The 57671-nt window shown below is 31.7% G+C and carries 55 protein-coding genes and 2 riboswitches (1 of these 57 running past the window's edge); of the genes, 33 read left to right on the top strand and 22 right to left on the bottom strand.

Annotated elements, in window-relative coordinates:
* The 7 genes from B5E58_RS00275 to B5E58_RS00245 form a co-directional block, all read left to right on the top strand.
* A protein-coding gene (locus B5E58_RS00275; protein ID WP_088107967.1) for a rod shape-determining protein crosses the window boundary here: on the top strand, window positions 1-988 show its 3' portion. The gene continues 83 nt to the left of window position 1, outside the view; 988 of the gene's 1071 nt are visible here — the last part of the coding sequence; its start codon lies off the left edge, out of view; it ends in the stop codon at window positions 986-988.
* A gap of 109 nt (window positions 989-1097) precedes the next feature.
* Window positions 1098-1208, top strand: a riboswitch (SAM riboswitch).
* Between the two features lie 84 nt (window positions 1209-1292).
* Window positions 1293-2474: a methionine adenosyltransferase gene (metK, locus tag B5E58_RS00270; protein WP_088107675.1), complete on the top strand. Its 1182-nt coding sequence runs from the start codon at window positions 1293-1295 to the stop codon at window positions 2472-2474.
* 108 nt (window positions 2475-2582) lie between these two features.
* Window positions 2583-4826 carry an SF1B family DNA helicase RecD2 gene (gene recD2 / locus B5E58_RS00265; RefSeq protein ID WP_088107674.1) on the top strand — a complete coding sequence of 748 codons (2244 nt, stop codon included), beginning with the start codon at window positions 2583-2585 and terminating at the stop codon, window positions 4824-4826.
* The gene (locus tag B5E58_RS00260) at window positions 4823-5548 is read left to right on the top strand and encodes a ComF family protein (protein ID WP_088107673.1); all 726 of its coding nucleotides are present in this window, start codon (window positions 4823-4825) and stop codon (window positions 5546-5548) included. The genes recD2 and B5E58_RS00260 overlap by 4 nt, the downstream gene beginning before the upstream one ends.
* 92 nt (window positions 5549-5640) lie before the next feature.
* Window positions 5641-6696 carry an ABC transporter ATP-binding protein gene (locus B5E58_RS00255; RefSeq protein WP_088107672.1) on the top strand — a complete coding sequence of 352 codons (1056 nt, stop codon included), beginning with the start codon at window positions 5641-5643 and terminating at the stop codon, window positions 6694-6696.
* Complete coding sequence (locus B5E58_RS00250; protein WP_088107671.1) at window positions 6696-7559, top strand: ABC transporter permease; 864 nt, start codon at window positions 6696-6698, stop codon at window positions 7557-7559. Before B5E58_RS00255 ends, B5E58_RS00250 begins: the two co-directional genes overlap by 1 nt.
* Window positions 7560-7572: 13 nt before the next feature.
* On the top strand, window positions 7573-9000 hold the full coding sequence (locus B5E58_RS00245) for a GldG family protein (protein WP_158097622.1): 1428 nt from the start codon (window positions 7573-7575) through the stop codon (window positions 8998-9000).
* 319 nt (window positions 9001-9319) lie between these two features.
* Here the strand turns inward: B5E58_RS00245 and ytaF are convergent, their stop codons facing one another.
* Entirely contained in the window at window positions 9320-9943 is a 624-nt protein-coding gene (ytaF, locus tag B5E58_RS00235; protein WP_088107668.1) for a sporulation membrane protein YtaF, read from the bottom strand.
* Between the two features lie 107 nt (window positions 9944-10050).
* Between ytaF and B5E58_RS00230 the strand changes: the two genes are divergently transcribed.
* The 3 genes from B5E58_RS00230 to B5E58_RS00220 are packed head-to-tail and all read left to right on the top strand — an operon-like array spanning window position 10051 to window position 14676.
* Window positions 10051-12678 carry a calcium-translocating P-type ATPase, PMCA-type gene (locus B5E58_RS00230; protein ID WP_206608529.1) on the top strand — a complete coding sequence of 876 codons (2628 nt, stop codon included), beginning with the start codon at window positions 10051-10053 and terminating at the stop codon, window positions 12676-12678.
* A 40-nt stretch (window positions 12679-12718) separates the two neighbouring features.
* A complete protein-coding gene (locus B5E58_RS00225; RefSeq protein WP_330395573.1) occupies window positions 12719-13972 on the top strand; it encodes an aminopeptidase P family protein in 1254 nt (417 codons plus the stop codon).
* On the top strand, window positions 13969-14676 hold the full coding sequence (locus B5E58_RS00220; RefSeq protein ID WP_088107667.1) for a DUF2161 family putative PD-(D/E)XK-type phosphodiesterase: 708 nt from the start codon (window positions 13969-13971) through the stop codon (window positions 14674-14676). Before B5E58_RS00225 ends, B5E58_RS00220 begins: the two co-directional genes overlap by 4 nt.
* A 45-nt stretch (window positions 14677-14721) precedes the next feature.
* Here B5E58_RS00220 and fba read toward each other — a convergent pair whose 3' ends face one another.
* From fba to B5E58_RS13690, 14 genes are all read right to left on the bottom strand, one after another.
* Window positions 14722-15669 (bottom strand): class II fructose-1,6-bisphosphate aldolase, encoded by a 948-nt coding sequence (fba, locus tag B5E58_RS00215; RefSeq protein WP_088107666.1) that lies wholly within the window; start codon window positions 15667-15669, stop codon window positions 14722-14724.
* A 135-nt stretch (window positions 15670-15804) separates the two neighbouring features.
* Window positions 15805-16638, bottom strand: coding sequence for an energy-coupling factor ABC transporter ATP-binding protein (locus tag B5E58_RS00210; RefSeq protein WP_088107665.1), 834 nt, complete (start codon window positions 16636-16638; stop codon window positions 15805-15807).
* The gene (gene cbiQ, locus B5E58_RS00205) at window positions 16635-17414 is read right to left on the bottom strand and encodes a cobalt ECF transporter T component CbiQ (protein WP_088107664.1); all 780 of its coding nucleotides are present in this window, start codon (window positions 17412-17414) and stop codon (window positions 16635-16637) included. The genes B5E58_RS00210 and cbiQ overlap by 4 nt, the downstream gene beginning before the upstream one ends.
* Entirely contained in the window at window positions 17414-17689 is a 276-nt protein-coding gene (locus B5E58_RS00200) for an energy-coupling factor ABC transporter substrate-binding protein (protein ID WP_164493541.1), read from the bottom strand. Before B5E58_RS00200 ends, cbiQ begins: the two co-directional genes overlap by 1 nt.
* Entirely contained in the window at window positions 17686-18435 is a 750-nt protein-coding gene (locus B5E58_RS00195) for an energy-coupling factor ABC transporter permease (protein WP_088107663.1), read from the bottom strand. Before B5E58_RS00195 ends, B5E58_RS00200 begins: the two co-directional genes overlap by 4 nt.
* A gap of 139 nt (window positions 18436-18574) precedes the next feature.
* A riboswitch (cobalamin riboswitch) is annotated at window positions 18575-18769 on the bottom strand.
* Between the two features lie 68 nt (window positions 18770-18837).
* Complete coding sequence (locus B5E58_RS00190) at window positions 18838-19566, bottom strand: DUF554 domain-containing protein (protein WP_088107662.1); 729 nt, start codon at window positions 19564-19566, stop codon at window positions 18838-18840.
* 93 nt (window positions 19567-19659) lie between these two features.
* A complete protein-coding gene (locus B5E58_RS00185; protein WP_088107661.1) occupies window positions 19660-20541 on the bottom strand; it encodes a DNA-3-methyladenine glycosylase family protein in 882 nt (293 codons plus the stop codon).
* A gap of 13 nt (window positions 20542-20554) precedes the next feature.
* Window positions 20555-21895, bottom strand: coding sequence for a hypothetical protein (locus B5E58_RS00180; RefSeq protein WP_088107660.1), 1341 nt, complete (start codon window positions 21893-21895; stop codon window positions 20555-20557).
* The gene (locus B5E58_RS00175; protein WP_088107659.1) at window positions 21876-22307 is read right to left on the bottom strand and encodes a DUF6762 family protein; all 432 of its coding nucleotides are present in this window, start codon (window positions 22305-22307) and stop codon (window positions 21876-21878) included. The genes B5E58_RS00180 and B5E58_RS00175 overlap by 20 nt, the downstream gene beginning before the upstream one ends.
* A gap of 200 nt (window positions 22308-22507) precedes the next feature.
* The gene (locus B5E58_RS00170) at window positions 22508-22921 is read right to left on the bottom strand and encodes a hypothetical protein (RefSeq protein WP_088107658.1); all 414 of its coding nucleotides are present in this window, start codon (window positions 22919-22921) and stop codon (window positions 22508-22510) included.
* Between the two features lie 14 nt (window positions 22922-22935).
* Window positions 22936-23877, bottom strand: a complete 942-nt coding sequence (locus tag B5E58_RS00165; RefSeq protein ID WP_088107657.1) for an ROK family glucokinase — start codon at window positions 23875-23877, stop codon at window positions 22936-22938.
* Window positions 23878-23898: 21 nt separating this feature from the next.
* Entirely contained in the window at window positions 23899-24420 is a 522-nt protein-coding gene (locus tag B5E58_RS00160) for a GNAT family N-acetyltransferase (RefSeq protein ID WP_088107656.1), read from the bottom strand.
* Window positions 24421-24553: 133 nt separating this feature from the next.
* Window positions 24554-26635, bottom strand: coding sequence for a ferrous iron transport protein B (gene feoB, locus B5E58_RS00155; RefSeq protein WP_206608528.1), 2082 nt, complete (start codon window positions 26633-26635; stop codon window positions 24554-24556).
* A gap of 14 nt (window positions 26636-26649) precedes the next feature.
* Window positions 26650-26880: a FeoA family protein gene (locus B5E58_RS13690; RefSeq protein ID WP_206608527.1), complete on the bottom strand. Its 231-nt coding sequence runs from the start codon at window positions 26878-26880 to the stop codon at window positions 26650-26652.
* 243 nt (window positions 26881-27123) lie between these two features.
* Between B5E58_RS13690 and B5E58_RS00150 the strand changes: the two genes are divergently transcribed.
* The 7 genes from B5E58_RS00150 to B5E58_RS00120 all read left to right on the top strand — a co-directional run bounded on the left by B5E58_RS00150 (window position 27124) and on the right by B5E58_RS00120 (window position 33226).
* Complete coding sequence (locus tag B5E58_RS00150) at window positions 27124-28392, top strand: stalk domain-containing protein (protein ID WP_158097621.1); 1269 nt, start codon at window positions 27124-27126, stop codon at window positions 28390-28392.
* A gap of 209 nt (window positions 28393-28601) precedes the next feature.
* Window positions 28602-29501, top strand: coding sequence for a cation diffusion facilitator family transporter (locus tag B5E58_RS00145; RefSeq protein ID WP_088107963.1), 900 nt, complete (start codon window positions 28602-28604; stop codon window positions 29499-29501).
* Window positions 29502-29504: 3 nt separating this feature from the next.
* The gene (locus tag B5E58_RS00140; protein ID WP_088107654.1) at window positions 29505-30356 is read left to right on the top strand and encodes a radical SAM/SPASM domain-containing protein; all 852 of its coding nucleotides are present in this window, start codon (window positions 29505-29507) and stop codon (window positions 30354-30356) included.
* A gap of 206 nt (window positions 30357-30562) precedes the next feature.
* Window positions 30563-30976: a twitching motility protein PilT gene (locus B5E58_RS00135; protein ID WP_088107653.1), complete on the top strand. Its 414-nt coding sequence runs from the start codon at window positions 30563-30565 to the stop codon at window positions 30974-30976.
* Window positions 30977-30978: 2 nt separating this feature from the next.
* Entirely contained in the window at window positions 30979-31920 is a 942-nt protein-coding gene (locus tag B5E58_RS00130) for a TIGR01212 family radical SAM protein (protein ID WP_088107652.1), read from the top strand.
* Window positions 31921-32282: 362 nt separating this feature from the next.
* Window positions 32283-32729 (top strand): C-GCAxxG-C-C family protein, encoded by a 447-nt coding sequence (locus B5E58_RS00125; RefSeq protein ID WP_088107651.1) that lies wholly within the window; start codon window positions 32283-32285, stop codon window positions 32727-32729.
* Between the two features lie 53 nt (window positions 32730-32782).
* Window positions 32783-33226 carry a deoxycytidylate deaminase gene (locus tag B5E58_RS00120; protein WP_088107650.1) on the top strand — a complete coding sequence of 148 codons (444 nt, stop codon included), beginning with the start codon at window positions 32783-32785 and terminating at the stop codon, window positions 33224-33226.
* A 30-nt stretch (window positions 33227-33256) separates the two neighbouring features.
* On the opposite strand, the gene B5E58_RS00115 is transcribed toward B5E58_RS00120, so the two are convergent.
* Complete coding sequence (locus B5E58_RS00115) at window positions 33257-33700, bottom strand: YaiI/YqxD family protein (protein ID WP_088107649.1); 444 nt, start codon at window positions 33698-33700, stop codon at window positions 33257-33259.
* 101 nt (window positions 33701-33801) lie between these two features.
* Between B5E58_RS00115 and B5E58_RS00110 the strand changes: the two genes are divergently transcribed.
* Complete coding sequence (locus B5E58_RS00110; RefSeq protein WP_330395572.1) at window positions 33802-34350, top strand: beta-class carbonic anhydrase; 549 nt, start codon at window positions 33802-33804, stop codon at window positions 34348-34350.
* Window positions 34351-34393: 43 nt separating this feature from the next.
* Here the strand turns inward: B5E58_RS00110 and B5E58_RS00105 are convergent, their stop codons facing one another.
* Window positions 34394-35083: an ATP-binding protein gene (locus tag B5E58_RS00105; RefSeq protein ID WP_088107962.1), complete on the bottom strand. Its 690-nt coding sequence runs from the start codon at window positions 35081-35083 to the stop codon at window positions 34394-34396.
* 8 nt (window positions 35084-35091) lie between these two features.
* Window positions 35092-35589, bottom strand: coding sequence for a pyridoxamine 5'-phosphate oxidase family protein (locus B5E58_RS00100; RefSeq protein ID WP_206608526.1), 498 nt, complete (start codon window positions 35587-35589; stop codon window positions 35092-35094).
* A gap of 85 nt (window positions 35590-35674) precedes the next feature.
* Here B5E58_RS00100 and B5E58_RS00095 point away from each other — a divergent pair, with 85 nt between their 5' ends.
* The 4 genes from B5E58_RS00095 to B5E58_RS00080 are packed head-to-tail and all read left to right on the top strand — an operon-like array spanning window position 35675 to window position 37875.
* Entirely contained in the window at window positions 35675-36325 is a 651-nt protein-coding gene (locus tag B5E58_RS00095; RefSeq protein ID WP_242956562.1) for a Crp/Fnr family transcriptional regulator, read from the top strand.
* Window positions 36326-36348: 23 nt separating this feature from the next.
* Window positions 36349-36525 (top strand): DUF4250 domain-containing protein, encoded by a 177-nt coding sequence (locus B5E58_RS00090; RefSeq protein ID WP_088107645.1) that lies wholly within the window; start codon window positions 36349-36351, stop codon window positions 36523-36525.
* A gap of 40 nt (window positions 36526-36565) precedes the next feature.
* Window positions 36566-37624: a ComEC/Rec2 family competence protein gene (locus B5E58_RS00085; protein WP_088107644.1), complete on the top strand. Its 1059-nt coding sequence runs from the start codon at window positions 36566-36568 to the stop codon at window positions 37622-37624.
* 35 nt (window positions 37625-37659) lie between these two features.
* On the top strand, window positions 37660-37875 hold the full coding sequence (locus tag B5E58_RS00080; RefSeq protein WP_088107643.1) for a DUF3006 domain-containing protein: 216 nt from the start codon (window positions 37660-37662) through the stop codon (window positions 37873-37875).
* Between the two features lie 34 nt (window positions 37876-37909).
* On the opposite strand, the gene pdxR is transcribed toward B5E58_RS00080, so the two are convergent.
* Complete coding sequence (gene pdxR / locus B5E58_RS00075) at window positions 37910-39301, bottom strand: MocR-like pyridoxine biosynthesis transcription factor PdxR (protein ID WP_158097620.1); 1392 nt, start codon at window positions 39299-39301, stop codon at window positions 37910-37912.
* Window positions 39302-39455: 154 nt separating this feature from the next.
* On the opposite strand from pdxR, the gene B5E58_RS00070 reads away from it, so the two are divergent.
* Window positions 39456-39974 carry an ECF transporter S component gene (locus B5E58_RS00070; RefSeq protein ID WP_088107641.1) on the top strand — a complete coding sequence of 173 codons (519 nt, stop codon included), beginning with the start codon at window positions 39456-39458 and terminating at the stop codon, window positions 39972-39974.
* A 4-nt stretch (window positions 39975-39978) separates the two neighbouring features.
* The gene (locus tag B5E58_RS00065; protein WP_088107640.1) at window positions 39979-41109 is read left to right on the top strand and encodes a pyridoxal-phosphate-dependent aminotransferase family protein; all 1131 of its coding nucleotides are present in this window, start codon (window positions 39979-39981) and stop codon (window positions 41107-41109) included.
* Between the two features lie 88 nt (window positions 41110-41197).
* Here the strand turns inward: B5E58_RS00065 and B5E58_RS00060 are convergent, their stop codons facing one another.
* The gene (locus B5E58_RS00060) at window positions 41198-42202 is read right to left on the bottom strand and encodes an ABC transporter substrate-binding protein (RefSeq protein WP_088107639.1); all 1005 of its coding nucleotides are present in this window, start codon (window positions 42200-42202) and stop codon (window positions 41198-41200) included.
* 208 nt (window positions 42203-42410) lie between these two features.
* Between B5E58_RS00060 and clpB the strand changes: the two genes are divergently transcribed.
* Together clpB and B5E58_RS00050 are read left to right on the top strand one after the other, a co-directional pair.
* Complete coding sequence (clpB, locus tag B5E58_RS00055; RefSeq protein ID WP_088107638.1) at window positions 42411-45005, top strand: ATP-dependent chaperone ClpB; 2595 nt, start codon at window positions 42411-42413, stop codon at window positions 45003-45005.
* A 473-nt stretch (window positions 45006-45478) separates the two neighbouring features.
* Window positions 45479-51094 (top strand): discoidin domain-containing protein, encoded by a 5616-nt coding sequence (locus B5E58_RS00050; RefSeq protein WP_088107637.1) that lies wholly within the window; start codon window positions 45479-45481, stop codon window positions 51092-51094.
* Between the two features lie 168 nt (window positions 51095-51262).
* Here B5E58_RS00050 and B5E58_RS00045 read toward each other — a convergent pair whose 3' ends face one another.
* Complete coding sequence (locus B5E58_RS00045; RefSeq protein WP_088107636.1) at window positions 51263-52450, bottom strand: polysaccharide deacetylase family protein; 1188 nt, start codon at window positions 52448-52450, stop codon at window positions 51263-51265.
* Between the two features lie 217 nt (window positions 52451-52667).
* Between B5E58_RS00045 and B5E58_RS00040 the strand changes: the two genes are divergently transcribed.
* The 6 genes from B5E58_RS00040 (at window position 52668) to aroQ (ending at window position 56482) form a co-directional block, all read left to right on the top strand.
* On the top strand, window positions 52668-53021 hold the full coding sequence (locus tag B5E58_RS00040) for a PadR family transcriptional regulator (protein WP_088107635.1): 354 nt from the start codon (window positions 52668-52670) through the stop codon (window positions 53019-53021).
* Window positions 53014-53709, top strand: a complete 696-nt coding sequence (locus tag B5E58_RS00035; RefSeq protein WP_158097619.1) for a DUF1700 domain-containing protein — start codon at window positions 53014-53016, stop codon at window positions 53707-53709. Before B5E58_RS00040 ends, B5E58_RS00035 begins: the two co-directional genes overlap by 8 nt.
* On the top strand, window positions 53710-54435 hold the full coding sequence (locus tag B5E58_RS00030; RefSeq protein WP_088107633.1) for a hypothetical protein: 726 nt from the start codon (window positions 53710-53712) through the stop codon (window positions 54433-54435).
* 128 nt (window positions 54436-54563) lie between these two features.
* Window positions 54564-55379 (top strand): metallophosphoesterase, encoded by an 816-nt coding sequence (locus tag B5E58_RS00025; protein ID WP_088107632.1) that lies wholly within the window; start codon window positions 54564-54566, stop codon window positions 55377-55379.
* A 79-nt stretch (window positions 55380-55458) separates the two neighbouring features.
* Window positions 55459-55950, top strand: a complete 492-nt coding sequence (locus B5E58_RS00020) for a peptidylprolyl isomerase (protein ID WP_088107961.1) — start codon at window positions 55459-55461, stop codon at window positions 55948-55950.
* An 88-nt stretch (window positions 55951-56038) separates the two neighbouring features.
* Window positions 56039-56482: a type II 3-dehydroquinate dehydratase gene (gene aroQ, locus B5E58_RS00015; protein WP_330395593.1), complete on the top strand. Its 444-nt coding sequence runs from the start codon at window positions 56039-56041 to the stop codon at window positions 56480-56482.
* A 30-nt stretch (window positions 56483-56512) separates the two neighbouring features.
* Here aroQ and B5E58_RS00010 read toward each other — a convergent pair whose 3' ends face one another.
* Window positions 56513-57136, bottom strand: a complete 624-nt coding sequence (locus B5E58_RS00010) for a VanZ family protein (RefSeq protein WP_088107630.1) — start codon at window positions 57134-57136, stop codon at window positions 56513-56515.
* A 113-nt stretch (window positions 57137-57249) separates the two neighbouring features.
* On the opposite strand from B5E58_RS00010, the gene B5E58_RS00005 reads away from it, so the two are divergent.
* Window positions 57250-57671: acyltransferase family protein (locus B5E58_RS00005; protein WP_158097618.1), on the top strand; the 422-nt coding region annotated here is incomplete at its 3' end.

Genomic DNA, 57671 nt, shown 5'->3' with positions numbered 1-57671 from the left:
AGAACCCTCTGTTGTTGCTATTGATAAAGATACAAATACTATTCTTGCTGTTGGTGAGGAGGCAAGAAGAATGCTCGGAAGAACTCCGGGAAATATTGTTGCAATAAGACCTCTCCGTGAAGGTGTTATTTCAAATTATGAAATCACTGAAAAAATGCTTAAATATTTTATTGAAAAAGCAATAGGAAAACGCTCTTTTGTTAAACCTACTATCGCTGTTTGCGTTCCTAGCAGTGTAACAGAAGTTGAAAGACGTGCTGTTGAGGATGCTACAAAACAGGCTGGTGCTAGACAGGTTCATATTATAGAGGAGCCTATCGCTGCGGCTATTGGTGCTGGTATTGATATTTCAAGAGCTTGCGGAAGCATGGTTGTTGATATTGGAGGCGGTACAACTGATATTGCTGTAATATCTTTAGGTGGTACTGTTGTTAGCACATCTTTAAAAATTGCCGGAGATAACTTTGACGAAAATATTATAAGATATATGAGAAAGAAACATAATGTCCTTATTGGTGAGAGAACTGCTGAGGACCTTAAAATACATGTTGGTACAGCTTATGAGAGGACAACCCCTGTAAGCCTTGAGGTTAGAGGTAGAAACCTTATAACAGGTCTTCCTAAAAATATTACTGTTACATCAGAGGAAATGCATGAGGCTTTAAAAGAGTCTGTTCTCGCTATATGTGACGCTGTACATACAGTTTTAGAAAAAACTCCTCCTGAACTTGCTGCTGATATTTCTGATAGAGGTATTGTAATGACAGGTGGTGGAAGTCTTCTCTATGGTCTTGATAAACTTATAAAATCAAGAACAGGCATAAATGCAATTATTGCAGAGGACTCAGTTTCTTGTGTTGCTATTGGTACAGGAAAATATATTGAATTCCTCGGTGAAGGTAGAGGAAAAGGCAAATTTGATATTTTCGGAAAACCACACAATAATAAATCTTCTGATTTTGTAGCAACAAAAGAAGATGAAGAATAATATTTGAAATTATAAGCAGATACATATATTTTATATGTGTCTGCTGTTTTTAAAAAATATTGTTGACAATAGTGGATTATATTGATATAATATCACAGAATTGAATATAAACTTATCAAGAGAGGTTGAGGGACAGGGCCCTGTGACACCCGGCAACCGGCATAATAGCACGGTGCCAATTCCCCCGCATTATATATAAATATATTGTGGAAGATGAGGATTTTGTTATTAAGCCCTAGAGGCTTTTTTTATTGCAAAAAAACAAATTTTATAAATAAAACAGTAATCATTAGGAGGTTTAAAAATGGCTAAAAGATTATTTACTTCAGAGTCTGTAACAGAGGGACATCCAGATAAAATCTGTGACCAGATTTCTGACGCAATTCTTGATAATATTCTTGCAAAAGACCCTATGGCTCGTGTTGCTTGTGAAACTTGTACAACAACAGGTATAGTTTTTGTTATGGGTGAAATTACAACTGATTGTTATGTAGATGTTGAAAACATCGTTCGTGAAACAGTTCGTGAAATTGGTTACGACAGAGCAAAATATGGTTTCGACTGTGATTCTTGCTCAGTTATAACATCTTTACATGGTCAGTCACCTGACATTGCTATGGGTGTTGATAAAGCTTATGAAAATAAAACTGGCGAGGACACAAGTGAATTTGACACAGGTGCTGGTGACCAGGGTATGATGTTTGGTTTCGCTTGTGATGAGACAGAAGAATATATGCCTATGCCTATATATCTTGCTCATAAACTTACAAGAAGACTTACAGAGGTTAGAAAAGACGGAACAATGCCTTATCTTCGTCCAGACGGTAAAGCACAGGTTACTGTTGAATATGATGATGACAAAGTTGTAAGAATTGACACTATCGTTCTTTCAACACAGCATAGCCCAGATGTTACACAGGAACAGATTGAAAAAGATGTTAAAGAAAATATTATAAAAGTTGTTATTCCTGAAAATCTTCTTGATGACAAAACAAAATACTTTATAAATCCAACAGGTAGATTTGTTATAGGTGGTCCACAGGGTGACAGTGGTCTTACAGGAAGAAAGATTATAGTTGACACATACGGCGGATACGCTAGCCACGGTGGCGGTGCTTTCTCAGGAAAAGACCCTACAAAAGTTGACCGTTCAGCTTGCTATGCTGCAAGATATGTTGCTAAAAACATTGTAGCTTCAGGAATAGCTAAAAAATGTGAAATTCAGCTTTCTTATGCAATCGGTGTTGCTAAACCTGTTTCAATACTTGTAAATACATACGGTACAGGTAAAATTTCAGACGCTGAAATTACAGAAATCGTTAAAAAGAACTTTGATCTTCGTCCAGCTGCAATAATCAAAAACTTTGACCTTAGAAGACCTATATACAAACAGACAGCAGCTTATGGACACTTTGGAAGAAATGACCTTAACCTTCCTTGGGAAAAAATAGATAAAACAGAAGTTTTCAGCTCTGCTGTTAAATAATAAATTGTATGTTTTAAATTGCCCTGATTTTATTAGGGCTCTTTTTTTATATATTTAAAGGTGGTACAATATATAAATATCGATTTTGGGCAAGAAGAAGGTGATTTTTTGGAAAATATAGTTATAACAGGCTCTGTTGAGGATATTATATTTCATAATATTGATAACGGTTATTGTGTTTTTTCTGTTGACTCTGAGGGGGAAGAAGTGACCTGTGTGGGAAATGTAACACAGATACATGAAGGCGAAGAAGTAACAATGTCGGGAAATTGGTCTGTACATCCTACCTATGGAAAACAATTTCAAGTCAGTTTTTTTGAAAAAACAATACCTACAACAGCCGAGGGAATACAAAAATATCTTGCCTCAGGAGTTATAAAGGGTATAGGAAAGAAAACAGCAGAAAGAATTGTTGATAAATTCGGCGAGGCTTCATTTTATGTTATAGAGGAGAAACCTGATAAATTGGCAGAGATAAAGGGAATAAGCTATGAAAAAGCTATGACAATACATAATGTTTTTTGTGAACAGCACGAACTTAGACGTGCTATGCTTTTTTTGCAGGATTTTGGTGTAACTCCTTCCTATGCTATGAAAATATATAAAAGATATAAGGGTAAAACCTTTGAGATTGTGAAAGAAAATCCTTATAGATTGGCTGATGATATTTCGGGAATAGGTTTTAAAATGGCCGATAAAATGGCTCAAAATTCGGGAATAGAACCGGATAGCCCTAACCGTATAAAATCCGGTGTAAAGTATGTTTTAAATCAAGCTACACAAAATGGCCATGTATATTTGCCTAAAACAGAGCTTATACAAACAACATCGGAGCTTTTAGGTATAAATCCACTTATTATTGAAAACTGTCTTAAAGAGTTACAAGTGGATAATCAACTTTGGCAAGAAAAAATTAATGGTGTGGATTGTGTATATTTGTCAATGTATTATTATTCTGAAATTGCTGTTGCTAGAAAACTTCTTGAGCTTTCAATGGAATATTCCTCTGAAAATTATAAAAATATAGATAAAATAATTGAGAAAGCAGAGAGAAAAACGGGAGTTGTTCTTGATGTCAATCAGAGAGAAGCTGTTAAGGAGTCTATGAACAATGGACTTTTAATTATTACAGGTGGTCCGGGAACAGGTAAAACAACAACTATAAATACTATAATACAAATTCTGTCTGATGAGGAAAATGAAATTGTATTGGCAGCACCAACAGGACGAGCAGCTAAACGAATGACAGAAGCAACAGGTATGGAGGCTCAAACTATACATAGGCTTTTAGGTATAACATTTGCTGATGAGGAAGGCAGACGACAAATTTATGATAAAAATGAAGAAAATACTATTGATGCCGATGTTATTATAATTGATGAAACTTCAATGGTTGATATAAATCTTATGTTTGGTCTTACAAGAGCTATTGCGAGAGGTACAAGGCTTATACTTGTGGGAGATGTTGACCAGCTTCCTTCTGTTGGTCCGGGAAATGTTTTGAAAGATATTATAAATTCAGGAAAACTTAAAGTTGTAAAACTTGATAAAATATTCCGTCAAGCACAGGAAAGTGCTATTGTAATGAATGCTCATAGAATTAATATGGGTGAACAGCCTGTTTTAAATGAGAAAGAAAAAGATTTCTTTTTCTTGAGAAGATTAAATGGTGATGATGTTGTTACAACTATTGCTGACCTTGTTACAAGGAGAATACCTAATTTTCTAAATTGTGACAGTATGGAAGATATACAGGTTTTAACACCTATGAGAAAAAGTAAAATAGGTGTTCAAAATCTTAATGCCGTATTACAAAGTGTATTAAATCCCCCTGAGAAAGATAAAAAAGAAAAAGAGTTCAGAGATGTTATATTCCGTGAAGGGGATAAGGTAATGCAGATTAAAAATAATTATAATGCTGTATGGAAAATATATAATAAAGCAGGCAGAAAAATTGATGAGGGAGCAGGAGTTTTTAATGGTGACCAAGGTATAATACTGTCTATTGATAAAGTTGATGAGACAATAACAGTTATGTTTGACGATAATAGGGAAGTTGTATATGACTTTACTCAAATTGAGGAGTTGGAACTTGCTTATGCTATTACTATACATAAGTCACAGGGTAGTGAATATCCTGTTGTAATTATGCCTATACACAGTGGACCTCCTATGCTTATGTCAAGAAATTTACTTTATACAGGTGTTACAAGGGCTAGAAAACTTGTTGTGTTGGTTGGACTTGTTGAGACTGTCTCATCTATGGTTTTAAATAACAGAGAGATAAACAGATATTCAACCCTTGCATATAGAATACAAAGTCTTTATGATTTTATGAATATGGAGTTATGAGAAAGTATATTAAAAATATTATTAAATTTATTATAAATGTAATTTATCCTCCTAAATGTGCTGTTTGCAGTAATATTATTGAGTTTAATATAAGAGAAGGATATTTATGTAAAAAGTGTAGTGATGATATACCTTTTTTGAAGGGAAAGTTTTGTGAAAAATGCGGAAGACCTGTTGAGCATGGAAATTTATGTTTGAGATGTATGGAAAAGTCTTTTGCCTTTGATTTTGGATTTTCTGCTTTTGAATATAGGCTTATAAAAAGAAGTATAGCCCGTTTTAAATATAAGGGAATTAAAAAACTTGGTTTTTATATGGCTGAACTTATGTGTATATTTTTGGAAAGAAATTATCCTAATGTTATGAATGATATTGACATTATAATACCTGTTCCAATACATTCAAGTAAAATGAAAAAAAGAGGCTTTAATCAAGCTGATATTATAGGTCGTTTTATAAGTGAAAAATATAATATAGAGTACAGTGATACAGTTATTGAGAGAATTAAAAAGACAATTCCACAAAGTAGACTTCAACCTAAAGAAAAAATATATAACATAAAAGATGCTTTTGACATTAAAAATACTGATATTATACAGGATAAAAGAATAATGATTGTTGATGATATATTTACAACAGGTACAACAATAAATGAATGTTCAAAACTTCTTGTATCTTCTGGTGCTAAAAGTGTCGTGTTTTTTACTTTTGCTTCATCATAATTTATTTGTAAAAAGTTCATAAAATATTCACACTTTTTTAAGTCATATGTTATAAAATAATATTTGATTAATATTATAATGGAGGGATAGCTTTGCTGGAAGTAAATAATCTTTTTAAAAACTACGGAAGCTATACTGCTGTAAAGGGTATATCTTTTACAGTCAGCGATGGAGAAATTTTAGGTTTTCTTGGGCCTAATGGTGCCGGAAAATCAACTACAATGAATATTATAACAGGTTATCTTTCACCTAGTGAAGGTACTGTTAAAGTTGCAGGATTTGACATTATCAAAGATGCCTATAAGGCGAAATCTAAAATAGGATATTTGCCTGAAAATCCACCTCTTTATCAGGATATGACAGTTGACGAGTATTTAAAATTTGTTTGTAGACTGAAAAAGGTCAAAAAGTCTGAAATACAAAATATGATTGAAGATGTTAAGGATAAAGTTAAAATATCTCACGTTTCAGAAAAACTTATAAAAAACTTATCAAAAGGATATAAACAGAGAGTGGGTATTGCACAGGCTATTATTGGAAATCCTGAAATAATAATACTTGATGAACCTACTTCTGGTCTTGACCCTAAACAGATTATAGATATAAGAAATGTTATAAAATCTCTGGGAAAAAATCATACTGTTATATTAAGCTCTCATATACTTTCAGAAGTTCAAGAGATTTGTGACAGAGTAATGATTATAAATAACGGAAAAATTGTTGCACAGGACACAACAGAAAGACTCTCAGATACTTTATCTAAAACTCATAAACTTAGAGTTTGTTTGAAAGGTGATATTGATATTATTGAAAAAGCTCTTGAAAAAGAAGAAAAAATAATAAATATAGAGAGACAGGAAGATAAAGAGGAAGGTTCTTTTGATTTTATACTTGAAACTGATGAAAATTGTGATTTAAGAGAAATTTTGTTTGACAATGCAATTTCTAACGGATATAAAATACTTGTTATAAAACCTGTTGAAATGTCTCTTGAAGAAATATTTATGGAGGTCACAAACTCTGATTTTGAATGTGATGAAGAAAATAAAGAGGAAGAAGTTTCTGATGAAAAAAATTCTGAAGATGCTGAAAATGAAGAAAAAACAGAAAATATATCCTCTGATGAAAAAAAGGAGAGTGACTTATAATGTCAGCTATATTTAAAAGAGAATTTGGCAATTATTTTTGTTCATTTATAGGATATGCTTTTTTGACAATATTTGTACTTGTTACAGCCATATATTTTTCACTTTATAATGTGCTATCATTAAGCCCTGATTATCATTTGATTTTATCAAATGTTGTTATAGTTTTACTTATACTTGTACCTATTATAACAATGAGACTTTTTAGTGAGGAGTCAAAACAGAAAACAGACCAACTTCTTTTGACTGCCCCTGTTAAGGTTTATGAAATAGTTTTAGCTAAATTTTTTGCAGCTTCTGCACTTTTTGCTATGGGTCTTATAATTACATTAATATTTCCTATAATTTTAAGTTTCTTTGGAAATGTTCCCACAGGTCAGATTATAAGTGCCTATGTAGGTTTCTTTTTTATGGGTATGTGTTTTATAGCTGTTGGAATATGGGTTTCATCTTTGACAGATAACCAAGTTGTGGCAGGAATTGGAACTTTCGGCATATTGTTTGTACTTTTTATGATAGAGGCAATAGGAAAAGGCGTGCCTGAAGGAAGAAATTATGGCTGTGGTTTGGCTATTTTGATTTGTATTATTATAGGACTTTTTGTGTATAATTCTGTAAATAATATAAAATATTCAGTTATTTCAGGCGGTGTGTTTTTTGTTATAGGTTTGATAGTATTTTTTGTTAAGCCTGAATTTTATGATACTTTCCTTTACAATTTTGTTATGAGCTTTGCTGTAATATCCAAATTTTCTAAATTTATGTTGGGTATTTTTGATTTTACAACTATTGTGTATTATATTACTTTTGCGGCAGGCTTTATATACTTAACCGTAAGAAGTGTTGATAAAAAACGCTGGAGTTAAGGAGGTAAAAATTTTGAAGGATAAGAATAATATTGTATTAAAATATGGCACAAAAAGTGCTATTATAACAGCTGTTGTTTTGGCTGTGATAATTGTTTTAAATGTTTTTGCTGGCAGTTTAAATATAAAATTTGATGCCACAAAAGAAAAACTTTATACTCTCTCTGAACAGAGCAAAAATATAATTTCATCTCTTGATACAGATGTAAATATGTATGCTTTATATGAAAAGGGAAGTGAAGACCCTGTTATAGAGGAGATTTTTGAAAATTATGAAAATTTATCTTCTCATATACATACAGAGTTTGTTGACCCTTATGAAAATCCACAAATCGCTATGATGTATTCAACTACAACTCAAAATTTATCTGTTGGTACAGTCATAGTTGAGAGTGGAGAAAAATATAGGGTTATAACTCAAAATGATATGGCTGAATATGGTGTTGATGAAGCTACTAATATGATGTATATGAAAAGTTTCAATGTTGAGACTTGTATAACAAGTGCTGTTTTATATGTTTCTGGGGCTGAAATGAATAAAATATATATGCTTAAAGGTCACAGTGAACAGGATTTTGGAAGTAGTCTTTTGACAAAACTTCAAAATGATAATTATGAAATTGAAAGTCTTTATCTTGACAGTGAGGAGTCTGTTCCTGAAGACGCTGACATTGTTGTTATAAATAGTCCTATGACAGATATAACAGAAGGTGAACTTCAAAAACTTTCAACATATCTTTCAAATGATGGTAGAGCCTTTATAAATGTTGGTATAGGTACTGAGACAATGACAAATATGTCTGTGCTTTTATCAAATTATGGCATTGAGGCAAATAATGCAATGACTATTGAAGGTTCACAGGACTATGTTTATGGAAATAATCCATATTATATTATGCCTCATGTTGAACAACATGATATAACAAAAAATATGGTTAGTGATGAGGAAGAAGTATTTTTCCCCTATGCTCAAGGATTTGAGGAAGTTGAAAATAAAAAAGATACTTTAACAATAGAACCACTTCTCACAACTTCTGGACAGTCCTATGGCAAAAAAGAGCTTGACAGTATAGAAAATTTCCAAAAGACAGATAATGACATTTCAGGACCTTTTAACTTAGCTGTGGCTGTAACTGATAAATTCACAACAGATACAGAACATACTACAAAAATTGTGGCTTTAGGTGGAAGTTCTATTACTGACTCAAACATAGATAGCTATGTTGACGGCGGAAATTATGACTTTATATTAAATTCTATAAATTGGCTTATTGATAAAGACCAAAGCACATCTGTTCCTTCTAAAAATATTGAGGGTAACAGATATCTTAATATTGGAGCAACAGCTTCTATTATTATAATGTTTATAAGTGTTGTTTTAATTCCTTTTGTAATAGCTGCTTATGGTATTATTAATATGGCAAAGAGAAAAAGTAAATAAATAATAAAAAGACCGAAATTAAAAATTTTCGGTCTTTTTTATGTTAATTTTTATTTCTATATATGAAATATAGAATTAAAGAAATTATAAGAGATATGACTATTTTTAAAGATGTATTTATTAATAAAAAACCTCTGTATTCATTGACTGAAAAAATATTATTAAACATTATTCTGTAAACAATTATGTTTAATATTGCTGTTATAACGGGACAAAGTAAAATATATTTGGGTTTCACTATATATATTATTATATTTATAATAAATGGAAAAATAATAAACTCTAACATAATAAATCACCCCTTTATAAATATATTTTACTATATAAATTTTAAAATACCAATTAGTATTAACAGAGAACCTGAAATTATAACCCATATGTTTTCTGAAAGTTTTGATACACCTTTAATTTTTTTACCTGAGTATACTCCCATTTGCATAAATAAAGATTGAAATATTACAGCGAAAAGAGGTAGAAAAATACTGAAATTTCCTGATATACCACTTCCCAAAGATACTCCCAAAGAGTCCAAAGACAAAGCTAAACCTAAATATATAGCTTCTTTTGGCTCTATTTTTTTTGAACGGTTAAAGTCACAAATAGGAGGGGACTTTATTATTTTTACAGTAATTCCCCATTGTTTTATTGAAAATATCTTTGTAGTTTCCTGTTTTTCTTTTTTAGATGAAATTCCTTGAAAAATCATAAAAATTCCCATTGATAAAAGTATTATTGTTCCTGTATATTTTCCCACATATGAAGGCAAAATTTGAAATATTTTATTTCCCATAAAAAGTGATAGGGCTATTATTAAAAATGATTGAGCTGATATTATTATTTTTGAGACAATGGGAATGTTTATGTCTTTCATTCCATAGGATATGCCTATTCCTAAAGCGTCTATACTGAGCGACAATGAAAGTATTATTATACTGGTATCCATTTTTTTATAAATCCTTTTTTAAATATATTATGTTTATGGCATTATTTCTGACAGTGTGGAATATATTTTCAATATACAAAAGCTTGTCTTGGGAGAGTGAAAAAACAATGGATAAAAGAAATATGTCATTGAAAGAACTTGAAAGTATATTGAATACTGATTTTGAAAGGGGAATTTCTGATTATGAGGCTGAAAAGAGACTACATGAAAATGGAAAAAATATAATTTCTCACAATGATAAGAGAAAAAATATATTTGTAAGATTTATTATGCAGTTTTCAGACTTTATGGTTATAACGCTTATTATTGCCTCTGTGGTGTCTTTCGTTGTTTCAAAAATGCAAGGTGAAAGTGATTATATAGACTCCTTTATAATACTTGTAATAGTTGTGTTTAACGCTGTTTTGGGAGTTGTTCAAGAGAGTAGAGCTGAAAAGGCTATTGAGGCATTGAAAAAGCTGTCATCACCCCATACAAAGGTTATAAGAGAGGGAAAGGTTAAAGAAATATTGTCGGAGGATGTTGTTTTAGGTGATGTTGTTTTAATAGAAACAGGAGATTTTATATCTGCTGACGGAAGAATTATAGAATGTAATGGCATAAAGGCTGAGGAGTCCTCACTTACTGGTGAGTCTTTAGCTGTATCGAAAGATATAAATTTTAAGACAAATGAAAAAACATCTCTCGGAGATAGAAAAAATATGGTTTTTGCCTCATCTTATATTACAGCAGGAAAGGGAAAAGCTGTTGTTATAAGTACAGGACTTAATACAGAAGTTGGAAGAATTGCAAAAATGATGATTGATGAGGAGGAAACTGAAACACCTATGCAAAAACGTCTTTCAAAAACGGGACAAACTTTGGGAACAGCTGCTGTAATTATATGTCTTGTTATATTTCTTATGGGAGTTTTTAGAAAGGGCGATTGGTTTGAAATGTTTATGACTTCAATAAGTCTTGCTGTTGCTGCTATACCGGAAGGTCTACCAGCCATAGTAACAATAGTTCTTGCTATTGGTATGCAAAATATGTCAAAAAAGAATGCCATAATAAGAAAACTTCCTGCCGTTGAAACTCTTGGAAGTGCTTCTGTTATATGTTCCGATAAAACAGGAACTTTGACACAAAATAGAATGAGAGTTGTTACAGTTACGGACAGTGTAAAAAAGATTACTGATGATATTTCAAAGAAAAAATTTATATTAAAACTTTCAGCTTTATGTAATAATTGCAGATATGAAGACAGAAAAGTTTTGGGAGAACCTACGGAGAAAGCTCTTATGGAAGGTGCTATTGAGTGTGGAGAGAGTATTTTTAATATAAACAGTGATTATAAAAGAATTTATGAGATACCTTTTTCATCAGAGAGAAAACTTATGACAACTGTTCATAAAATGAAAAATGGAAAATACATATCAATTACAAAGGGTGCACCTGATGTTTTAATAAAACTTTGTGATAGGGTTCTTGATAGAGATGTGGAAAGAAATATAAACAGTATTGACATTGAAAATATAAAAAAATTAAATAATAACATGGCTGAGGGAGCTTTGAGAGTTATCGCTGTTGCTTATAATTGGTATAATGAAAAACCTTTGTCAATTAAAAGTGAGTTTATTGAAAAAAATCTTGTTTTTGCCGGCTTGGCTGGTATTTCAGACCCACCTAGACCGGAAGTATATGATGCTGTAAAAACTTGTGTTAGAGCTGGAATAAAGCCTGTTATGATTACAGGAGACCATGTTGTTACAGCTAAGGCAATAGCTAAAGAGATAGGAATATATAAAGATGGTGACAGAACAATGACAGGGGCTGAACTTAATATTGTCCCTGATGAGTATTTGAGGGAAAATATAGAAAAATATAGTGTTTTTGCAAGGGTTTCTCCTGAACATAAAGTTAGAATTGTTAAGGCTTTTAAAAGTAAAGGCTATATAACAGCTATGACTGGTGATGGTGTAAACGATGCACCAGCTTTGAAAAGTGCAGATATAGGCTGTGCTATGGGTAAAAATGGAACAGATGTGGCTAAGGGTGCAGCTGATATGATACTTGCCGATGATAATTTTGCAACTATAACAGAGGCTGTAAGAGAGGGAAGAAGAATTTATGCCAATATAAAAAAATCAATACATTTTCTAATATCAAGTAATATTGGTGAGATTATAACAATATTTGTAGCTATGTGTTTTGGTTGGGCTACACCTCTTTTGCCTATTCAACTTTTGTGGGTTAATTTGGTTACAGACTCTCTGCCGGCTGTGGCTTTAGGTATGGACAAGGCTGATAAAGATATTATGGAGAAACCTCCTGTTTCTGATAATGGTAATATATTTTCAGGGGGACTTGGTTTAAGAATTGCCCTTGAAGGCTGTATGATAGGTATGCTTTCACTTTTAGCCTTTGCCATAGGTCATGTATATTTTGATGAAGGTGTTGGATATAGTTATGGAAGAACAATGGCTTTTGCTGTTTTAAGTATTTCACAGCTTGTTCATGCTTTTAATATGCGTTCAGAAGGTTCTATATTTAAAATAAATATATTTTCAAATAAAATTCTTGTAGTTTCATTTATCGTTGGTTTAATATTACAGTCTGCTGTAATAACCGTTCCAAAACTTTCGTATATTTTTAAAGTTTGTACTCTTGATTTTGATAAATGGCTTATAGTTTTTATATTATCATTTATGCCTATTGTAATTGTGGAACTTGAAAAACTTTTGGGAAAAAGATAATATAATAATACACAATTATATATTTTTGGAGATGATACTATTGACAGAATTTTTTAAAAATAACAGAAAAAAACTTTTTAAAAATATAGAGGACTCATCAGCGGTTATACTTTTTGCAGGAAAAGCTCCTGTAAAAAGAGGTGATGAAAATTATCCTTTTACTCCTGATAGAAATTTTTATTATCTTACAGGCATTGACAGAGAGGAAGCTATATTTGTACTTACAAAAAATAATGGTGAATATGGTGAAACTTTATATATAAAGCGTGATAATGGATATCTTGCAAAATGGATTGGTGCTAATATTACACCGGAAGAAGCCTCTTTTAAATCAGGCATTGAAAATATAAATTATATTGACTGGTACAATGATGATATTTCATCATTTATATTTAAAAATAATATTAAAAATTTATATCTTGATTTGGAGTGTAGAGATATTACATCAAATATAACTCCTTCTGTGGCTTTTTATGAAGGTTTCTCAAAAAGATATCCTCATATAAAAATTATAAATGTATATGACATTATTGGAGATTTAAGAGTTATAAAAAGTGATTATGAAATATCACTTATGAGAAAGGCTATTGATATAACAAGACTGGGTATTGAAGAAATGATGAAAAATTCTCGTGCCGGTATGTATGAGTATGAGATAGAGGCTTATTTTGATTTTATACTTAAAAAGAATGGTGTTATGGATAAGGCTTTTCAGACAATAGGTGCTTCTGGAAAAAATGGAACTATTCTTCACTATTCTAAAAATAATTGTAAAACAAATGATGGCGACCTTATACTTTTTGATGTGGGGGCACAGTGGGGGTATTATAACGGTGATTTGACAAGGACATTCCCTGTAAATGGAAAATTCACTGATTTACAGAAAAAAATATATAATATAGTTCTTGAAGGTCAGCTTAAAGTTATTGATGCTATGAAACCGGGAGAGAATTATTCAAGACTTAATGAGATATTAAAGGAACATTACTTTGAAGAACTTAAAAAAATTGGTCTTGTTAAAAATTTTGAAGATGTATCAAAATACTATTATCATAGTGTAGGTCATTTCTTAGGTGCTGAAACCCATGACGTTGGAAGATATAAAGACAGAGTTCTTGAAAAGGGTATGGTTATAACTGTTGAGCCGGGATTATATATTGAAGAATATGGAATAGGTATAAGAATTGAGGACGATGTTCTTATAACTGAAAATGGAAATGAAGTTCTCTCTAAAGATATGATAAAAACTGTTGAGGATATAGAAAAATTTATGGCAAAGGCTAAAGAGTTATGAAATATAAAGAGGAAGAACTTTTTTTACCTGTAAAAAACTTTTTTGAGAATAAAGGTTTTTCTGTTAAGGGAGAAGTTAAAAACTGTGATATTGTGGCATTAAAAGATGATATTACTGTTATATGTGAACTTAAAACAGCATTTAATTTAAAACTTGTATATCAAGTTATGGATAGAAAAACAATTAGTGAAAATGTTTATGCTGTTATACCAAGACCGGAAAAAGGACAGAATACAAAAGATTTTAAAAATATGGTGAAACTTTTAAAATTACTTAATGTGGGACTTATAACAGTTGCCTTAGATAGTCCTATTAAAATTGTTGAAGTTATAATTGAACCTTTTGAGGGCAAAAGTTATAAAAACAAAAAGAAACAATCTCTTTTGAAAAAAGAATTTTCTGAAAGGAATATGGACTTAAATTCTGGAGGTATAAATAAGAGAAGAATATTGACTGCCTATATGGAAAAATCAATAAATGTACTCTGTACTCTTTATAAACTTCAAACATCATCACCAAAGGATATAAAATCAATCTGTAATGAAGAAAAAACGGGAAATATACTTCAAAACAATGTTTATGGGTGGTTTGAGAGAGTTAAAAAGGGGACTTATAGAGTATCAGAAAAAGGTAAAGAATTTATTAATTCTGATGAGTATAGAGAGGTTAAAGAGTATTATAGAAATATTATAAATGATAAATAAAAAAGGGTGTCTTTAAAAGACACCCGTATTTTTTATTTTAAAAAATTATTTCATTGAGTCTACTGAACCAAGAGCTTCCTGGATTTTCTTTGTAACGATTTCCTGGATATATTCTCTAGCAGCACCACAGTATCCTCTTGGGTCGAATGCTTCTGGTTTTTCAGCAAAGCTCTTTCTTATAGCAGCTGTCATAGCAAGTCTTAAGTCTGTGTCCATGTTGATTTTACATACAGCCATAGATGCAGCTTTTCTAAGCATTTCAGCTGGCATACCTTTAGCACCGTTAATCTGTCCGCCGTATTTGTTGCAAGTTTCAACTGAAGCCTGGTCTACTGAAGAAGCACCGTGTAATACGATTGGGAAGTTATGAATTCCTTCTGCTTCTAATTTAGCTGTGATTGATTCAAGTCTTTCAAAGTCAAGTTTAGCTTCACCTTTGAATTTGTAAGCACCGTGGCTTGTTCCGATAGCGATTGCAAGTGAGTCAACACCTGTACGTTTTACGAAATCAACAGCCTGGTCTGGGTCTGTGTATGTTGCATTAGCAGCGTCAACACTAACTTCGTCTTCAACACCTGCTAATTTTCCAAGTTCAGCTTCAACAACTACGCCGTGAGCATGAGCATACTCAACAACTTCTTTTGTTTTAGCTACGTTTTCTTCATAATCGTAGTGTGAACCGTCAAACATAACTGATGTGAAACCAGCGTCGATACATTCTTTAACTGTTTCTAAGTCTGGGCCGTGGTCTAAGTGGAGAGCAATGTCGATACCTGTTTCAGCAACAGCAGCATCTACCATTCCTTTTAAGTAAAGAGGATTAGCATATTTTAATGCACTCTTTGATACCTGTAAAATAACTGCAGAATTCTGTGATTTTGCAGCACGAACAACTCCCTGAATAATTTCCATGTTGTTGATGTTGAACGCACCGATTGCGTAATGTCCTTCATAAGCTTTTGCGAACATTTCTTTTGTTGTTACTAATGCCATTTTAAAAACACCTCTCTATATTTTTTTGTCCCTTAAAACATAAGTTACACAATAAAATTATAATACGTACAAGCATTTTTTACAAGGGGTTTCAAATTTTTTGCACTTTTAATGTGTGAAATATATATTGTTAATTTATAAACTATTTAAGATTGATATAAGGCTGTCGATAGATTTTGGTGTATAATCTGCATTTTTAATTATAGATTTCTCAACAAGTTTATTGTACAAAATGTGTATAGCTGGCACTTTTAAACCGGCTTTTTGTACAATTTCTACATTTTTGAATAAATCCTCTGTTTTTCCATTAAAAATAACTGTACCTTCATGTAAAACAATAGCATTTTCTGATATTTTATAAGCAAAATCCATATCATGGGTAGATATTATTAGAGTTATACCTTTTTTGTTTAGATTTTCATAAATATTATAAAGTCTCTCTGTCTGTTTATTGTCAAGACAGGCTGAAGGCTCATCAAATATTATTACAGAAGGGTTCATTGATAATATTGATGCTATTGAAACTCGTTTTTTCTGTCCGTAGGATAAAAAATGAACAGGCTTATCAAAAAATTCTGTCACTCCTGTCTCAACTGCCGATTTATTTACAAACTCTTTTACTTCATTTTCATTATATCCCAAATTTCTCACACCAAAAGCTATTTCATCATATACACTTGATGAAAAAATTTGATTGTCCGGTTCTTGAAATACTATACCTATATTTTTTCTTATGTTATAAAGTTCTTTTTTTGAATAATTTACTTTGTTTCCATTAAATATATATTCTCCTGATGAAGGCTTTGATATACCATTTAAAATTGTAAAAAGTGTTGATTTTCCAGCCCCATTTTCACCTAATATTACTGTTGTCTTGCCTTCTTCTATATTTATATTTATGTTTTTTAAGGCTTCTGTTTTATCAGCATATGAAAAATTTATGTTTTTAAGTTCTATTATGTTTTTCATTTTAAATTTACCTCCATAAATATAAATATAGTTAAAACAATTATTGAAACTAATATAAAATATATAAAATCTTTTTTATTATATTTTGTATCTGAAAATATAAATTTTCCGTCAAAACATCTTGACTCTAAAGAGTCATATATTTTTGAGACCTTTGTCATTGATATTATAAATACTGATGAAAACATCATAGCCAGTGATTTTATTGAAAGTTTAAAATTTTCATAGCCCAATCGTGATTTTTGGGAAATTATAATGGCGTCTCGTCGTTCAGTCAAAACAAATATAAAACGATAAATTAAAAACATAAGCTCTGTTATTATCTGTGGGAATTTTAATTTTGTAAAAAGAGCTGTTATGCTGTATATGTCTGTTGTTAGTATTAAAAAATACATTGATGATATACAGGAAAAAGCCCTAAGTCCTGTTAAAATTCCTCTGTGTATTGAGCTTTCTGTTGTACATATAAATTTATCTGCAAAAAAGGGCAGGCATATTATGCCTGTCCTCTCACTATATATATTTGCAGATACTGCAATAATGCCCATGAATATAAAAAGGGCAGGGGATATGTACATTTTAATGTATTTTATAATTGGTGTACCGCTTTTTATAACTGTAAAATATATTGACACTAAAAATATAAATGAAAGTGAAAATATATTATTTCCTAAAATTCCACATAAAAGTAGAATTAAAGCAAAAAGAGCTTTTCCCCTTGTGTCTTTATTTTTAAGTTTTGATGTATAAGCGGCATATTCTATAAAATATTTCATTATTTATCCCTTTTCCTCTTTCCCAAAGCATAACCAAAACCAAAAGCTATTACAGCTGTTCCAGCGGAAGCCTGAAGGGCAAATATAAGACTTTCAACTTCTCCGCTTGGTGGCTCCCAGAAACTTTCTGTCCATGGTTCATAGTTTTCATTTATTTCCATTATAACGTTTTCGGCTTCACCGTCAGCTCCGCCGAATTCTTTTTCAGAATTTATAAAAAGAGGGACAACTGCAAGTATTACAACTATAATTAAAAGTATTATGTTCTTTTTCATATTCTAGCCCCCTTATTTTCATTTATAAAACCAAGATATGATATTTCTTCTCCGAAATATTTTGATATACCTCTAAAAATAACTACTGTAAGTATGCCTTCACTTATGGCAAGAGGAAGTTGTGTTACTGCAAATACTCCTGCAAATTTTATAAATGACGCAAAAATTCCTCCAACTTCTGAAGGATAACAAATGGCAAGCTGTATTGATGTTACAACATATGTTAAAAGGTCTCCTAAAAATGCACCTAAAAATATACTTATCTCTGTGGATATATTGAGTTTTCTTGAAATTTTATAAACTCCCCATGCTGTAAATGAGCCTACTATTGCCATTGAAAAAACATTAGCTCCTAAAGTGGATATACCACCATGGGCAAGGAGTAAAGCCTGAAAAATAAGAACTATAAGACCTAAAAGACAGGTTACACCAGGACCGAAAAGTATTGCTCCAAGACCTATTCCAGTAGGGTGGGAACAACTTCCGTTAAATGAAGGTATCTTTAAAGCTGACAGAACAAATATAAATGCTCCTGCCATTGCTAATATGAGTTTTATTTTTGGATTGTTTTCAACTGTTTTTTTGATTGATATATAGCCATATATCATAAAGGGAAGGGCTACTATATCCCAACCTATACACCATTCTTTTGGCAAAAAGCCTTCTGCTATGTGCATACCAAAAGCGTTCACTGACACCATAAGAGTTATTATGGCACAGATAATAAATACATTGATTTTTTTCATTAATAAATCCTCCTTTGATTAAATAAGGGGCTTTTTTATTATATTTTAAAATAAAAAAAGCCCTTTCTTCGAGATACAAAGAGGGCATAGTTACACTATAAAGTGTAAAAAAGCCTTTTCTCCATCGCTCGTAGAGATAAAGTTACAGTATTTTTTGGCAGGTATTCTGGCTTGAGTATCATAACTTTTATCCATCTTCCCATATTTTTTAAAATTAAAATACAGTGATATATCGGATAAAAACTCCTCTCTTACAGCGGCGGGACCGCACAGGATTTACACCTGTTTCCCTATTATGTCGTCGTTAGCGACCACCAAAAATTTATTGGGTTTTATAAATTTGTAAACGTTTACAGAGAGATTATACAGATAATATGATATTTTTTCAATACATAATTATAATTAAAAAAATAATCCCTTAAAAAAGTTTATTATATTCTGAAAAAATGGTGTGTAGAATATTACAGGTATAAATATAGCAGGAAGCATATTTCCAACTTTTATCTTTTTTATCTCAAACATATTTATTCCAATGGCTGCTATAAGTATTCCTCCTGTTATTGATATTTCAAGAAGCATATTATCTGTGAGATAAGGTTTTAAAAATGATGCAAAAACTGTCAATATACCTTGATATATAAATACAGATACAGCAGAAAAAATTACACCTATTCCAAGAGTTGATGAAAAAATTATGGCGGCTGTGCCGTCTATAAGGCTTTTTACAAAGAGTGTTGTGTGATTGTGATTTATACCACTTTCCATTGAGCCTACAACTGCCATTGTACCTATACAAAATACAAGACTGGCTGTTACAAAACCTTGAGCTATTGTGCTATTTTCTCCACCACACTTTGATTGTAAGCTTTCACCTAATGATTGAAGTTTTTCTTCTATTTTCAAAAATTCACCTATCAATGAGCCTAACACAAGGCTTACTATGAAAAGTACAGGGTTTGCATTACCGCTGTTTATACCTCCTATGGCGGATGATGAACCTATAAATATTACAGATAGGGCAAGGGCATTCATAACTATTGATTTATAGTTTTCTTTAAGTCCACCTCTCAAAAAAAGTCCCAAAATACTGCCAAATATTATGGCTAATGAGTTTACTATTGTTCCTAACATCTAAAAATTCCCCCTTAAAATAAAAACAAAAAAACAGACAGCTTTATAAACTGTCTGTTTTATTATACTATAAATTTTTAATTGTCAAAATGTTTATTTTCCTATTTGAAACTGTCTTGCATAGTTGAATAAATATTGCTGAGCAAATCCGGCATACTCACCAAATCTCTCATCAGCTATTTTGTGTATATCCTTTATGCTGGCTTCTTCACCGTCAAAATAGAAGTGGGACATTATTCTTTTTACCCAAACATCAACAGGGAATGAGTCGCATTTGTTACAAGAAAAAAGTGTCACACAGTCGGCAACTTTTGGTCCAACACCTTTTATTGTCATAAGTTTAGTTTTGACTTCATCTGATGTCATTTCTTTGATTTCATCAAAGTTTATTTCCCCGCTTATAACTCTTGAAACTGCGTCCATTATATATTTTGCTCTAAATCCTGCTTTACACTCCTTAAGACCTTCCTCATCAGCCTTTGAGAGTTCTTCAGGAGTTGGGAAAGAATAGTATTTTTCTCCTTCATACTCACATATAAATTTTCCGTATTTCTCACTTATGTTTTTGATAACTTTTTTAATCATAGGTATACGGTTATTCTGTGATATTATGAAGGATATAAGACACTCAAAAAACTCTTGATTTAGTATTCTTATTCCCGGTGCATAGTCAATTGCCTCTTTAAGAACACTGTCTTTTTCTGAAAGTAATTTTTTCATACTGTCATAATCTCTTTTGAAATCAAAGTAATTTTCCCAAATTTCGGAGAAATCTTTTTCATCAACACCATAAATTGTTATTGTTTTATCTTCATTTTCCTGTAAAAGTATAACTTTTCCGAAAGCTGTAACAGTGTATTTTTCTTCGCCTAATTTTTCAAATCTAAAACACTGACCACACTCTAAAGTTTCAGATATTTTAAAACTATCACTCTTTGGAAGTGTTATTTTTTTATTTTCAAAATTGTATTCCATAATTTAAAAACTCCTATTCATTAAGCAGTATGAATGTAGGTGCAAAACTGTCATCTTTTATCATCATTTCATAGGCTTCTTTATAGTTAGCTGGATGATATATATTCCAAACATTATTGTCATATTTGAGAAGATAGCAGTTCTTTTTATAGTCTCTTGCATAGTAATATTTTCCTGCACCTGCAATATATACAATGTCTGTCATACCTTGTATATATCCATTCTTTATAAGTGTATAGTATATGTCATTTGGATTATAGTTGTCAAGATTATAACTGCTTATCTCATATTTAGGAAGAATGTCAAGATTAAAATCAGGAAGTTTTTCATTTACATATACAGGAACCCTTGAAACACTTTGAAGGTCGGATATGGCAACCTCCCAGAAATTATTTTCATTTACAAGTATGTATTGTCTTACATCATTTATGTTTGAAGTAGGGGAGAGAACAACACAGGCGTATTTATCATCACTTTTCATACTTCTTACAAAATAATCTGAATAAACACCTTCATAAAGCTTTATAAAGCCCAATATATCTTGATATTTTTCTGAATATGGGTTTATATCGAGAGGTGTTCCGTGATTTTGAGAGTATTTATACATAAGTTTGTTGTATTCATCATCTGTAATTATTCCACCGGCACTATTTGCTGAAGCTATCATATAACCTTTTTGGTCAGATGATTTTACAGATACAAAAACTGTCAAATTTTTTTCAGCATTTTTAATTGATAAACTGTCAAATTCTCTTAAATCATCAGGGTCAATTAAAAGTATATCACAAGGATAATCCCTGTAACTTTCATCAAGACCTCTGTCAATAAGATAGTTTACATCAATGTAAGTTTCAGAAGCCTTGTTATAAAGACGACCATTTTTTGTTACAAGACGTGTTTTTGAGTAATTTTCAGTGTAATAATCATCTGCAAAGGCTGAAATGGCATCAATAGCATCCCATTCTGAACTTTGAACTTCCTCTGACACAGTTGGTTTTTCCACAGATGCTGTGTGTTGTTCATTTTTTGTAGGACTACCAAATATTTTTGATAGTGCATCATGGAGTGAAAACTTCTGTTTTGATGTATTTTTATTTTCTGTTGTATCGTTGTTGTTTTCTGTAATAGTTTCAAAGTTTGAGTTTTGTTCATTATCTGTTATGACAAAATCATCATCAGTAGAAGTTTCTTTGTCCTGTGTGTTTTCGTTGGAATTATCATTGTTTTCTGATACAGTAGTATCATTTGGTTTAATATTATTTTCTTTTTCTGAATTTTTGCAGCCAAAAACTGCCATTGAAACAGCCAGTGTAAGAGCTGACATCATAAAAATTTTAAATATTCGTTTCTTCATTCATATATTCATCCTTTTTGTCGGCTATTGCCTCGTAAACAGAAAGGAGTTCCTGTTTGTGAAGCGTTAACAGTTTCTGGATTTTTTCCTCCATCTCTGTTGTATTGTCCGAAAAATCAAATGTTATATCCCAGCATGGATTGAAAAAATCATCGTTCTCTTTAATAGACGCAACAAAGGGCTTAATTGTTTCATCATCATAGTAATCAAATACTGCTTCGTATTCCCAATCTGAAAGCTCTCTGTCACATGTAAGACGCATAAAAACCTCTATTGTTCCATCTTCTTTTTCAACGGCATAAGTATTATATATAAGATTTTCGTTTTCGCTTATTGTGTAGCTTGCAAGCTCTTTGTCAAGAAATCCTGTTTTAATATCCTTAAGCATTATTACGATTACTGTATCTTCCATAGTTTAAAATCTCCTTATAAATTAATAATTTATATTTTATACAATTATAATACCGTAAAAAAGCTATTGCAATATAACAACTATAAAATAAAAATATTAAGACTACTATTAAAATTTTCTTAAGTTTTATTAAAATTTATATTTTAGTAAAATTAAAAAGGGGACATACATATTACTTATGTATGTCCCTGTATAATATATTATTCTAATGTATCAACAAAATCTTTTACTTCATCGCTAAAATATTTGCTGTTTTCCATAATCTGTTCTTTAGTCTCTCCGGCAGCGTAAGCTCTTTTTATACCGTCAATGAGTATTTTATCTTTTCTGTGTATAAGAGTTGCTGTATAGTCTTTTGATTTTGTTTTTCCCTTATATATACCCATTTCCTCCAACTTTTCAAGCTCTTTTATGTATTTTGAAGCTTCATAAATTTTACCTGCTATAAGAGCTGTTTTGTTGGCTGTGAGAGCAACTTCCACACAGTCCTCAATTTTTTTGAGAACATATGAAGGAGTATTATATTTTTCTGTTGGTTTTACCTTTTTTACAGTATTTTTTTTGAAAAAATTATTTTTATAAAATTTTCCTTTTTTGTCATTCTTAAAAGCCATTATATTCCTCCGGTTTATTTACCTAAAATCATTTTTGCACAACCATAAATTCCAGCATCATTTTCAAGGGTTGCTATACGGAATTCTTTGTCTTTGCAAGCATCAAAAGCATATATATTATAGAAATGTGAAATTTTGTCAAGAAGGAATTTTCCAGCCTTTGAAACTCCACCACCTATAACAAACGCCTCAGGGTCTACTACACAGGCAATATTTGAAAGAGCAAAACCAAGGCAATCACATACAAAGTCCATTATATCGTTTGCAAGTTTGTCTCCTTCTTTTGCATAGTCAAGGACATCTTTTGCTGTAACATTTTCAATGTCTCTTAATGGTGAAGGTGTATCACATTTTGCCATAAATCTTTTTGCTGATTTTACAATTCCTGTTGCTGAAGCATACTGTTCAAGACAGCCTTTTCTCTTACAGTTACAGTAATCTTCTTCATCTTTTGATACTGTGATATGTCCAATTTCACCGCCAGCACCTTTAAATCCAGCTACAATATCACCATTTATTATAATTCCACCGCCTACACCTGTTCCAAGTGTAACCATTACAATGCTGTCGTGACCTTTTCCGCCACCTTGCCACATTTCGCCTAAAGCTGCTGCATTGGCATCATTGGCAACACGCACTTTAAATCCTGTAAGTTTTTCTAAAGCTTCACGTACATTGAAAGCTGACCAACCTACATTTACACAACCATTAACATAACCGTCATCAGTTACAGGGCCTGGAACATCAAGTCCTATACCTGTTATTTCATCTTTTGATATATTTTTTTCGGCAATTTTATCATTTATTGTATTTGCAATGTCAGAAAGAATATTTTTACCACCTTCTGTTTTGTCTGTTACAATCTCCCATTTGTCAAGAAGCTCTCCCTCTGTTGTAAAAAGTCCCATTTTGACAGTTGTTCCGCCCATGTCAGCACCAAAGCAGAATTTACTCATATTAATTTCCTCCCCAAGAATTTATTTTTTATATTTATATACTACATTATATAAATCATCTTTAAGTGTTTTAAACTCCTTCTCTGTTATAGAGCGAGGAGTGCTCATAATTTTTAATGGCAAAAAATCGTTGCCTTTTCTCATAGGTGGTTGAAGATAATCATATTCATTCATTAAAAATCCGTTTCTTTCGTAAAAACCTATGCGACGTATAGACATATCATCTTCTGGAAACTCTACTTCCAAAACAACAGGTCTATTTTGAGATTTACAAAATTCTGTAATCATTTTACCGCCAATGTTGTTTCCTCTTTGGTTTTTATCAACAGCAAAATGTTCTATATATTTAAAGTCTGTCAAATCCCAACAGGATATAAAACCTTGTATATCTCCACTGTCATTTCTTTTTACGATTATTGAATATTTGTCTTCTAAAAGTAGGTTTTTCTGTCCTTCATATACTCTCATTTCTGTATTTGGAAAGGACTCGTCCATTATTTTGAAAACATAATCAAATTCATCAGATTTCATTTCTGAAAGCATTTTATCAAACTCCTAAATTTGTATTTATATTATTTTTTTATATTCTAACACAATTTATATATAATAAAAAGCCCCTCTTTAAATGTAAAAAAGAGGAGCTTTTTTATATATTTATTTAAAAAATATTAAAATATTAAAATCCTAAAAGTGTTCCCACGTTGTATATTATGAAAGATACAACCCAAGCTGTGAAAATCCAGAAAAGAATTGCAAAGGCAGTCCATTTTCCAGAGTTAAGTTCTGCTCTTGCAGCAGATACAGCAGCTATACAAGGCACACAGAGAAGATTGAATGCCATGAAAGCAATTGCGGCGGCAGGTGAGAATGATGAGGCTACAACAGCTAAAAGAGCTTCTCTTGCCTCTGCATTTTCAAGGGCATCTCCTCCGGCAGAAGGTGTGTAAAGTACACCCATTGTAGATACAACAGCCTCTTTTGCAATAAGACCTGTTATTATTGCAACGATAGCTTTCCAACCGTCAGAGCCATTTACAAAGCCTAATGGTTTGAAGAATGGAACGAGAGCTGTTCCTAAAACTCCCAGTATACTTTCTGCTGAACCACTTCCAACCATTTCAAGTTTAAATGAGAAGTTTGATAAGAACCATATAACTATTGTTGATGCAAGTATAACAGTTCCCGCTCTTAAAAGATAACCTTTGAGTTTTTCCCATAAAAGAAGTATAAGGCTTTTTGCTCTTGGACAGTGATACTGTGGTAACTCCATTATGAAAGGAGCGTTTTCGTCTCTAAATATAACTTTTTTAAGTATTATTGCAGATATAACAGCTGTAACAATTCCTATAAGATACATTCCAAATACTACTATGTCAGAGTTCTCTTTAAAAAGTGCTGCTGTAAACATAGCGTATATTGGAAGTTTAGCACCACATGAGAAGAAAGGTACAATAAGCATTGTTATTTTTCTGTCTCTCTCATTTTCAAGGGTTCTTGCTCCCATTATGGCAGGTACAGAACAACCAAAGCCCATGAGAAGGGGAAGGAATGAACGACCTGAAAGACCAAAATGTCTAAGTATTCTATCCATTATAAAAGCAGCTCTTGCCATATATCCGCTATCTTCAAGTATTGAGAGGAAAAGGAAAAGACAAAGTATCTGTGGCACAAATGAAAGCACAGAACCAACGCCACCTATTACACCATCAACTAAAAATCCAAATACCCAGTCAGAAGCACCAGCTTTCACAAGAAGTGATGAAACTGTTTCGCTTATAACACCAACACCATTTTCAGCAAGAGTTTTTAAAAATACTCCTGGAGAGGATAAACCTTCAATTCCGAAAAGTGATTCGCTGAATGTAAGGTGGAATACAAGAAACATAAATATAAGAAATATAGGTATTCCTAAAAATTTGTTTGTAAGTATTCTGTCAAATTTATCTGAAGGGCTTAAATCTGTGACCTTTCTTTTTCTCTTTATTCTTGGAGAACAATATTCTGTTATAAATTTGTATCTAAGGTCGGCAACAACAGCTTCAACATCGTTATATATATCTTTCTTTGCTATCTCATTAAGTATATTGTGAAGTTCCTCTTTATGGTCTGAAAGCAGAGGATTTTCAAGAGATATTGAATCTGCCTCAAGAAGTTTTACAGAGTTAAATACAACATGGGGAATATTGTGTTCCTCAAGAAGTGTTTTTACCTGTATTATGGCATCTTTTATATGGCTTTCCATAAGAACAGATTTTCCTAAACGTTTGTTTTTTGCTGTTTTTATGGCTGTATCCATAAGTTTTTCTGTTCCTTCACCGGTTAAGGCTGATATTGGAACAACAGGCACTCCTAATATTGATGATAAACCAGCTATGTCTATTGTATCTCCCTGTTTTTCAACTATATCCATCATGTTAAGAGCTATTACAACAGGACAATCTATTTCAAGTATCTGTGTTGTCAGATAGAGATTTCTCTCAATGTTTGTTGCATCTATTATGTTTATTATAAGGTCTGGAGTATCGTTTATTATGAAATTTCTTGCGATAATCTCCTCGGGGGTGTAGGGTGAAAGAGAGTATATACCAGGAAGGTCAATTATACTTACATCTTCTCCTTTTTTGTTTCGATATGTACCTTCTTTTCTGTCAACAGTAACTCCCGCCCAGTTTCCTACATGGGCTGTACTTCCTGTAAGTTCATTAAAAAGTGCCGTTTTTCCACAGTTTGGGTTTCCAGCAAGTCCAAATCTCAGCATATATTCCTCCAATACTATTCTTTTTCTATTAAAACTGACTCGGCTTCTGATTTTCTAAGGCTTAATTGATAGCCTCTCACTGTAATTTCAATAGGGTCTCCAAAAGGAGCTGTTTTTCTGTGTATTATAAATGCTCCAGGTGTTATTCCAAGGTCGAAAAGCCTTCTTCTTACGGCTCCTTCTCCTGTAACTTTCTGTACAGTGCCTTTTTCTCCCGGTTTAAATTTATCAAGTGAAACAAGCATTTTTATATTACCTCCAATATTGTTAAATCAGGCTAACTTATTGTTAGCTATATATTACAACAGAAATAAATGAAAATCAATAATAAAATTTGATAACTGATATTTTTTAAAATATATACATTTTTTGAATAACAATAGCCAGTCGAATTAACAAAATTGTAAAATAATTGTAATCATTTATTGTGCATTTTGGTGTATACTTAATTCTATATGATTTTATTTAATAAAAGAGGTGAAACACAAATGAAAAAAATAAGAGGACTTATACTTGCAATTATAAGCGTATTTATACTTACAGTTTCTGTGATGGGTTCTGGTATTACTGTAAAACTTAACGGCACACCCATAGAATTTTCCCATGAACCTGTAATAATGAATGATAGAGTAATGGTTCCTATGAGGGGGATTTTTGAAAGTCTTGGATATACAATAGACTGGAAAGAGTCAAACAAAAGTGTTACGGCAACAAAAGAGGGAGTTACAATAAAATTAAGAATTGGCAGTATGCTTGCTGATGTGAACGGAGAAAAATATACTTTGGACTCTCCTCCTGTTCTTGTAGACGGAACTACAATGGTTCCTGTTAGATTTGTTTCTGACCATTCTGGGGCTAATGTACAATGGGACGGTTCAACAAGTACGGTTTATATATCAAATCAGTATGGTTTCTCAATGAATGAAACTTCAAAGGCTGTTGTACAAATTAATACTGATGTAACACAGGGCAGTGGTTTTATGATAGGTGACGGAATTATTGTTACAAATAGACACGTTTTAAAAAATGCTTCTGAGCTTAGTGTTGTTTTCAATGATTATTCAATATATGACGGTGATGTTAAGGTAATAGGATATGACCCTACAAATGATATTGCTGTTATAAAAATAAATAAAACAGGAAATACATATCTCAATATGGGAAACTCTGATAGTTTAAATGTTGGTGACAGTGTGACTGCAATAGGTTCACCTATGGGACGACTTAATGTTGTTACAACAGGAATTGTAACAGGAAAAATGCCTGGACTTATTGTTACATCTGCTAAAATTGAACAGGGTAGCAGTGGCGGAGTTCTTTTAAATAGTGTGGGGGAAATTGTTGGAATGACTTTTTCCTATGACACAGGAAATAATTATTTTTCAATACCTGTAAATGACATAAAAAATGTGACTCTTGATAAAAACCTTACTCTTGAACAGTATAAAGCACTTGAGGTAAATATAAATCCACCTTCAAGATTTGATGTTACAACAACACAAAATTCTGTTAATGTATATTGGGAACCGGTTTATGGTGCTGATGGATATTATGTTTATATTTCAAATACTGTAAGTGGTCAGTATAAAGAGGCTAAAAATCCTAATACTGGGGATTATTTATGGTATTGGGGTTATCCTAAAGGATTTGGACTTAAAAGTGAAGGACCACTTAAAATGTATATAAAAGTGGCTTCCGTTAAAAATGGAGTTGTGTCAGCTTTAAGTCAGCCAATAGAAATAAAAATAGGATTTTAAAAAAATATTGTAAAAATTTAAAAACTAAATTATGTTAGTATTGACTAAGAGGATTTTTATTAGTTATAATCTGATAAATCAGAGATTTAAAAATTTAAAAAATCTCGGGCCTTTTGGCAGCAGAATATTCTGTGGGACAATTTTTTTATAAATTGTCCCTTTTTTTTATGAATATATTATAAGGAGATGAATTTTTTATGGAGGAAATTATGAAGAACAATAATATTAATGGTAAGGACAGAATGGATGTTGTAAATGATGTGGGAATGAAAACACTTATTGCAAATGTTATACTTTCTGTGGTAAAAATAATAGCTGGATTTGTGGCACAAAGTAGTGCTATGATTGCTGACGGTGTTCATACTGTTTCAGACGTTATATCAACAGTGGCTGTTATGATAGGTGTTAAATTTTCTGAGAAAGAAGCCGATGAGGGACACCCTTATGGTCATGAGAGAATTGAGTCTGTTGTAACTGTTCTCTTGTCATTAATGCTTTCAGTTACTGGATTTGGTATAGCTTTTTCAGGTATAAAAACAATAGTTTACAGAGAGTTTACAACTCCCGGAGCTTTAGCTCTTGCGGCAGCTTTCGCCTCAATAGTTGTAAAAGAGCTTATGTATAGATATACTTTAAAGGCAGCTGAAAAAATAAACAGTACAGCATTGAAGGCTGACGCTTGGCATCATCGTTCTGACGCTTTTTCATCTATCGGTACTCTTGTAGGTATTGGTGGAGCTATCCTTGGACTTCAAATTCTTGACCCTATTGCTGGTATAATAGTTTCTGTTCTCATAATTAGAGTTGGTTTTGAAATACTTATGCAAGGACTTAATCAGCTTGTTGACAGAGCCGCTGATGGTGATATAATTAAAAACATTGAAAAAAATATTGAAAATGTTAAAGGTGTTTTGAGGGTTGATGATGTGAAAACAAGACTTCACGGTTCAAGACTTTATGTTGATGTTGAAATATCCGTTGATAGTAATATAACTGTTGGAGAAGGTCACAGCATTGCTGAAACTGTTCATAAAAATATAGAAAAAACTATACCTGATGTTAAACATTGTATGGTTCATGTAAACCCTTATAAAACTAAGAAAAGGTGAGATATGAAAAAATTCAAAAAAATATATGTTGAGATAACAAATATATGTAATATGAATTGCTCTTTTTGTCCTAAAACAGAGAGAAAACCTAAATTTATGAGTACAGATGAATTTTCAACTGTACTTGAAAAAATAAAGCCTCATACTGATTTTATATATCTTCATGTTATGGGAGAACCTCTTTTACACCCTGATATTGGAGAGATACTTGATATTTGTAGTTACTATGATATAGAAGCTAACATGACTACAAACGGAACTCTCATAAAAGAAAAAGGGGATATTATACTTAATAAAAAAGCTCTTAGACAGATAAATTATTCTTTACACAGTTTTCCTGCTAATACAGTTAATTTTACAAATGAGGAATATTTGAATAATATATTTGATTTTATAAAAAAGACTGATATTGAAGGAAGAATAATAAATTGTTTAAGACTTTGGAATATGGAAAGTAGCCTTTTTTCTGAAAACGCTTTGACATTTAAACTTTTAAAAGAAAATTTTAATACAGATATAAAAATAATGCGTACTGACAGAAATGGTATAAAACTTAAAGACAGAGTTTTTTTACAACAGGATAAAGTTTTCTTTTGGCCTGATATAAAAAGAGAACCTGAGTTTTTTGAAGGAAAATGTTTTGGGCTTAAAAGTCATATAGGAATACTTGTTGATGGAACTGTTGTGCCTTGTTGTCTTGATAGTGGCGGAAATATAAATTTAGGAAATATATTTGATGAAAATTTATCTGATATTTTGCAGAGTGAAAGAGCTTTAAATATAGTTGAAGGTTTTAGAAGAAATAAGAGAGTTGAACATCTTTGTACCACCTGTGGCTGGAATTTCAATATGTAATATATATAAAAAATGTTATTGATTTATATATAATATATACAAAAAACACCATTGGTGAAAAAAGTTATAAAAAAAAAGAGGAATTCTTGCTGAATGGTAGAATAATATTAATATAACATTAAACAAATAAAAATAAATTTATTTTATTAATTATTATGTTATTAAATCAAAAGTATATCATATCCAAGTAAAAGGGGGAGATTGCAATGATTCAGATTCTTGCTGGTGGTAAAGGTGAAGGAAAAAGTAAAAAGCTCTTAGCTATGGCTAATGATGCTGGTAAAGTGGCTAAAGGTCACGTTGTTTTTATTGATGATGACAACAGACATATGTATGATTTACATTACGATATTCGTTTTGTTGAAACATCTGGCTTTGTTATGAAGGACTTAAAAGTATTATTTGGGTTCATTTGTGGTATACTTTCACAGGATAACGATATAGAGAAAATTTTTATTGATGGTCTTCATAACATCGTTAAAGAAGTTGACAATGAGTCACTTACAGAATTTATTAAGGAGCTTGAAAAAACTTCTGCTTCTTCAAACGTTGATTTTGTTATGATTATCAGCGAAGTTTTAGAAAATCTTCCTGAAAAAGCTAAGGAGTACGTTATTTAATTATGAGCATTTACAACCGTTATTCCGATTATCTTAAAGACAGATACAAAGAGAGGGTTTATAAACTTCCGGTTTCAATACCTGTGAGTTGTCCTAATAGATTAAATGGAAAAAAAGGTTGTTCATATTGTGGAGGAGAAGGTGCCGGATTTGAAAACTTATCCGGTACTTTTTCTGTTTATGAACAACTTTCAAAAAATAAAGAATATATTGGAAAAAGGTATAAAGCTAAAAAGTTTATAGCCTATTTTCAAAGTTTTACAAATACTTTTTTACCTGTTTGTGATTTTGAAAAGTATATAAATGAGGCTTCCGAAGTTTCTGATATTGTTGAGATTGCCGTTTCAACTCGACCTGATTGTATACATGAAAAGTATCTTGATGTTCTTAAAAAGATAAAAGAGGAAAAAAATATTAATATTACTGTTGAGTTGGGACTTCAAACAGTTAATTATCATTCTTTGAAAAAAGTAAATAGAGGTCATACTTTGGCAGAGTATATTGACGCTGTACTTAGAATTAAAAAATACGGCTTTCAAATATGTACCCATATTATATTAAATTTACCTTGGGATAATATTGATGACTCTGTTGAATGTGCAAAAATTGTGTCTGTTTTAGGCTCTGACTATATAAAACTTCACGCTTTATATATTGAGAAAGATACAGACATGGCAGATGAATATATGAGAGGGGATTTTGAAATTTGCTCTGTCTCTGAATATAAAGATAGAGTTATTGCCTTTTTGCGTCATTTATCTCCTGATATTGCCGTTCAAAGAATAATAGGCAGAGCTCCTGAGGAAAATACTTTATTTTCAAATTGGAGTATGAGCTGGTGGAAGATACATGACGAAATAGAAAAAGAAATGACAGAAAAAGGGTATATACAGGGGGATTTATATATGTATACAGACGGAAGTGCTGTAAGAAACTTCGTATAATTGGTACATCGTTTTACTATTTTTTATATTAAAAGTATAATAAATTCACTTAATTATATACAAATATATTAAATTTTATACTAATATGTATATATAAGTTGTTTTAAATATAAAAATTTTAAAATTTACATTAAAAATAGTTTACTTTTATAATAAATATGTTAAAATAGTAAAGTAAGTAACAATGTGTACTTGCTGTAAAACTAAATAAGCTTTAAAGCATTTTGTGCTTTATATATTTATTTAATCTTTTAATTCCCCCAAAATTAAAGATTAAGAAGTACTAAAAATCCATCGACCCTTATCCTGCCGATGGATTTTTTAGTTTTTAAAAATAAATTTAAAATTTGGAGGTATGATTTATGAGTGAAAAGGGCGATAAAGCCAAAAATCTTTTTAATTCCGGTTTTAATTGTTGTCAATCTGTTGTTGGGGCTTTCTGTGAGGATTTTGGACTTGATTTTGATACAACAGTTAAAATGGTATCTCCGCTGGGTGCAGGTATGGGAAGAATGAGAGAGGTTTGTGGTGCTGTTTCTGGAATGTTTATTGTTCTTGGAATGAAAAATGGATATAATGACCCTAAAGCCTTTGATGAGAAAAAAGAACTTTATGAAAAAGTTCAAAATTTAGCTAAATCTTTTGAGGACGAAAATGGTTCTATTATATGTCGAAATCTTTTGGGTATTAATGTAAAAAAAGATAATCCAGAGCCTTCAAAGCGTACTGATGAATATTATAAAAAACGTCCTTGTGGTGATATTGTTAAACTTGCCGCTGAGATAGTTGAAAAAGAACTTTTAAAATAAATTTGTTTTTGATATACTTTTATAAAAATTATTTTTAAGGGGGTTTTTAAAATATGCGTGCAACTTGGGACGAATACTTTATGGAAATTGCAGAGATAGTCAAAACTCGTTCAACTTGCCTTAGAAGACAGGTTGGAGCGGTTATTGTAAAAGATAACAGAATAATAACAACAGGATATAATGGGGCTCCTTCCGGTCTTATGCATTGTAGTGATATGGGATACTGTGAAAGAGAAAAACTTAATATTCCTTCAGGTCAGAGACATGAGCTTTGTAGAGCTTTACATGCTGAACAGAATGCTATTATACAGGCGGCTAACATGGGAGTAAGTACACAGGGTGCTACTTTATATGTCACATTACAGCCTTGTGTTATATGTGCTAAAATGGCTGTAAATGCAGGTATTATTAAAATTGTGTATAAAGGAACATATCCTGATGAACTTTCAATGAGAATACTTAATGAGGCTGATATAGAGCTTGTTGTGATGAAATAAAATAAAAAGGTATCATTATGATACCTTTTTTTATTTGCAAAGTCTTTCTAAAAGCTCTACAAAACATTTTCTGAATTTTTCGTCATCTTCCTTTGTGCGTTTTTTCATTCCACCTTTAAATCTGTGTTTTTTTCTTCTCTGTTCCTTTGATATATGCCTTTCAAATAACATTCTGTCTATATTTTCATTTGTATATATAAATCCGTTTTGATTGACAGTATAAACGCCTTTAGATATAAGAAGTGTAGCTAGTCCATAATCTTGTGTTACTGAAATATCTCCCTTTTGTGCCATGTTTGCAATAACAAAATCTGCACTGTCAAAAGATTTATCAACTGTTATAACTTTAAATCCTTTTTCGTCAATTATATGACTTGTGTCTGTCACCATTATGACAGGTATATTAAAAGCCTTTGCCTCAGACACAATTATGTCTCTTACAGGGCAAGCATCTGCATCTACAAGTATTTTCATATTTTCCACCTTTAATTTTTTATTTGAATTATATCATTTTTAATAAAATTTTCCAATGTTTCGTATATAATATATATTAAAAATAATTTTAAGGAGTGTAAATGATGTTACAGATTGATAAAATACTTCAATATAATAAATCTTTTGTTGAAAATAAAGAGTATGTGCAGTATGAGACAAGTAAATACCCAGATAGACATTTATTGATTGTGACTTGTATGGATACAAGACTTACAGAGCTTTTATCTCATGCAATAGGTATTAAAAATGGTGATGCACAGGTTGTAAAAACTGCCGGAGCTGTTATAACAAACCCTTATGGCAGTGAGATGAGAAGTATACTTGTTGGTATATACGATATGGGAGTTAAAGAAATTATTGTTATAGGTCATGACGATTGCGGTATGCAGGGATTAAAATCGGACAAGCTTATAAATGAAATGAGAGAAAGAGGAATTGATGAAAAACACCTTGACAGTCATATTTGCTGTGAAACTAATATGGATAGCTGGCTCACAGGTTTTGAGAATGTTGAGGAGGCTGTTAGAAAGAGTGTTGATATTATAAAAAATCACCCTCTTATACCTGAAGGTATAATTGTAAATGGTCTCGTTATAGACCCTAAAACGGGAGCTTTGAGAAGGGCATAAAAACATAAAAATAAGGCACAATATTGTGCCTTATTTTTTTATATTATATTATATTTCCCTCTGTTGATATTACAACAACTTCAATAGGTATATTTTTTCCTGATTTTATAACTGCATTTTTTACAGCGTTTTCAATTCCGCCACAGCAAGGTACAGACATTCTTGTAACTGTTATTGTGTTTATGTTGTTATATCTTAATATTTCAGATAATTTTTCTGAATAGTCTGTCATGTCAAGTTTTGGACAGCCTATTAAAGTTACTCTGTTTTTGATAAATTTATTGTGGAAATCTCCATAGGCATAAGCTGTACAGTCAGCAGCTATAAGTAAATCACAGTTGTCAAAATAAGGAGCGTTTATAGGTGCTAACTTAATTTGTACAGGCCACTGAGAAAGACAACTTTTTATGTTTGTATTTGTTTCCTCTGAAAATTCTCTGTCTATTGCTTTTGAGGCAGAGCCGGCACAACTACAAGTGTTTTCAGCCATTTTTCTTTCAGCCATATGTTTTTTAACAGCTTCCTCGTCATATTCAAGGGCTTCTCTCTCCTCAAAGGATATGGCAGACACAGGACAAGCAGGGAGACAATCTCCTAAACCGTCACAGTAGTCATCTCTTAAAAGAACAGCTTTTCCATCTACCATTCCTATTGCTCCTTCATGGCAAGCTCTTGCACATATTCCACAGCCATTACATTTTTCTGTATCTATTTTTATAATTCTTCTTTTTATCATGTTTTTTACTCCATTCTTCCAAATTTCATTTCTTTTCCGTCTTTATCATATTTTTTTCTTTTTCCTGTTATACTATCAATATCTATTCGCCATATTGCTGTAATAGCAAGACTTCTCTCTATTGCATCATTAAAGTTTTCCATATTGCTTTTTGCAAATTTTTCACATATAAGTTTTAAGGCATCTATTTTTGATTTGTCATCTGTTATTTCATAGGCTTTTCCAAAAGCTATGGCAGACTCATATTCTGTTGTAAATTTTTCAGGTACAAGATTTGTTTTTCCTACACAAGTAACACAGACATTATTTTTTTTGTTTAATATATCTGTTTTTGTTCCTGCCTTGGCACTGTGAAAATATATGCTTTTTCCCTCTAAAACTGGGGATATTGGTATACAATAGGGAGTGTTGTCATCAAGGTTCATTGAAAGAAAAGCATATTCGCAGTTCTTTAATACATTAAGGGCAAACTCTTCTCCCATTTCTCTGTCTTTTCTTCTCATAAAAAATTCCTCCTTGATTTAATAATTGTATTATAATATGATAATCATATTATATCGGTTGTTTTTACAACGGAAAAGAGGAATTATGATAAAAAATATGCTTTTTAAAGATATATCGGAAGAAGATTTGAAAAAAATGCTTTCATGTTTTTCTGCATACAGTAAAAAATTTAATAGAGAACAATATATATTTCATACTGGCGATATTATAAAAGAAATAGGTGTTGTATTGTGTGGTGGAGTTAATATTATAAAAGAGGATTTTTGGGGCAATCGTGCCATTATAGCTAAAATGGGGGAAGGTGACCTTTTTGGTGAGGCTTTTGCTTTCTCTAAAGAAAAAAAGCTTGATGTAAGTGTTGTTGCCTCTGAAAAAACAGAAATACTTTTCCTTGATTGTCATAAAATTTTGTTTTCATGTGATAATGGCTGTGGTTTCCATAGAATTTTGACTGAAAATATGATTAGAATGATAAGTGAAAAAAATATTATGCTTACAAGAAAAATGGAACATATTATGAAAAAAACTACAAGAGATAAAATACTTTCTTTTCTCTCTGAGGAAGCTGTCAAAAATGGAAGTAGTACATTTAAAATAAAGCTTAACCGTCAGGAAATGGCTGATTATTTATCCGTTGATAGAAGTGCATTATCAAATGAACTTTCTAAACTTAGAAAAGAAGGAATACTTGACTTTAATAAAAATTTGTTTACACTTAAATACAGTGAAAATTAAAAATATATGGAGGAATTTTTATTATGAATATACCAAAAGACCCTGTTATGCTTTTAAGTTTTTTAAACCTTAAACTTCGTGATGAGTTTTCTGACCTTGACGACCTTTGTAAAAGTCTTGATATAGATAAAACAGAGGTTGTAGGAAAAATAAAAACAATAGGATATGATTATTCTAAGGCTGAAAATCGTTTTGTCTGAAATTGAAATAATTTAGATATTATTATGAGAGGAGAATTTTATGACTAAATTTTTAAAAAAATTGATTTCCATAGCAGCTTTGACATCATTATTTTTTACAGGCTGTGCTATGGATAGTGTATCAGGTTCCGTTTCTAATAATTTGGAGGGAATGGAGGTTCACTTTTTAAATGTGGGACAGGCTGACTGTTCACTTATTAAATTCAGTGACGGTTCAAATGTGCTTATAGATGCTGGAAATAATGCTGATGGTAGTTATATAACAGAATATCTTCAGAATGAAGATGTTAAAAAACTTGATGTTGTTGTTGGAACACACCCTCATGAAGACCATATAGGTTCTCTTGACACTGTTATTAAAAATTTTGATGTTGGTGCTGTATATATGCCTGACGATGTTGCTACAACAAAGACTTTTGAAGATGTCATTGATGCAATAGATGAAAAGGGATTGTCTATTACAGAACCTGTTATGGGAGACACTTTTAATGTAGGTGGAGGAACATTTAAAATATTAGGACCTCAGAAAAAGTATAGCGACCATAATAATAATTCAATAGTTCTTAAATTGACTTATGGTGATGTTTCGTTTATGTTTACTGGTGATGCAGAGGCTGAGGCTGAAAGTGATATTTTATCAAAGGGGTATGACCTTAAAGCTGATGTTTTAAAGGTTGGTCATCATGGTTCAAGTACATCAACATCTGATGCTTGGCTTACTGCTGTATCTCCTAGCTATGCTGTTATACAGTCTGAAACAGGAAACGACTATGGACACCCTCATAAAGAAACTATTGAAAAACTTAATAATGCTAAAATACAGATATTCAGAAATGATACAATGGGCGAGATTGTAATGAAGTCTGATGGCAAAAATATTTCTGTTACAGCAAGTGATGGAACAACTTATGAACTCTCAAAGGGTGATACACAAGCTACAAATACAGAAAATACAGTTTACATAGGAAATGTTAATTCAAAAAAATTCCACACAGAAAATTGTTCATCACTTCCTTCTGAAAGTAACAGTGTTTATTTTGATAGCCGTAATGAGGCTGTATCTGAAGGATATGAACCTTGTGGAAGATGTAATCCATAATACATAATATATAATGTATTTTGAGGTGATATTTAATGAGTATGACTGTTGACAGAATAGAGGGTGATTTTGCTGTTTGTGAACTTGAAAACGGTGAAATTAAAAATATTCCCCTTGAAAATCTTCCCTTTGGCATAAAAGAGGGCAATATTATTTCTGAAAACGAAAAGGGTTTTTTTATAGATGTTTTTGAGGAACAAGAAAGAATAAAACGTATAGAAGAAAAAATGAAAAAACTTTTTAATAAATAATAAAAGGGCTGATTTTTAATCAGCCTTTTTTTGTTTAAAGAGATTTTTTTAATATTTTTATACCTTTTTCAATATCTTCAAAACTTAAATTTCCATAGCCTGCCATTACAGCTCCTTTAAATTTTTCAGGAACAGTTCCCTTATAAAAATCAGATACAGCATATATTTTAATGTTGTTTAAAAAAGCTTTTTTACATATCTCTTTTTCATCTTTATAGTTTTTTATTTTAAAAAGTATATGATGACCGGCGTTTTCTCCATAAAAACTTATATCTTCTCCAAATTCATAAACTAATTTTTTTATTGTATAATCTCTCTTTTCACTATAAATTTTTCTCATTCTGTTTATGTGTTTTTCATATTGTCCTGATGATATGAATTTTTCTAAAACAAGCTGTTCCAATCGTGATACGGGACAACTGGTGTCTTTATAGTTTTCTTTGTATGTTTCCATAAGTTTTTCAGGCAAAACAATATAGCTTATTCTCAGTGAGGGTGATATACTTCTTGAAAAACTTCCTAGATATATTATATTTCCATTTCGGTCTATGCTCTGTAATGAGGATATAGGCTTTGAATTGTATCTAAACTCGCTGTCATAGTCATCTTCTATTATATAGCGTTTTTCTCCTTTCTTTGCCCATTTTAAAATTTCTATTCTTCTACTTACAGGCATTGTTATACCTAAAGGGAACTGATGAGAGGGTGTTATATAAAGAGCTGTGTTATCTATATTTTTAATATTATCCGTTATTACTCCTTTTTCATCAGTTGGAACAGATATTATTTTATGTCCCATTCTATTAAAATATCTGTAAGAGTTACTATACACAGGGTCTTCCATGGCTATTTTACAATCTTTTTCAAGTATTCCATTTAAAATTTCCATAAGATTGTCTGTTCCTGCTCCTATTACAATGTTATCCGGTGAAGTTATAACTCCTCGTCTTATGTATATATGTGAAGATATAGCACATCTAAGTGAAAACTCTCCCTGTGATGGTGAAGTTTTTAAAAATTCCTCTGGACTCAATGATATTACTTCTCTTATAAGTTTTTTCCATGATGTGTAGGGAAAAGAGGGGATGTCTATACCATAAAGTGAAAAATCAATGTAATTATTATTTTCTTTCTGTTCTGTTATATTTTTTTTGATTTCTTTTTTATCAAAATTTATTATGTCAAGACTTTCTATATCACAGACATAGAAACCACTTTGGGGAACAGATTTTATAAAACCTTCTGATACAAGCTGACCGTATGCTGTATCAATTGTATTTACACTGACTGAAAGTTCTTTCGATAGATTTCTCTTTGATTTTAGTTTTTCCCCTGATTTTATTCTGCCTTCTATTATTGACTGTTTTATTTGATTGTATATTTGACTGTATAAAGGCTCTTTTGATTTTGGATTTATATTTATCATATTTCCTCCCTTAAAAATTGTACCCATACAATTTTATAAACATAAACTGATACTATTAAATTTTAATAAACTGATATTTTTAATAATATCAGTTTGCTGTTATTATACGTCTATGATTTTTTACAGTCAATGAAAATACAAAGGAGGAATTAAAGTGAATAATGTTTTTGCTTTAAAAAGTACAAAAGAAATTACAGTTACAGCCTGTTTTATAGCTATGACATTTGTTGCTACTATGTGCATAAATATAAAATTGCCTTTAATGTCTAGCGGGGGACTTGTCCATTTGGGGAATGTGCCTGTTTTTGTGGCAGCTGTAATATTTGGTAAAAAAACAGGAATGTATGCTGGAGCTTTCGGAATGGGATTTTTTGATTTGGTTTCCGGTTGGGTTTTATGGTCACCTTTTACATTTATTATATGTGGTCTTATAGGTTGGACTTTTGGGAAAATTACAGAAAAAAATTTCACTGTTTTTAAGTATGTTTTGTCAGTTATTGTGGCTCTTTTTGTGAAAATTATAGGTTATTATATAGCTGAAATTATTATAACAGGAAATATAATTGCACCTGTATATTCTATACCGGGAAATGTTGTTCAGATTATGACAGCAGCAGTTGTCACATTACCTGTTGTATTTGTTATTAAGAAATATATAAGATTGGGAGTGTAAATATATGTATAAAATGATGACACCGGGACCTACTCAGATAAGGGAAAATGTACGAATGTCAATGAGTATTGAGAGGGGAAATCCTGATATTTATGAGGAATTTTGTGAATTTTATCACGAAACTTGTTTAATGTTTTCTAAGTTTTTTAATACTGAAAATGAGTTTTATATACTTGGGGGAGAAGGTATTTTGGGGCTTGAGGCTGCCTGTGCTTCTTTAACTGAAAAAGGTGATAGAGTTCTTGTTATAGATAATGGAGTTTATGGCAGAGGATTTGAAGGTTTTGTAAGTATGTATGGGGGAGAACCTGTTTTATATACTGTTGATTATAAAAATCCTGTTGATGTAAATAAACTTGATGATTATCTCAAAAAAGACAGTAATTTTAAATATGCTACTGTTGTTCATTGTGATACACCTAGCGGAATATTAAACGATGTTGAAAGCATATCAAATGTATTAAATAATTATGGAATTATGACTGTTGTTGATAGTGTTTCAGCTTCTTTCGGTGAACCTTTATCAATGGGACATATTGATATACTTTGTCTTGGTTCTCAAAAGGCTTTGTCTGCTCCTACGGGGCTTACAATAGTTGGAGTTAGTGATAGAGCTAAAAAATCTATGGAAGAAAGAAAAACTCCAATAGCTTCTTTTTATGCTAATCTTTCAACATTTAAGACATATTATAGAGATAAGTGGTTCCCTTATACAATGCCTATTTATGATATTTATGCTTTAAGAAGTGCTTTGGAAAATATTTTAAATGATAAAGATATATTTGAACGCCATAAAAAAATTGGTTCTGCTGTTAGAAATTCTATTGTAAAAGGTGGACTTCATCTTTATACTGAAAGCGGTTTTTCAAATACTGTAACGGTTTTTAATGTGCCTGAAAAAATTTTGGCAAAAGAAATTATTGATATTATGAAAAATAAATATAATATACTTATAGCTGGCTCTTTCGATATTATGGAAGGTAAAGTTTTGAGAATAGGTCACATGGGTGAAAATTGTAATGTAAGTGATGTTTTTGAAACATTAAAAGCCCTTGAAAATACACTTTTACAGCTTAAATTTGATTTGAAATGTTCTATAAGTGAAAATTTTATAAAAGAAGTTTATAGTATATAAAAAGTAAAGCAGACTGAAAAAATTTTCGGTCTGCTTTTTTATATAAACGAATATTTATTTATATTTTATAAATAAATATTCGGTGTTTTTATTTTATTTCTGCTTTTTCTGAAAAATCTGTAACTACAATATCATTATAAGGCACTCTTTTTGATAACTCTCCGCCTTCTTCCATAATGTCCTGTATAAGTTCAAAACCATCTTCGTCAATCTGTGGGTTTGTTTTCCATGTGTCTTGAGATTTATATCTTTCTATAATCTTTGTCAATGTGTCTATGTCAGACTCTTTAAACTGTGGATATATAACTTCTGCAATTTCTTTTGATGTGTGAGTGTCAACCCATTCTTGACCTTTATATATGGCATTTGTAAACTTTTGAATAATGTCTGGATTTTCTTCCATATATTTTCCTGTTGCCATGTAAACAGTATATGGAATGTATCCGCTCTCTGTTCCAAGTGATGCCACAACATGACCTGCTCCGCTATTTTCAAGAGCTGTTGCAGTAGGCTCAAATTCTGCTGTGTAATCTCCTAAATTTCCTTGAAATGCTCCTGCTGTACTTTCAAAAGCAATGTTATTTATAATATCTAAATCTTCCCCAATTTTTAAATTATTATTCTTTAAAACATATTCCAGTACAAGTTGTGGCATTCCGCCAGTTCTTCCGCCAATCAATGATTTGCCTTTTAAGTTTTCCCATTTAAAATTTGGTTCTTCCTCTCTTGATACAAGGAAGTTTCCAGCTCTTTGAGTAAGCTGTGCAAAAATTTTAGGGAAGTCTTCTTTTCCCTCGTTATATACATAAATTCCGGCTTCTGTACCTAAAAGTGCAATGTCTGCGGAATTTGATATAAGAGCTGTCATTGATTTGTCAGCACCCTGACCAACACTCATTTCAATTTCAAGTCCTTCATCTTCAAAAAATCCTTTTTCCAAAGCTACATACTGTGGGGCATAAAATACAGAGTGAACTACCTCATTAAGTCTTACTTTTGTAAGTTCACTTTTTTCACTCTGACAGCCTGAAAATATAATTGCAAAAACAATCATAATTGATACAAAAACAGTTGATTTTTTATAAAATTTCATTTTCAATCCTCCCTGAATTCATAGTATATTATATGTATTTTCAAAAAAAGTGTTAAAAATTTTAAAAATAGTACAGACTTTGTAATAAAATTTAGCGTAAATTTATATGTAAATAATTTGTTAGCACTCTTGTCAAGTGAGTGCTAATGAGTTATAATACATTCATAGATTAGAAATCTTAAAATATTGTAGAAAGGAAGATGTATATATGAACGCTCAAAAATTTACACAGAATTCATTGGGAGCAATACAGAATGCTCAAAATATTGCAGTAGAGCATCAGAACCCTCAGATAGAAGAACAGCATTTATTATATTCGTTGCTTACACAGGAAGACGGACTTATCCCTCAGCTTCTTATGAAAATGAACGTAAATGTAAATGCCTTTCAGGCTGAACTGATGCGTGAAATTGAAAAACTTCCTCATGTTTCAGGAAGCGGCAGACCTGCAAACAACATATATGTTTCAGCTGATGTTGACAAGGTTCTTGTTGCCGCAGAAAAACTTGCAGAAAATATGAAAGACGAATATGTTTCTGTTGAACATATTTTTATGTGTATACTTAAAAATCCTAATCCAGTAGACAAAAAACTTTTCAAACTTTTTAATATAGAGAGTGAAGATTTTTATAAAATTCTTGCAACAGTAAGAGGAAATACAAGAGTTACAAGTGATAATCCAGAATCAACTTATGATGTACTCAAAAAATATGGTACAGACCTTGTTGAGAGGGCAAGAAGTAAAAAACTTGACCCTGTAATCGGTAGAGATGACGAAATTCGTAATGTAATAAGAATACTTTCAAGAAAGACAAAAAATAATCCTGTTCTTATAGGTGAGCCTGGTGTAGGTAAAACAGCTATTGCCGAGGGACTTGCTCAGCGTATTGTTAAAGAGGACGTTCCAAACAGTCTTAAAGATAAAACTATATTCTCTCTTGATATGGGTGCTTTAATTGCCGGAGCTAAATTTAGAGGAGAGTTTGAAGAAAGACTTAAAGCTGTATTAAACGAAGTTAAAAAGAGTGAAGGAAAAATTATACTTTTCATTGATGAACTTCATACTATTGTTGGAGCGGGTAAGAGTGATGGTGCTATGGACGCCGGAAACCTTTTAAAACCAATGCTTGCTAGAGGTGAACTTCATTGTATAGGTGCTACAACACTTAATGAATATAGACAGTATATTGAAAAAGACCCAGCTCTTGAAAGACGTTTCCAGCCTGTAATGGTTAATGAGCCTACTGTTGAAGATACAATAGCAATTTTAAGAGGTCTTAAAGAAAGATATGAACTTTATCATGGAGTTAAAATTCAAGACCAAGCTATAATTGCTGCTGCTACACTTTCAAACAGATATATTTCAGACAGATTTTTACCGGATAAAGCCATTGACCTTGTTGATGAGGCTTGTGCTATGATAAGAACTGAAATTGACTCAATGCCTATGGAGCTTGATATTATACAGAGAAAAATAATTCAGCATGAAATTGAGGAGGCTGCTCTTAAAAAAGAAAGTGACAAAATATCTCAGGAACATTTAAAAGAAATACAAAAAGAGCTTGCAGAAATGCGTGATGAGTTTAACACACTTAAAGCAAAATGGGATAATGAGAAAAATGCAATAAATAAAGTTCAGAAATTAAGAGAAGACATTGACAATGTAAATATTGAAATTGAAAAGGCTGAAAGAAGCTATGACTTAAATAAGGCTGCTGAACTTAAATATGGCAAACTTCCACAACTTCAAAAAGAATTGGCACAGGAAGAAGCTATTGCAGAGGAAAAAAATAGAGCAACTCTCCTTCGTGATAAAGTTACAGAAGAAGAAATTGCAAAGATTATTGAGAGATGGACTGGTATTCCTACATCAAAACTTATGGAGGGAGAAAAAGAGAAACTCATAAATCTTGAGGACATACTCCATGAAAGAGTTATCGGTCAAAATGAAGCTGTCACAAAGGTTTCAGAAGCTATTATGAGAAGTCGTGCAGGTATCCAAAATCCACAAAGACCAATAGGTTCATTCCTTTTCTTAGGTCCTACTGGTGTAGGTAAAACGGAACTTGCAAAAGCTCTTGCAGAAACACTTTTTGATGATGAAAAGAATATTGTAAGAATTGATATGACTGAATATATGGAAAAATTCTCAGTATCAAGACTTATCGGAGCTCCTCCAGGATATGTAGGTTATGAGGAGGGTGGACAGCTTACAGAAGCTGTAAGAAGAAAACCTTATTCAGTTGTACTTTTTGATGAAGTCGAAAAGGCTCATCCTGATGTATTTAATATTCTTTTACAGGTTCTTGATGATGGTAGAATTACAGATTCACAGGGTAGAACTGTGGATTTTAAAAACACAATAATTATTCTTACATCAAACCTTGGTTCAAACTATCTTCTTGACGGTATTGACGAAAGTGGAGAGATTAAAGAGGAGGCAAAAGAACAAGTTAATGAACTTTTAAGACGTTCTTTCCGTCCTGAATTTTTAAACAGACTTGATGAAATTGTATTCTACAAACCACTTACAAAGAATGACATAACATTTATTATTGACCTTATTGTAAAAGACCTTAATAAACGTCTTGAAGATAAACAACTTTCATGTGAACTTACTGAAAATGCTAAAAATTACATTATCGAAAGTGCATATGACCCTGTTTATGGTGCAAGACCTCTTAAGAGATTTATACAGAGATATATAGAAACTCTTATTGCTAAGAAAATCATAAGAGATGATGTTGCACCTGAAACAAAATTTGTTATTGATGTTGAGAATGATGAGTTTGTAATACGTTAATGTATCAATAAAAGTACATTAATTTTAATAAAAAAGGCTTCTATCTTTATAGATAGAAGCTCTTTTTGTTTTGTGAAGTATTGTGAAGAAAATAGTTTTGTTACAATAATAAATATTACAAAGAATAAATTTTAAATTTATTATTTTTTAAAAATAATATAATTATATACTATAAAAAGTTATTTTTTGTAATCTTATTGTTGATATTTAACATAATTTTTTGAAAAAGTATGTCTAATTTGCCTATTTAAACTATTTTATTTTCATGATATGCTTTATCCATAAGTAAAATTCGTTATTCGGATTGTTACTGGTAATGCAGGCAAAACCGAACCATAAAGTCGCAGTATTATTCTATTCTTTTATATAAAATGTGATACTGAGTTTTTATGGTTTGGTTTTTTTTATTTTTGTCTGGAATTTTAAACCTAATTGTTTTAATTAGGGTATTTATAGAAAAAGGGGGATAAAAAATGAAAAAGAATTTCTATAAGAAGAGTATTTCGCTTCTTTTGGCATCATGTATGACTCTTGGAACAGGGGTATCAGCTATTGCAACAGAAATTGCTGATGATTTTAGAAAAGAGTCTATTGAGGCAACGGAAATAGAAAAGCCAGAAGAAGAAACTCCTAAGACAGAGGAAACAGAAGGAACTGTAACAGGAGAGACAGAAGAAACAGAGGAAACAGATGGAATTGTAACAGGAGAGACAGAAAAAACAGAAGAAACAGAAGGAACTGTAATTAATGCAGAATTAATTGAGGATATAGCTACTACTCTTGAAATTAAAGCAGCTGAAACACTTCCGGAAGGAACAAATCTTGCAAGAGTTGAAGGTGTAAAAGCTACTGCTACAAATTCAGAGGCTGGAACAAGTTTCACAGCAGATAAAGCTATTGACGGAAACCGCACAGAAAAACCTTCTCGTTGGGCTACTGATGTTGATGTTTCTGAACCTACAATAACTCTTGACCTTGGAACACTTCGCTCAATAAAAAGCACAGTAATATACTGGGAAGCTGGATATGGCGAACAGGTTGCAAGTGCAAGCAAATATTATGTAGAGACATCAGTTGACGGAGAAGAATGGACAATACAGGCAACTCGCACAGAGAAAGCTAATGCAGCAACTCCAGAAGTTATTAATTTTGATAATGCAGTTGAAGCACAGTATATACGTGTAAGAATAGCTGAATATTCATGTTCTGGTTGGAATAATGTTTCAATGTATGAACTTGAAGTTTATCAGGAAGACCAGAAAGTTGAAGGCGGAGAGGAAAGTGGAGCTGAGAAACTTCCAGAAGGAACAAATCTTGCAACAGTTGAAGGTGTAACAGCTACTGTAACAGATTATGAAACTGGAACACAGTTTACAGCGGATAAAGCTATTGACGGAAATCACACAGATGGTTCTTCTCGTTGGGCTACAAACAGAGATGTATCTGAGCCTACATTAACACTTGATCTTGGTGCTCTTCGTTCAATAAGAAGTGCAGTTATTTATTGGGAAGCTGGTTTTGAAGCAGACACTGCAAATGCAAGTAAATATTACATAGAAACATCTGTTGATGGAGAGGAGTGGACAACACAGGCAACTCGCACTGAAAAACCACAAGCTCCACAGACAAGAGCAGCAGGTGCAGCTATTAAAGAAATAATAAACTTTGATTCAGATGTTGAAGCACAGTACATAAGAGTAAGAATTAAAGAGTATTCAAACTCAGGTTGGAATAATGTTTCAATGTATGAATTTGAAGTATATCAGGAAGCTCAGGAAGAAGAAGCTCCAAGTCAGGCTGTAAAAGCTCCAGAAGGAACAAACCTTGCTCGTTATGAAGGCACAACAGCAAGTGCAACAGACTATGAAAATGGAACACAGTTTACAGCAGATAAGGCTATTGACGGAAACAAAAAAGACAAACCTTCTCGTTGGGCTACAAACATGAATGCAAAAGAGCCTACAATAACTCTTGATTTCAAAAAGATACGTTCTGTAAATAGTGTTATTATATATTGGGAAGCTGGACTTAATACTTCGAAATCAAATGCAAGTAAATATTATATAGAGACATCTCTTGATGGAGAAGAATGGACAACACAGGCAACTCGCACTGAAAAAGCTGACGCATCAACTGGTGAAACAATAAACTTTGATAAAGCTGTTGATGCTAAGTATTTGAGAGTAAGAATTGCAGAGTATTCAAACTCAGGATGGAACAATGTTTCAATGTATGAACTTGAAGCATATCAGGAAAAACAAGTTCCTAAAGATACAGCAGCAAATGTTGCTAAAAAAGTTACTCTTGAGATAGAGGACGGAAAAGTAGTTGCAAAAAATCTTACAGAGGGATTTGATATTACTTTTGCGGCAAACTATGAGCAGGTTGTAGGTGCTGATGGCACAATTTATACACCTCTTGTTGATATGAACATTGAATTTGATATTACAGCAGTAAATCAGTCTGACCCAGAGGATAAAGCCATAGATATGGCTCGTGTTCTCACAATACCGGGACAACATTCTGAAAATGAAGGAAATGCAAAACCTAAAGTTGTTCCAGAAATTACAGAATGGTACAGCTCATCTGATGAGGAAGGAAAAGTATTTGAACTTACATCACAAAGCCGTATTGTTTTAGGTGCTGGAGCTTCAGAACTTGGAGAAGTAAGTAAAAACCTTCAGGCTGATATACTTAATATGTTTGGTTGGAACCTTGAAATAGTTACAGGTCAGCCAGAAAAAGGCGATATTTATCTTACAATAAAAGATACAGAAGCCCTTCCGGGATACGATGATGAGACTTATGAAATGAAGGTAAGAAACTTCGTTACAATAACAGCTATTCATCCAACAGGTATTAACTGGGGTACTCGTTCAGTATTACAGGCTCTCACATTAAGCGGAGATGCTCACACTATTGACCAAGGTACTGCAAAAGATTATCCAGAATTTAGACTTCGTGGATTTATGATTGACGTTGGACGTAAACCATTCTCAATGGATATGCTTAAACAGGTTGCAAAAACAATGGAATGGTTCAAACTTAATGACCTTCATGTTCACTTAAGTGATAACCTTATATTCATGGAAGACTATGGCAGCATTGAGGCAGCTTGGAATGCTTATGACGGTTTCCGTCTTGAGTCAGACAGAGAAGGCAACGGACATCAGCTTCAGTCAAAAGACTATTATTATACAAATGAAGAGTTTAGAGGATTTATAGATGGTTGTAAAGCTATGGGCGTAAATGTTGTTCCAGAAATTGACGTTCCTGCTCATGCTCTCTCAATAGCTAAAGTTTATAAAGAATTAGCACTTCATAAAGCAGGTGGAAGTCGTCCTTGGATTGACCATATGGATATTTCAAACCCTGAAGCTATTGAAGTTATAAAAGATATATTTAGAGAATATATTGAAAATGGAACATTTGGTGATGAAGATACAGTTGTTCATATTGGTGCTGATGAATTCTATGACAGCCACCCTGCATATCGTAACTTCCTTAAAGAAATGATTACATTTATAGAGGAAGACATGGGACGTCAGGTTCGTGTATGGGGAAGTTTGACAAGTATGAGCAACAATCCTTCAGAAAGTCCATTTACACCTGAAGACGTTAAAGGTGCACAGCTTGATATTTGGAATACAGGTTGGGCAAATCCAAAAGCTATGTTTGACCTTGGATTTGACCTTATAAATATAACAGACGGACCTATGTATATGGTTCCTAATGGAAATGGTAATAGAGGCGGCTATGGAGATTATCTTGACCCTAACGCTGTTTACAGTTGGACACCTAATAACATGGGTGGAACAAAACTTCCTGCAAGTTCAAGTCAGGTTCTCGGTGGTTCATTTGCTATATGGCAGGATAATATTGACACTCGTGCTGCTGGTATAAATGAGCAGGATACATTTGTTCGTATGTATGATGCAATCATTCCTGCAAGTGTTAAAATGTGGGGTGAAGGTGGAGACGGCCTTGACCGTACAGTTAAAGAAGTACAGGATGACGGAAAAATTATAGGTCTTGCACCTGGAACAAATCCTCTTAACACTGTTGAAAAAGCAGCTGGAACACGTGATTATGCTTCTTATGATTTTGAGTCATTAAACGATAAATCAGGAAATAATCATAATCTTACACTTAATGGTGCTGAAATTAACAATGGAGCTTTAAGCTTAAATGGTGGTTCAAGCTATGCTTCAACTGGTCTTGATAAAATGGCTTGGGGAGATAAACTCTCATTCAAAGTTAAAAAGACAGCTGGCGGAGCTTTAGAACAGGTAATATTTGAAAGCGACCATGCTTATGGTGATTATGCTATAAAAGCTATACGTGAAAGCGAAGATGCTACAACATGGAAACTTGGTTTCTCACGTGAACTTTATGATTATGTATTTGACTATGATTTACCAGAAAATGAATGGGTAGATGTTGAAATAGTAAGTGAAGAATTATCAACAAAACTTATTGTTAATGGACAGACAGTAAGTGCAGTAGGTTCGTTCCTTCCAGATGAAAACTCAAACAGCCAGTTTAAAGGTAAAACTGGAATTACAAATTCATCATTCAGTATTCCTGTATCACGTATAGGAAGTACAACAAATGCATTTACAGGTCTTATTGACAACGTTGTCATGACAACAGCACAGACTGACAATGTTATGACAGAAGGAAAATATGATATATCTGTTGATAAATATGCAAATGTTACAGCAGGAAGTTCACAGAGTGGAGAAGGTCCACAGAAAGCTATTGACGAAGATACAACATCAATATGGCATAGCAACTGGAATGGTTGTTCAGTTGATGAATCTTGGATACAGGTAGAACTTGATGAAGCTACTGTTGTAAGTGGATTTAGATATCTTCCACGTCCAAATGGTATCAATGGTACAGTTGATAAATACTTAATACAGGTAAGTATGGACGGTGAAGAATGGACAGACGTTGCTACTGGAGTATGGAACAGAAAAGCTGATTGGAAAACTGTAACATTTGATGCAGTTGAAGCTAAATATGTTCGTCTTAAAGGTCTTGAGACAGCAACTGACTCTGGTAAGAGATTTATGTCAGCGGCAGAAATTCGTGTATGTGTAGCTCCAAATATTTCAGAAGCAAAAGTTGAAATGGAAGAAAAATTTGAATTTGACGGAAAAGCTGTTACACCAGAACCAAAGGTTGTATTTGAAGGATACTTACTTGAAAAAGATGTTGACTATACACTCTCATATGAAAATAATGAAGCTCCTGGAGAAGCTAAAGTTATAATTACAGGTGCTGGAATGTATACAGGAACATTTGAAAAGACATTTACAATTACTGGCGATGATAAAACAGAGGATAATAATAATGATGATAACAACACATCATCAGGCGGTGGACACTATACTGTAAAACCAACAAGACCTGGAGAAAGCTCAGAAATTAAAGATGATGATGTTCCAATGACAGAAACTCCAGAAATAGTAGAAGGATTTAAAGATGTATTTGAAAATAGCTGGTTTAAAGAAGCTGTTGAATATGTAACAGAAAACAATATATTTGCGGGTATTACACCAGCACAGTTTGGACCAGATATGCAGATGACAAGAGGAATGTTAGCAACTGTACTCTATCGCATAGAAGGACAGCCAGAAGTTACAGAAGCATCTCCATTTAAAGATGTTACATCAGATAAATACTATGCAGACGCTATTGCATGGGCTGCTTCAGAAGGAATTGTTGCAGGAATTACAGCTGATGAGTTTGCTCCGGATAGTCCTATAACTCGTGAACAGCTTGCAACTATACTTTATCGCTACAACGGTTCACCAAAAGTTGAAAAAACTGCTGAATTTACAGACAGTGCTTCAATATCAACATGGGCAACAGATGCAGTTAATTGGGCTGTTGAAAATGGCATAATTTCAGGACGTGTTGATGGAAAACTTGACCCACAGGGTAAAGCTACTCGTGCAGAAGTTGCATCAATGGTTATGCGTATGTCAGAAATAGTTGATAAAGTTGATGAAACTGAAGAAGTTACAGAAGAAACAACAGAAAACACAGAGACAACAACTGAGACAACAGAAAATAAATAAGAAATTTGTATTAAAATTTAAAAACACAAAAAAGAGTTTGGGAGATTTTCTCCCAACTCTTTAAATAAACAAACTTCATAATTCTTCTCTTGTAATATGTATATGTTTGAATTTAATATCAGACATAACACAAAAAATCCGATAACTTTTGTTATCGGATTTTTTGTGTTATTTTAAAGTAAATTGAGTATTATAAGAGGTTTCTGATATAACATCAAAGCCAAAGCCTAATTTTTTAAATTCTTCTATTACAGAAGGTAAGGCCTCTGCTGTGGCTTCTTTTCCAACAGTCTGATGCATTAAAACAACAGCATTTCTATTTTTTGATACTGTTGAGAATATGTTGTCTTTAACTTGTTGTGGAGTTATATTTTTTGTTGTGGCGTCTTTAGCTTCAGAGTTCCAGTCTGTATATATATATCCTCGTTTTGTTAATTCAGCTGTTATTTCTTTCATAATCTGACTTCCACCATATTTATTACTTACTGTGTTGTTTGAACCTCCCGGAAGTCTTACCAATTTAGGTTTATATCCTATTATAGACTCAAGATATGCTTCTTCTTTGTAAAAATCTTCAAAGAAATTATCAACACTTGAGTATATATAAGCATAATCATGACTGTATGTGTGATTTCCTATTGCATGACCTTCATCAACCATTCTTTTAATAATTGCAGGGTCTGCCTTTCCTGTAAGATAGAATGTTGCTTTTACATTGTATTCTTTCAATGTGTCAAGTATCTTTATTGTATTTTCAGAAGGTGAGTCGTCAAATGTTAAATATGCAATTTTGTCATATGTAACAGGATTTGAGGACTCTTTTTTTGGTTCTTCAACTATTTTAAATTCTGGTGCAGATTTTAATGTAGCATCAATCATATTTATTGCATTTCCCAATGTGATTTTTTGGTCTCTTTTAGCTGTATTATCCCATATTCCTCTTGTTTTTAAAAATTCATAGGAGCTTTCTCCTATTTCAATGTCAGGATATACAGATTTTATTGTGTTTGTTATAACACTAGAAAATTCATCACCTGTCAAAGTTTTTTCCGGTGAAAATTCTGTGTCTGAAGTTTTTGACATAATTCCAAGAGAAACTAATTTTGGTATGTAATCTTGAGTGTTGATATTTATATCCGTAAAAGTGTTTTCGACTTCAGGAAGTTCTTTTCCTGAAAGACCTTTATATAATTCTGATATATATGTTGAAAGTTCACCTTTATCTATATAATAATTCTGTCTTTCCGAATATGTAGGAACAATAGTTTTGTCAAATCCTTTTTCATCAGCATAGACGGCTAAAGAAAAAGCATTCATTGATATTGTAAGGGCTAGTATGTATAATATTTTCTTCATAATTTATCGCCTCCTTATATATCTAATTATATTATATTGACGTTTTAAAGTCCTTAAAAGTTTCGTAATTTTTGTTTAAATATTAATGTAGAATTTTGTTATTATTATCAAATCTTTAAATAATTTCTTAAGAACTCTTTAAGGTTTAATACTTGTTTGTATTTAGTATTGTGTAATACAAAGTAGTGTGTTATAATCAGTACAAAGGAGGGAGAAAATGAATACTCAGTTCAGAAAAGGCGTAATTGAAATGTGCGTTTTGGCTCTCATAGCAAAAGGCGATATGTATGGATACGAGATAGTACAGAAAATTGCTTCATATATGGAAATAAATGAGGGAACAGTTTATCCAATACTTAGAAGATTGACAAAGGAAGAGTATTTTGTCACATATCTAAAGGAAAGTACAATAGGACCAGCCAGAAAATATTATCATATAACAGAAAAAGGACAAGGATATTTTGGTTCTATAAAAGCAGACTGGCTAGACTTTTCAAAAATGGTAAATGATATTCTTAATTCATCTGATGATGATTTTGAAAAAATGGAGGGGGAAACAGAATATGAATAAAGAAGAATATCTTCAGAAACTTGAACAGTACCTTAAAAAATATCTCTCAAGAGATGAAATAGAAGATATACTTATGGATTATGGTGAATATTTTGAAGATGGAAGAAGACAAAATAAATCTGATATAGAAATATCAGCAAAATTGGGAGACCCAGAAGTTATAGCATCTCAATTTATAGATGAGGTAAGAGAAGAAAGAAGAAAAAAACATGAAGATGAAATGGAAAAAATAAAAGACACAGCATCTTCTGTGGTTAAAAATATAAAGGAAAAAACTGAATTTTTAGGCAGAAAATCAGAAAAAGATGATGATTTAACATATGTTAGAGTAAAAAGAAATGAAAAAGGAATTTTTCAATCTATTATTGATTTTATGGCTACAATTGTAAAAGCAATTTTCTTTGGATTTTTATGTTTTATTATAATTGGTGCAGTTTTTACAATTCTCGGTATTTTAGGTAGTGCAGTTTTATTCTGTGCTGCTTTGGGAATTGGAGGAGTTGTGTTTAGTGTTTCAGTTATAGGATTTGTGTCAGGTTTTATAATTGCCAGTGGAGTTTTTGGTTCTATATTTGTCCTTGGTTTAGCTGTGATGTTGACACTACTTTTTATAGTTGTAATACAGTATACTTTAAAATGTTTTAAATATGGTTTTGATACACTTTTTATCAAAAAGGAGGTTTTTTAAATGAATGGAGTTTTGAAAAAAATAGCTATATATACAGGTGCTGTTATGCTTGCAACATTTGTGCTTTTTCTCATATGCCTTCCTTTTGGTATAAAGTCTTTTATGAATGATATATCAAGTGTTCAAACAAAAATGGAGACAAAAGAAGCAAATACTAATATTACAAAAGCTGTTATTTCGGTAAATGATTATTGTGATATAAGATTTAGACAGTCTAAAAATGGTAAATTTTATGTTGAAGTTTTTGAAGGTTCAGGGGATATAAGAAATTTTTCTTATATTGAAAATAAAGTTGAGCTTACAGAAAACGGAAATATAGCTTATCTTGATATTGAAAAAGATTATGAAAATTCAAAGAGGTTTACAAAGGATACTTTTAATCAGTTTGTTTCAAGAGAGTTTTTTTATCATCCAGATTTAATTGTATATATACCTGAAAATATAGAGATTGAGACAAAAGGGGAATATTATCATATTGAGCAATTGATTTATAGCAATATTGATTTTGCAAATAAAGAAACTATTCAGGCTGAAATGGAAGCTGAAAATCAAAGAGAAATGGAATTAAGTGTTAATCAAAATATATCTGATATTCAGGCTGAAAATGATGCTTTAAGAATTGAAATGGAAAACATGAGAAGTGAACTTATGACTGAGATAAGTATTTTGAGGGAAGAATTATACAATGAAATATATAATAATCAAACAACAACAGAAATGAATTAATTTTTATAAAAAGCCCTGTAATGTACAGGGCTTTTTATTTTTCTATTTTCATAAATAAATATTAATTTTTTATGAACTTTAACAAAAGTTACAAATAATAGTATATAATAACAAAAAGGAGGTTTTATATGAAGAAGTTTATAAAAATATTACTTGGAACAGTTTTGGCAGTATCAGTTTTTCTTTATTGGCAGGATAATGATATTGTTGTTACAAAATATGAATATAAAAGTGAAAAAGTCCCTGAGGGCTTTGAAGGATTTAAAATAGCACAAGTTTCTGATTTACAAAATAAAATGTTTTTTAAAAATCAAAGTAGCCTTATAAAAAACTTGAAAAAAACAGATGCTGATATTATAGTCATAACAGGTGACCTTGTTGACGCTAACAGAACAAATATTGATAATGCTTATATTTTTATAGATGAGGCTGTAAAAATAGCACCAGTTTATTATGTTTCTGGAAATCATGAAAATGCTTCTGGTGTTTATGAGGAACTTTTGGAAGGTCTTAAAATTAGAGGTGTCAATATACTTGAAAATACATATGAGTATATTGATAGAAATGGCGATAAAATTGCTATTATGGGAATAAAAGATATAAGAATGAATTATGATTTTGATGAAGTCATAGAAGATATGTCTAATAAAAATGAAGGATATTTCAAAATACTTTTATCCCACAGACCGGAATTGTACTCTGTATATGATGAAAAGGGCGTTGACCTTTCTTTTACAGGTCATGCCCATGGTGGTCAAATAAGACTTCCTTTTACAGATGGTCTTTTTGCACCAAATCAAGGGGCTTTCCCTAAATATACAAGTGGTTTAAGATATTTTGATAACTCTGCTATGGTTATAAGTAGAGGGCTTGGAAACAGTGTTTTTCCTTTCAGAATATTTAATAGACCTGAAATTACTGTAACCACACTTTACAGTGAATAAGCCTTGTTATATAATAAATAAAAATATAATTTGAAAGGAATTGATTGATTTGAAAAAAAATCCTATCGTAACCATTGAAATGGAAAACGGAGATATTATAAAAGTTGAATTATATCCTGATGTTGCTCCTAACACAGTAAACAACTTTATTTCACTTGTAAAAAAAGGTTTCTATGATGGAGTTATATTCCACAGAGTAATAAGAGGCTTTATGATACAAGGCGGTTGTCCTGATGGAACAGGTATGGGTGGTCCTGGATACTCAATTAAAGGAGAATTTTCACAGAATGGCTTTAAAAATGACCTTGCCCATGAGCCGGGAGTTATATCAATGGCTAGAACAATGATGCCTAACTCTGCTGGTTCTCAGTTCTTTATTATGCATGAGAAATCACCTCATCTTGACGGTGCTTATGCTGCTTTCGGTAAAGTTATAGAGGGACTTGAAAATGTAAATAAAATCGCAGAGACAAAAACATCTTTCGGTGATAAACCTGTGAAACCTCAGGTTATGAAAAAGGTTACTGTTGAGCTTTTTGGCGAGGAGTATCCTGAACCTATAAAATGTTAATTTAAAATTTTTATAATTATATAAATAAAAATGTGTCTGCTTAAATGTAGACACATTTATTTTTTAGGGGGAATTTTTTGTGAAAGTTATGGTTATAAATGGACCAAATCTTAATATGGTTGGTGTAAGAGAAAAGGGGATATACGGCACAAAAACATTCAGCGATATTTGCCGTTATATAAAAGATGAGTTTGAAAAAAGAGGTCATGTAGTTACTCTCTTACAGAGTAATAGTGAAGGTGGTATAATAGATTTTTTACAGACTGCATATTTTGAAAATTATGACGGTGTTATAATAAATCCTGGTGCATATACTCATTATAGCTATGCTATACATGACGCAATAAAAGGAAATTCAGAGATACCTACTGTTGAGATACATTTATCAAATGTCCATGCAAGAGAGGAATTTAGACATATTTCAAGAACTGCTCCTGCTTGTATAGGTCAGATTTGCGGTTTCGGTGAGTTTGGCTATGTTATGGCACTTATGGCACTTGAAAATTATTTGGAAAATAAAAAAGATAAATAAAATAAAAAAGCCCCAATAAAGGGCTTTTTTCTATCTAAATGAAATATATGTTTCGATTACAGGTTTTATAAAAAACATTGATGCCCAACAGACTGTAAAATATAAAAAGGGTTCTGTCTTTAAAAAAAGTGAGTTTTTTGTATCTGAAAGACACATGGCTTCTGTTGTGTTTGGTATTACTTTTTTTGTTGATTTGTAGAAATAATAACCTATAATTGCACCTAATGTGTTTGTAAATATATCGTTTATGTCTGTAACTCTGACTGCGAAAAGTTGGAAAAGTTCTATAAAAGCTGAAATCATAAAGCCTGATATAAATACATATTTGAATTTCTGAAAACCTTTCCAAAGGGATGGAAGAAAAAATCCAAGAGGTATAAAAAGTATTACATTTAAAAAGTATTCAATAAAATTTCTTGAGAAATACTTAAAAGGTTGAAAATTTATATTTGGTGAATAGGCTATATTCTCAAAATTAGGTATTCCTGTAATATTGAAAACTGTTATTATAAAAAGTGAAAAAAGTATAATTCCTGTTCTGTGTTCAATGGCTGTACTGTGCTTTTTTGAATTTTTTAAAAAAGGTGTTATAAGTACAAACATTATTATGTAAGAAAAAATTGTGTTTAGTATCGCTGAGTGTATTCTTATCATTAAAAAACCTCCTCTGTTGTATTATGAGTATATTCTATCACCATATTTTAAAGAGAAGGTTTATAAAAAGTTTAAATTTTTCTTAATATATATTTTAAGGGGGATAAATATTTATGGAAGATAAAATTAGATATAATGGTTTAGACGTTCTTAGATTTATATGTGCTGTTTTTGTAGTTTTTATACACATAAAATTTCCAAACAGCATACAAAAATATATTGAGCCTATTATAAGAACAGCCGTACCATTATTTTTTATGATAAGTGGTTTTTTTTATCAAAATCTTGTTGAAAGTGGAAATTTAAAAAGACAGATATTAAAAATTTTGAAGTATTTGATATATATATATTTAATTTTTTTTATATTAGCTTTTTTAGAAAAAATGATTATAAGCAATATTTTTTATATAGATTTAGACAACATGTTTACAATTAATAGTATGTTAAAATTTATAATATTTAATGAGTGTCCTTTTTTTAAAATAGATTATGTTTCTGGACATTTATGGTATATGTCTGCTATAATATATACTTA

The sequence above is a fragment of the Tyzzerella sp. An114 genome, from assembly GCF_002161055.1.
In the GTDB taxonomy this organism is placed as follows: domain Bacteria; phylum Bacillota; class Clostridia; order Lachnospirales; family Anaerotignaceae; genus Fimicola; species Fimicola cottocaccae.
The sequence above is the reverse complement of the archived record's forward strand: the minus strand, read 5'-3'. Positions and strand labels throughout refer to the sequence as shown.

Coding starts and splice junctions, on each gene's coding strand:
- metK (WP_088107675.1), top strand. CDS start 1,293: ATGGCTAAAAGATTATTTACTTCAGAGTCTGTAACAGAGGGACATCCA.
- B5E58_RS00260 (WP_088107673.1), top strand. CDS start 4,823: ATGAGAAAGTATATTAAAAATATTATTAAATTTATTATAAATGTAATT.
- B5E58_RS00250 (WP_088107671.1), top strand. CDS start 6,696: ATGTCAGCTATATTTAAAAGAGAATTTGGCAATTATTTTTGTTCATTT.
- ytaF (WP_088107668.1), bottom strand. CDS start 9,943: ATGGATACCAGTATAATAATACTTTCATTGTCGCTCAGTATAGACGCT.
- B5E58_RS00230 (WP_206608529.1), top strand. CDS start 10,051: ATGGATAAAAGAAATATGTCATTGAAAGAACTTGAAAGTATATTGAAT.
- B5E58_RS00220 (WP_088107667.1), top strand. CDS start 13,969: ATGAAATATAAAGAGGAAGAACTTTTTTTACCTGTAAAAAACTTTTTT.
- fba (WP_088107666.1), bottom strand. CDS start 15,669: ATGGCATTAGTAACAACAAAAGAAATGTTCGCAAAAGCTTATGAAGGA.
- B5E58_RS00210 (WP_088107665.1), bottom strand. CDS start 16,638: ATGAAAAACATAATAGAACTTAAAAACATAAATTTTTCATATGCTGAT.
- cbiQ (WP_088107664.1), bottom strand. CDS start 17,414: ATGAAATATTTTATAGAATATGCCGCTTATACATCAAAACTTAAAAAT.
- B5E58_RS00200 (WP_164493541.1), bottom strand. CDS start 17,689: ATGAAAAAGAACATAATACTTTTAATTATAGTTGTAATACTTGCAGTT.
- B5E58_RS00195 (WP_088107663.1), bottom strand. CDS start 18,435: ATGAAAAAAATCAATGTATTTATTATCTGTGCCATAATAACTCTTATG.
- B5E58_RS00190 (WP_088107662.1), bottom strand. CDS start 19,566: ATGTTAGGAACAATAGTAAACTCATTAGCCATAATATTTGGCAGTATT.
- B5E58_RS00185 (WP_088107661.1), bottom strand. CDS start 20,541: ATGGAATACAATTTTGAAAATAAAAAAATAACACTTCCAAAGAGTGAT.
- B5E58_RS00180 (WP_088107660.1), bottom strand. CDS start 21,895: ATGAAGAAACGAATATTTAAAATTTTTATGATGTCAGCTCTTACACTG.
- B5E58_RS00175 (WP_088107659.1), bottom strand. CDS start 22,307: ATGGAAGATACAGTAATCGTAATAATGCTTAAGGATATTAAAACAGGA.
- B5E58_RS00170 (WP_088107658.1), bottom strand. CDS start 22,921: ATGGCTTTTAAGAATGACAAAAAAGGAAAATTTTATAAAAATAATTTT.
- B5E58_RS00165 (WP_088107657.1), bottom strand. CDS start 23,877: ATGAGTAAATTCTGCTTTGGTGCTGACATGGGCGGAACAACTGTCAAA.
- B5E58_RS00160 (WP_088107656.1), bottom strand. CDS start 24,420: ATGCTTTCAGAAATGAAATCTGATGAATTTGATTATGTTTTCAAAATA.
- feoB (WP_206608528.1), bottom strand. CDS start 26,635: ATGCTGAGATTTGGACTTGCTGGAAACCCAAACTGTGGAAAAACGGCA.
- B5E58_RS13690 (WP_206608527.1), bottom strand. CDS start 26,880: ATGCTTGTTTCACTTGATAAATTTAAACCGGGAGAAAAAGGCACTGTA.
- B5E58_RS00150 (WP_158097621.1), top strand. CDS start 27,124: ATGAAAAAAATAAGAGGACTTATACTTGCAATTATAAGCGTATTTATA.
- B5E58_RS00145 (WP_088107963.1), top strand. CDS start 28,602: ATGAAGAACAATAATATTAATGGTAAGGACAGAATGGATGTTGTAAAT.
- B5E58_RS00140 (WP_088107654.1), top strand. CDS start 29,505: ATGAAAAAATTCAAAAAAATATATGTTGAGATAACAAATATATGTAAT.
- B5E58_RS00135 (WP_088107653.1), top strand. CDS start 30,563: ATGATTCAGATTCTTGCTGGTGGTAAAGGTGAAGGAAAAAGTAAAAAG.
- B5E58_RS00130 (WP_088107652.1), top strand. CDS start 30,979: ATGAGCATTTACAACCGTTATTCCGATTATCTTAAAGACAGATACAAA.
- B5E58_RS00125 (WP_088107651.1), top strand. CDS start 32,283: ATGAGTGAAAAGGGCGATAAAGCCAAAAATCTTTTTAATTCCGGTTTT.
- B5E58_RS00120 (WP_088107650.1), top strand. CDS start 32,783: ATGCGTGCAACTTGGGACGAATACTTTATGGAAATTGCAGAGATAGTC.
- B5E58_RS00115 (WP_088107649.1), bottom strand. CDS start 33,700: ATGAAAATACTTGTAGATGCAGATGCTTGCCCTGTAAGAGACATAATT.
- B5E58_RS00110 (WP_330395572.1), top strand. CDS start 33,802: ATGATGTTACAGATTGATAAAATACTTCAATATAATAAATCTTTTGTT.
- B5E58_RS00100 (WP_206608526.1), bottom strand. CDS start 35,589: ATGAGAAGAAAAGACAGAGAAATGGGAGAAGAGTTTGCCCTTAATGTA.
- B5E58_RS00095 (WP_242956562.1), top strand. CDS start 35,675: ATGATAAAAAATATGCTTTTTAAAGATATATCGGAAGAAGATTTGAAA.
- B5E58_RS00090 (WP_088107645.1), top strand. CDS start 36,349: ATGAATATACCAAAAGACCCTGTTATGCTTTTAAGTTTTTTAAACCTT.
- B5E58_RS00085 (WP_088107644.1), top strand. CDS start 36,566: ATGACTAAATTTTTAAAAAAATTGATTTCCATAGCAGCTTTGACATCA.
- B5E58_RS00080 (WP_088107643.1), top strand. CDS start 37,660: ATGAGTATGACTGTTGACAGAATAGAGGGTGATTTTGCTGTTTGTGAA.
- pdxR (WP_158097620.1), bottom strand. CDS start 39,301: ATGATAAATATAAATCCAAAATCAAAAGAGCCTTTATACAGTCAAATA.
- B5E58_RS00065 (WP_088107640.1), top strand. CDS start 39,979: ATGTATAAAATGATGACACCGGGACCTACTCAGATAAGGGAAAATGTA.
- B5E58_RS00060 (WP_088107639.1), bottom strand. CDS start 42,202: ATGAAATTTTATAAAAAATCAACTGTTTTTGTATCAATTATGATTGTT.
- clpB (WP_088107638.1), top strand. CDS start 42,411: ATGAACGCTCAAAAATTTACACAGAATTCATTGGGAGCAATACAGAAT.
- B5E58_RS00050 (WP_088107637.1), top strand. CDS start 45,479: ATGAAAAAGAATTTCTATAAGAAGAGTATTTCGCTTCTTTTGGCATCA.
- B5E58_RS00045 (WP_088107636.1), bottom strand. CDS start 52,450: ATGAAGAAAATATTATACATACTAGCCCTTACAATATCAATGAATGCT.
- B5E58_RS00040 (WP_088107635.1), top strand. CDS start 52,668: ATGAATACTCAGTTCAGAAAAGGCGTAATTGAAATGTGCGTTTTGGCT.
- B5E58_RS00035 (WP_158097619.1), top strand. CDS start 53,014: ATGAATAAAGAAGAATATCTTCAGAAACTTGAACAGTACCTTAAAAAA.
- B5E58_RS00030 (WP_088107633.1), top strand. CDS start 53,710: ATGAATGGAGTTTTGAAAAAAATAGCTATATATACAGGTGCTGTTATG.
- B5E58_RS00025 (WP_088107632.1), top strand. CDS start 54,564: ATGAAGAAGTTTATAAAAATATTACTTGGAACAGTTTTGGCAGTATCA.
- B5E58_RS00020 (WP_088107961.1), top strand. CDS start 55,459: ATGGAAAACGGAGATATTATAAAAGTTGAATTATATCCTGATGTTGCT.
- aroQ (WP_330395593.1), top strand. CDS start 56,039: ATGGTTATAAATGGACCAAATCTTAATATGGTTGGTGTAAGAGAAAAG.
- B5E58_RS00010 (WP_088107630.1), bottom strand. CDS start 57,136: ATGATAAGAATACACTCAGCGATACTAAACACAATTTTTTCTTACATA.